Genomic DNA, 54,935 nt, shown 5'->3' with positions numbered 1-54,935 from the left:
CGTGAAGGCGGGCATCAATCCCAGTCAAGGAGGTGTCACACGAACTACGGGCTCAGAGTAAGCGGCCCGCCTGGCGTGGACAACCAAGCATTTTCGATATCCTTATCGCGCGCCGGCCGCTAAGCACATGGTGCCGCCGGCGCGTCGCCGATGCCGCCCGGGCTCAGGGCTCAGGGCTCGTGGCGCAGGTAGCCTTCCTTGGCCGGTTCGCGCATCCGGAACGAGACGATGAAGGAAATCGCGCAGAGCGCGGTCACGTACCAGTAGAAGGTGGACTCGCTGCCGGCCTGCTTGAACCACAGCGCCACGTATTCGGCGGTGCCGCCGAACAGCGCGTTGGCCACCGCGTAGGACAGGCCCACGCCCATCGCGCGCACCTCGGGCGGGAACATCTCGGCCTTGATCAGGCCGCTGATCGAGGTGTAGAAGCTGACGATGGCCAGCGCGATCGTGATCAGCACGAAGGCCGTCACCGGGCTCGTGGTACCGGCGATCGCATGCATCAGCGGCACCGTGCCGATCACGGCCAGGCCGCCGAAGAACAGCATCGAGGTACGCCGGCCGATGCGATCCGACAGCGCGCCGAACAGCGGCTGCAACAGCATGTAGACCAGCAGCGCCGCCGTCATCACGTTGCTGGCCGTCTTCGCGTGCATGCCGCTGGTGTTGACCAGGTACTTCTGCATGTAGGTGGTGAAGGTGTAGAAGATCAGCGAGCCGCCGGCCGTGAAGCCGACCACGGTGAAGAACGCGCCGCGATGCTGCATCACGCCGCGGATCGTGCCGGCATCGCGCGCGCGGCGCGATTCGGTGGTCGAGGTCTCGTCGAGCGACTTGCGCAGCCAGAGCGAGACCAGCGCGGCCAGCGCGCCGACCAGGAACGGGATCCGCCAGCCCCAGGCGCGCAGCTCCTCGGTGCTCAGGAACTGCTGCAGGATCACCAGCACCAGCAGCGCGCAGAGCTGGCCGCCGATCAGCGTCACGTACTGGAACGAGGCGAAGAAGCCGCGCCGCCCCTTCAACGCCACCTCGCTCATGTAGGTCGCGCTGGTGCCGTATTCGCCGCCCACCGACAGGCCCTGGAACAAGCGCGCGATCAGCAGCATCACCGGCGCCAGCGCGCCGATCTGGTCGTAGGTCGGCATCGCCGCGATCACCAGCGAGCCGCCGCACATCATCAGCACCGAGATCATCATCGCGGTGCGCCGGCCGCGCCGGTCGGCGATCCGACCGAACAGCCAGCCGCCGATCGGGCGCATCAGGAAGCCGGCCGCGAACACGCCGGCGGTGTTCAGCAACTGCGTGGTGGGATTGCCGCTGGGAAAGAAGGCATGCGCGAAATACAGCGCACAAAATGAATAGACGTAGAAGTCGAACCACTCGACGAGATTGCCCGACGAGGCGCCGACGATCGCGAGCACGCGCCGCCGGGTGTCGTGGGGGGCCATGCTGGCCTGATCGGTGAGGTCGGTCATGTAGGTTGGTTTCCTCGATTAGCCTGTGGTGCCGATGACGGCCGCGTCCCGCCCGCCCGTGGGCAGGACGCGGCGTCGCGCGGCGCCATTCTATCGAAATGAAAGCTTCGGCACCTTCAGGACTGTCCCGAGGTTCGCGCCCGCCTGACGATCGGGCGACAAATGGCGAACGATTGCCCTCCAGGGCCGGATTGCGTCGCTGCCGTCGATAATGACCGACCAAGAAAAAACCAGCCCGGCGGGCTGGTTTTTTCTTGGCGGGAGTCGAGGCGATCGACTCAGACACGCACCTCGGGCGGCCGGTAGCGGCACTCGTAGCGCTTGCGCACCGTGCCCGACTCGTCGACGCTTTCCAGGAACACGTCGAACTGCCAGAGCCGCGCCATGTGCTTGAGCACCTCGTCGCTGTCGTTCGACAGGTGCCGGTTGTCGGTCATGAAGTGGCGCAGCGTGAGGCTGCGGTCGCCGCGCGTGTTGACGGCCCAGACCTGGATGTTCGGCTCGCGATGGTGGATGTCGTATTGCCGGGACAGCGCCTGGCGCACGTACTGGTAGCCGCTGTCGTCGTGGATCGCCGACACCTCGAGCGAGTCGCGCATGTCGTCGTCGAGCACCGAGAACAGGCGCATCTCGCGGATCAGGTGGGGCGACAGGTACTGCGCGATGAAGCTCTCGTCCTTGAAGTTGCGCATCGCGTAGTGCAGCGCCGGCAGCCAGGGGCTGCCCGCCAGCTCGGGGAACCAGCGGCGGTCCTCGTCGGTGGGGTTCTCGCAGATGCGCCGGATGTCGCTCATCATCGAGAAGCCCAGCGCATACGGGTTGATGCCGCTGTAGTAGGGCTTGGTGACGGGCGGCTGGTAGATCACGTTGCTGTGCGAATGGAGGAACTCCATCATGAAGCCGTCCTCCAGCTTGCCCTGCTGGTAGAGCGTATTGAGCAGGGTGTAATGCCAGAAGGTGGCCCAGCCCTCGTTCATCACCTGGGTCTGCCGCTGCGGATAGAAATACTGGCCGATCTTGCGCACGATGCGGATCACCTCGCGCTCCCAGGGCTCCAGCAGCGGCGCGTTCTTCTCGGCGAAATACAGCAGGTTCTCCTGCGGCTCGGGCGGGTAGCGGCCCTCCACCTCCTCGTCGGCCAGCTCGGGCTTGCGGCCCGGCAAGGTGCGCCACAGCTCGTTGACCTGCGACTGCAGGTAGGCCTCGCGCTCGCGCCGCAGCGCCGCCTCCTTGGACAACGAAGGCTTCTGCGGGCGCTTGTAGCGATCGACGCCGTAGTTCATCAGCGCGTGGCAGGAGTCGAGCAGTTCCTCGACCCGGTCGAGCCCGTAGCGCTCCTCGCACTCGGCCACGTAGTTCTTCGCGTAGACCAGATAGTCGATGATGGCGTGCGCATCGGTCCACAGCCGGAACAGGTAGTTGCCCTTGAAGAAGGAGTTGTGGCCGTAGGCGGCATGCGCGATCACCAGCGCCTGCATGGTCAGCGTATTTTCTTCCATCAGATACGCGATGCAGGGGTTGGAGTTGATCACGATCTCGTAGGCCAGGCCCATCTGGCCGCGCCGGTAGCTCTTCTCGGTCGACAGGAAGTGCTTGCCGAACGACCAGTGGCGGTAGTTGACGGGCATCCCGACGGACGCGTAGGCGTCCATCATCTGCTCGGCGCTGATCAGCTCGAGCTGGATCGGATAGACGTCGAGCTCGTATTGCTCGGCGACCTGCGCGATGTGCGTGTCGTACTCCTCGATCAGCTCGAAGGTCCAGTCCGACGGGCACGGCAGCGGCTTGCGTTCGGCGACGTTCATGCGCCCTTCCTTCTGCCCGGATTCGGGCATTACCGGGAGCGGCGACGATGCCTCGGCCGCCGCGTCCGATTCCTCGGGCCGGCGTTCGGGCGCATCGTCGCCCGTGTGGCGCGCCTGGTAACCGCGCGCTTCGTTGTGCAAATGGCGTGTCGTCATACGGCGTTACGTTTCCACATGCTTTTCGAACAGTTCGCGGAACACCGGGTAGATGTCCGCGGCGGACTCGACCTTCTTCATCGCCATATGCGGCTGCGACAGCGCGAGCTGGGCATATTCGAGCCAGAGGTTCTGCTCCTCGGGCGTGACCTGGATATAGGCGAAGTAGCGGGTCTTGGTCAGGATGTCGTCCTGGAGGATCTTGCGGCACTTCGGCGAATCGTCGGTCCAGTTGTCGCCGTCCGAGGCCTGCGCGCCGTAGATGTTCCACTCGCTGGGCGAATAGCGCTCGTCCATCACCTTGCGCATCAGCTCCAGCGCGCTCGACACCACCGTGCCGCCGCTTTCGGTCGAATGGAAGAAGGTGTCCTCGTCGACTTCCTCGGCGCGCGTGTGGTGGCGGATGAATACCACCTCGATGCGCTCGTAGTTCCGCTTCAGGAACAGGTAGAGCAAGATGAAGAAGCGCTTGGCGAGATCCTTGCGCTGCTCGTCCATCGAGCCCGACACGTCCATCAGGCAGAACATCACGGCCTGGCTCGACGGCTGCGGCTGCTTCACGCGATTCACGTAGCGCAAGTCGAACGGGTCGATGAAGGGGATGCGCCAGATCCGCCCGCGCAGATGATGGATCTGCGCCTCGAGCTCGGCGATCTCGACGCGGCGATCGGCGGTGTCGGCCTTCAGCTCCTCGAGTTGCGCCTCCAGCACGCGCAGTTCGTTGACGAGCGGCGAGCCGAGCGCGATGCGCCGGCCCAGCGCGCTGCGCAGCGAACGCACCACGTCGATGTTGTTCGGCGTGCCCTCCGCGGCCCAGCCGGCCCGCACGCTCTTCCAGCTCGGCACGGTCAGCAGGTGCGTCTTGACCAGCCGCGGCAGTTCGAGATCGTCGAAGAAATACTGCATGAACTCGTCGCGGCTCAGCTCGAAGACGAAATCGTCCTGCCCTTCGCCCTCGTTGCTGGCCTGGCTGCCGCCACCGCCCGAACCGCCGGGCGGGCGCGGGATCTTGTCGCCGCGGATGTAGTCGGAATTGCCCGGATGCACGTATTCGCGCCGCCCGCCCGACGTGTGGCGGAAGGTCGGCTCCGCGATGTCCTTGCGCGGAATGGTGATGCTCTGGGTGCTTTGGATGTCCTTGATGCTACGGTCGCGCACGGCGTCGGACACCGCGCGGCGAATGTAGTTCTTGACGCGACGCAGAAAGCGTTCGCGGTTTGCAATGCTCTTGTTCTTGCCGGCAAGCCTGCGGTCGATGATTTGATGAAGCACTCCCGGTCTCCCGCTCGAAAGTCGATACGCCGGGACGTGCCGCACGATCCGCCGTGCGGCGCGTCGCTCAGGGTGCCCGCGCGCCGCCGGCGCGCGGGCGATGCATCGTGCGTGTCATGAGGACTTGCGCACGCGCAGATACCAGTCGCACAGGAGCCGTACCTGCTTCGGCGTGTAGCCCTTGGCGACCATCCGGTTCACGAAGTCCTCGTGCTTGCGCTGCTCCTCCGCCGATCCCTTGGCGTTGAAGGAGATCACCGGCAGCAACTCCTCGGTGTTCGAGAACATCTTCTTCTCGATCACCACGCGCAGCTTCTCGTAGCTGACCCAGGCCGGATTCTTGCCGCCATTGGCCGCGCGTGCCCGCAACACGAAGTTCACGATCTCGTTGCGGTAGTCCTTCGGATTGCTGATGCCGGCCGGTTTCTCGATCTTCTCGAGCTCGGCGTTCAAGGCCGCGCGGTCGAAGCTCTCGCCGGTATCGTGATCGCGGAACTCCTGGTCCTGGATCCAGAAGTCGGCATAGGTCACGTAGCGATCGAAGATGTTCTGGCCATACTCGGAATACGACTCGAGGTAGGCCGTCTGGATCTCCTTGCCGATGAACTCCGCGTAACGCGAGGCCAGCAGGTCCTTCACGAAGGACAGGTACTTCTGCTCGGTTTCCGGCGGGAACTGCTCGCGCTCGATCTGCTGTTCGAGCACGTACATCAGGTGCACCGGATTGGCGGCCACCTCCGAGGTATCGAAGTTGAACACGCGCGAGAGAATCTTGAAGGCGAAACGCGTGGACACGCCGTTCATGCCTTCGTCGACGCCGCCGTAGTCGCGATACTCCTGGTAGGACTTCGCCTTCGGATCGGTGTCCTTGAGGTTCTCGCCGTCATACACCTGCATCTTCGAGAACAGACTGGAGTTTTCCGGCTCGTGCAGCCGCGTGAGCGCCGAGAACTGCGCCATCATCTTCAGCGTGCCGGGCGCGCAGACGGCTTCGGCCAGCGAGGAGTTGCGGATCAGCTTCTCGTAGATCTTGATCTCTTCCGACACACGCAGGCAGTACGGCACCTTGACCACGAAGATCCGGTCCAGCAGGGCTTCGTTGTTCTTGTTGTTGCGGAAGGCCTTCCACTCCGATTCGTTCGAGTGGGCGAGGATCACGCCGTCGAACGGGATCGCGCCGAAACCCTCGGTGCCCTTGAAGTTGCCTTCCTGGGTGGCGGTCAGCAGCGGATGCAGCACCTTGATCGGCGCCTTGAACATTTCGACGAATTCGAGCAGGCCCTGGTTGGCCAGGCACAGGCCGCCCGAGTAGCTGTAGGCATCGGCATCGTCCTGCGCGAACTGTTCGAGCTTGCGGATGTCGACCTTGCCGACCAGGGAGGAGATGTCCTGGTTGTTCTCGTCGCCCGGCTCGGTCTTGGCGATGCCGATCTGGCGAAGGATGGAGGGATAGCGGCGCACCACGCGGAACTGGCGGATATCGCCGTTGTACTCGTGCAGGCGCTTGACGGCCCAGGGGCTCAGGATGCTCTTGAGGTAACGACGCGGAATGCCGTACTGCTCTTCCAGGATCGGGCCGTCCTCGTCGTAGTCGAACAGCCCGAGCGGCGACTCGTTGACGGGCGAACCCTTGAGCGAATAGAACGGCACGCGTTCCATCAGTTGCTTCAGACGCTCGGCGATCGACGACTTGCCGCCGCCCACCGGCCCGAGCAGGTAGAGGATCTGCTTCCTTTCCTCGAGACCTTGCGCGGAGTGGCGGAAGTACGCCACCACCTGCTCGATCACCTCCTCCATCCCGTAGAACTCGCGAAACGCGGGATAGACCTTGATGACCTTGTTCGCGAAGATCCGCGACAGACGCGGGTCGTTTCGCGTATCGACCTGCTCCGGTTCCCCGATGGCTGCCAACATGCGTTCGCCCGCGGTGGCGTACGCCGATGGATCGTTCTTGCAGAGCGCGAGATACTCTTCGAGCGAGAACTCCTCCTCCCGGGTTTTCTCGAAGCGGTTCGCGAAGCTGCTGTAAATATCCATGCTACCTCCTCGCCTGTGTCTGAAGACGATCTTGCCTTCGTGAGATCACGCCGAAGCAGGACCGTTCAATTTCATCCTAAACCCAATTGCTTTTTTTTTCACGAACAAACTTCAGTCGGAACGTTGTTGTTCGACACTCAGAAAAACCCCGCTTGGACGAGGCATTTTGACTGCCATACAATGTTCCTCCCGATCTTCGCAACGTTGCACACGCGCCCTCTCCTGCTGCAACGAATCCGCTCCTGCATCGGACACGTTCCCCCTGTTTTGCTATACGGTCGAGCCGGCATTTCGGACGACAGAACGATCGCTTTCGTTACAATTTTTTGCGATTCGGCCCGTCGCTGCGTGATCGCTCAATCGACGCGCTGGTCCATCCGCGGATGACGGCATCGTCATGCTGCGCCGCGCATCGCGCGCCACCTTCGCGAGATGAGAAAAATCCGTCGTGCGATGCGCGCTTGCCCTCGTTCGCGCAGGTGTCTCGATCGCTGCATTTCACATCGTCACGTCACGGGCATGAAGGTGAACAAAGCTGACATCGAAAGCTTGTGTCCTCGTCGCGTACGACGGCGTGCTCGGGTAGGTGACCGGTCGGTGGTCGTCCCGCTTTCCCGAATTCCGGCTTTCCGGATTGCCTCCATCGGCGATGGAATCATTGGCACGCTACGGCGAACGATCGGCTGCCGTCGCGAGCGATTGTCGAACGAGGCAGGACATCCTCATGACGAGGATTCGGGAGATGGCCGGATGCACCCGAAATGGGCACGCATGAAAAAGAAGGCGCGGGATGCGTGTCGGCGATCTGCCCCGATAAATATCGTGGCGACCATGAAAAAATCCGGCACGAGGCCGGATTCGGGAACAAGCATTGTGCCGAGCGATGCAGGCGGCGCTAGCCCTGCACTTCCGCGAAGCTCGGAATCGAGGGCTGGGCGCCCGCGCGCGTCACCGACAGGGCGGCGGCCCGCTGGGCGAAACGGATCGCCGCGTCGGGCGCATCACCCGCCGCCAGCCGTGCCGACAAGCCACCGATGAAGGTATCGCCGGCGGCCGTGGTATCGACCGCCTCGACCTTCGGGGCCGGATAGTGGCGCGCCGTGCCGTCCGCCAGCGCGGCGAACGCGCCTTGCGCGCCGAGCGTGACGATCACGTTGCGCGCGCCGGCTTCCCGCAGTTGCCCTGCCGCCGCCTGCGCATCCTCGGGCGTCGCGATGCTCATGCCCGTCAGCGCGGCGGCCTCGAGCTCGTTCGGGATCAGCCAGTCGACCAGCGGCAGCCAGCCGTCCGGCAGGGGACCGAGCACGGGGGCCGGATTGAGCACCACCACGCGGCCATGGCGCCGCCCCGCCTCGAGCGCGGCCTTCACGGCCGGCAGCGGCGTTTCGAGCTGGCAGACCAGCACGTCGGCGGCCGCGATCATGGCCTCGTGCCCGGCGATGCCGGCCGGCGTCACCTCGCCGTTGCCGCCCGCCACGATCACGATCGCGTTCTGGCTCGCGTCGTCCACCACGATCAGCGCCACGCCGGTGGCCACGCCCTCGCGGGCGGTCGCCAGCGCGGCGCAATCGATCCCCTCGGCCTCCAGCGCGCCGCGCAGGGCCGCGCCGTTCGCGTCGTCGCCGACGCAGCCGAGCATCGCCACGCGCGCGCCGAGCCGGGCGGCCGCCACGGCCTGGTTGCCGCCCTTGCCGCCCGCCGCCTGCGCGTAACCGTGCCCGCTCAGCGTCTCGCCCGGCTTGGGCAGGCGTGGCGCGCGCACGATCAGGTCCATGTTGAGGCTGCCGACCACGGCAACGTTTCCGCGCACGGAAGTCGAAACCGGCGTACCGCTCATGCCTGCCCTCCGCCGGCTGCGGCTGGCACAGCGCCGGGCGCGCCGCCATAAGGCGCGGTCGATTCGCGCAGCACCAGGCGCGGCGACACCACGCGACGCCGCTTGGCCGGCGCCGAGGCGCCCGCCGAGATCCGCTCGATCAGGGTCTGCGCGGCGATCTCGCCGAGCGCGCGCACCGACTGGCCGACCGTGGAGAGTGCCGGATAGGTGTAGCTCGACATCTCGATGTCGTCGAAGCCGATGATCGAGCAGTCGGTCGGCACGCGCAGCCCGCGCTCGGCGGCCGCGCGCAGCGCGCCGATCCCCATCAGGTCGTTGCCGGCGAAGATCGCGCTGGGATGCAGCGCGTCGATCAGCTCGGCCGCCGCGCGATAGCCGCCCAGGCAGGAGAAGTCGCTTTCGGCGATCGCGCCCGGGATGATGTCGATGCCGCGTTCGGCCATCGCGCGGATGAAGCCGTGCACGCGCATCGCGCTCACCGCCGTGTCGACCGGGCCCGTGATGCAGCCGATCCGCGAATGGCCGAGCTCGATCAGGTGGCGCGTGGCCAGGTAGGCGCCGCGTTCGTGGTCGATCTGCACCAGGTCGGCGGACAGGCCCTCGATATTGCGGTCGACGATCACCAGCGGCTCGCGCGAATCGGCCAGGGTCTGAGCCAGCACCGTGTCCTCGCCGGCCGAGGCGATGATCAGCCCGTCGATGCGCTTTTCCTGCAGCACGCGCAGATAGTTTCGCTGCTTGATGGGATCGTCGTCGGAATTGCAGAAGAACACGCAATAACCGCGCGCCGCGCATTGGTCCTCGATGCCGCGCGCCAGTTCGGCGAAATACGGGTTGGTGCTGTTGGGCACCACCAGGCCGATGGTGGCCGTCGAGCGCGCCTTCAGGGATCGCGCCACGGCCGACGGGACGTAGTTGAGCTGGACGATCGCCCGCTCCACCTTGGCCCTCACGTCGGCCGACACCGGCCGCGAATTGTTCACCACGTGCGACACCGTCGTGAACGATACGCCGGCCATGGCCGCCACATCCTTGATCGTCGCCATTCTGAATCCCTCTGGTCTGTCTTTAAGTGCGCGTGCGGCGGCTGCGATAGGTGTCGAGCACGACGGCAACGACGATCACGGCCCCGGTAATGATGCGCTTGGTCGGTTCGTTCGCGCCGATCTGCGCCAGCCCCGCGGCCAGCACCGAGATGATCAACACGCCGAAGAAGGTGCTGATCACCGAGCCGCGCCCGCCCATCAGGCTCGTGCCGCCGATCACGACGGCCGCGATGACCTGCAGTTCGAGCCCGACGCCGGCATTCGGATCGGCCGCTTCGAGACGCGAGATCTGGAACAGCGCCGCAAGCCCCGCGAGCGCGCCCATCAACGCAAACACAATGATTTTATACGGACGAGGGTTCACCCCGGCAAGCCTTACCGCCTCTTCGTTGGTACCGATACCAACCAGATAGCGTCCGAACACGGTGCGGGTCAGCACGAACTGGGCCACGATCATCACCAGCACGGCGATCACGAAGGCCGGCGAGATGCCGAGCGCGAACGGATTGGAGAGGAAATCGAAGGCGTCGCCGATATAGGCGGTGCGCGAGTTGGTGAGCTGGTAGGCCAGGCCGCGCGCGCCCTCCAGCACGCCGAGCGAGACGATGAAGGACGGAATCCGCCAGCCCACCGTGACCGCGCCGGTCAGCATGCCGGTCACGGCCGCCGCGGCGATCCCGAGCAGCGCCGAGGGCAGCGGCCCCCAGTGCCATTTGAGGGCGGCCACGCTGACGAAGGAGGCCGCCAGCGCCAGCACCGAGCCGACCGACAGGTCGATGCCGGCGATGATCAGCACGAAGGTCATGCCGACCGACATCACCACCAGGTCGGGAATCTGGTTGGCGATGGTGCTGAAGGTGTCGTAGGTGAGGAAATGCGAGCTGAGCACCGAGAACAGCGCGATCATCGCGATCAGCGCGCCGGCCAGGCCCAGGTAGTTGGACAGGCCCAGGCGCGTGCCGGACAGGCGCTTGGCGGCCGGCGCGGCCGCGTCGGGCGCGGCCGCCGGGGTGGAATCGGCCGTCTCGCGGCCGGGGACGATGGGTTCGTTCATGAAGGAATTCCTGGGGTCGAATCACCCGCCCCGGAGGACGGGCCTGCAGCCGGCAAGGGCGCGGCGCTGGCATCGCGGCGCGAGAAGCCGGCAAAGGCGGCGGCCAGCAGACTGTCCTGGGTCCAGCCGCCGCGCTCGAACACGGCGCTCATGCGCCCCGCCGACATCACGCCGATGCGATCGCAGATCAGCATCAGCTCGCGCAGGTCGCTGGACACCACCACCAGCGCGCGACCCTCGCGAGCCAGCGCGCCCATCAGCGCATAGATGTCGAACTTGGCGCCGACGTCGATGCCGCGGGTGGGTTCGTCGAACAGCAGCACGGCCATGTCGTGGGCCAGCCAGCGGCCGATCACGACCTTCTGCTGGTTGCCGCCCGAGAGTTCGCCCACCGTCTGCGCCGGGCCGCGCGTGCGGATCCGCATCGCGTCGATCTGGCGCTGCGCGAGCGCGTGCTCGCGCGCGGTGTCGACCACGCCGGCCCGCGAGATGCGGCCGAGCTGGCCGAGCGAGACATTGGCGGCGATCGGCTGCGACAGCAGCAGGCCCTCGCCCTTGCGGTCCTCGGTGATCAGCGCGATGCCCTGGCGCACCGCGTCGGAGGGCGACTGGATCTTCACCGGGCGCGGCGGCGTGCCGATCGACACCGTGCCGCGATCGGCGCGGTCGGCGCCGTAGATCAGCCGCAGCAGCTCGGTGCGCCCGGCGCCGATCAGGCCGGAAATGCCGAAGATCTCGCCGGCGCGCACCTCGAAGGAGACGTCGCGCACCACGCTGCCGCGCGTGAGCCCGGCCACCGCCAGACGCGGCGCGCCGATCCGGCGCTCGCCGAGATCGATGTGCTCGCCCACCTCGCGCCCGGCCATCAGGGCCACCAGCCGCTCGGTCGAGACCTCGCCCATCGGCCCGACATGGACCAGCCGCCCGTCGCGCAGCACGGCCACGCGCTCGGCCACCCGCGCCAGCTCCTCGAGGCGGTGCGAGATGTAGACCAGCGCCACGCCGCGCGCCTTGAGGCGGTCGATCTGCGCGAACAGCAGCTCGACCTCGCGCGCGGTCAGCATCGCGGTGGGTTCGTCGAGGATCAGCACGCGGCAGTCGCCGATCAGGTTGCGCGCGATCTCGACCATCTGCTGATGGCCGATGCCGAGCGCGCCCACCGGCGTATCGGGATCGATCGCGTCGAGCCCGACGCGCGCCATCGCCTCGCGCGCGTCGGCGCGCAGCCGGCCGCGGTCGATCACGCCGAAGCGGCGCGGCAGGCGGTTGAGGAACAGGTTCTCGGCCACCGTCAGGGTGGGCAGCAGGTTCAGCTCCTGCATCACCATGCGGATCCCGAGTGCCTCCGCTTCGTTGCGGCTGGCCGGCGCATAGGCGCCGCCGGCCAGCCGCAAGCTGCCGCCGGTGGGCGTGACCAGCCCGCCGATGATCTTCGACAGGGTGCTCTTGCCCGCGCCGTTCTCGCCCGTGAGGGCCAGCGCCTCGCCCGCGTGCAGCCCGAGCGAGACGCCGGCCAGCACCGGCTCGGCGTAGGTCTTGCCGACGCCCTCGACCTCGAGCACCGGCGCGGCCGGGGATGCCGCGGCGCTGGGAATCGTCGCCATGCGGGTCACTTACTTCTTGACGACCAGGTCGACCGGCGTCTCGACCGTGCCCGACAGCTCGGCCTGCTTCTTGTGCTCGGCGATCGCCTTGAGCGCCGTGTCGATGCCGAACACCGCCTGCTTGGCCGCGTACTGGTCGGCCGTGGCGAGCACGCGGCCGTCCTGCAGCATCGGCTTGATCGCGTTGATGTTGTCGTAGCCGACCACGTAGACCTTGCCGGCCTTGCCGGCCGCGCGCACCGCCGAGACCGCGCCGATCGCCATGCTGTCGTTGCCGCACAGCAGCGCCTTCAGGTTCGGGTACTCGTTGAGCATGGCCGAGGCCACCGCGTTGCCCTTGTCGATCTCCCACTCGCCCGACTGCAGCGAGACCACCTTGGCGCCCACCGCCTTCATCGCGTCCTGGAAGCCGGCGGTGCGCTGCTGCGCGTTGGTGGTGGTCGACACGCCCTCGATGATGCCGACCTCGTCGCCGGCCTTCAGGTTCTTGGCGAGGTAGTCGCCGATCTTGCGGGCGCCCTTGCGGTTGTCGGGGCCGACGAAGGGCACGTTGAGGTTCTTCGACTTCAGCACGTCCGGATCGAGCCGGTTGTCGATGTTGATCACGATGATGCCGGCGTCGACCGCCTTCTTGACCACCGGCACCAGCGCCTTCGAATCGGCCGGCGCGAGCACGATCGCGTCGACCTTGGAGACGATCATCTGCTCGACGATGCGGATCTGGTTGGCGGTGTCGGTCTCGTCCTTGATGCCGTTGGTGACCAGGTCGAACATCGCCGGGTTGTGCTGCTGGTATTCCTTCGCGCCGTTCTCCATGGTCAGGAAGAACTCGTTGGCGAGCGACTTCATCACCAGCGCGACCTTGGGCTTGTGGGCGGCTTGCGCATGGGCGCCGAGCGGCGCGACGGCAATGGCGGCGCCGGCAAGCGCGGCGGCGAGAACACGGCGGCGAATCTGGAAGTCCATGCGAAATCTCCTCACTGTGTGTGCCCGGTTGCCCCGGGTGTCGTTTTCATGTTGAGCAAACGTTTGCCGTGGTACGTCCGTCAAGTCAGGAAAATACGCCCTGAAGCGGCGTGAACAGGAGGCGCGAGCGATTGCCGGCAGTCGATTTCACCCATCTCGTGCATCCCGTCCGTTTTTGTTCGTACCGGGAAGCGCCAATGCTGTACCGATCGTGCCGATTACGCAACGGGGTTTGTACCGATTCCGGGATTGTGGGGATCTTGCAAGGCAAGCGCAAGACAGGACGCGCCCGCGCGAGGGATTCGGCCGGGACGTGGCCGCGGCGAACGGCAGGTGGGCGGCGAGCCGGAACGGCTCGCGCGATGAGCGATGCGAACCCGAGGGCGAGGCGCCGGCGCCCCGCCCTCGCCGCTCAGACGGCGGTTTCCTTCAGTTGCGCGGCGATCTCGGCCTCGGTCAGGTGCGGCGCGAACATCTCCAGCAGCTTGTAGGCATAGGAGCGCAGGAAGGCGCCCTTGCGCAGGCCGACCCGCGTCGTGCTGGCCTCGAACAGGTGCTGCGTGTCGAGCGCGACCAGGCCCGAATCGCGCTGCGCGTCGTAGGCCATCGCCGCCACCACGCCGATGCCCATCCCGAGCTCGACATAGGTCTTGATCACGTCGGCGTCGATCGCGGTCAGCACCACGTCGGGCACCGCGCCCACCTTGGCGAAGGCCTGGTCGATATGCGAGCGGCCGGTGAAGTCCTGGTCGTAGGTGATGATCGGGTACTCGGCGATCTCCTCGGGCGTGAGGTTGGCGCGACCGACCAGCGGGTGGTCCTTCGGCACCACCACCACGTGGTGCCAGGAATAGCACGGGAAGGTCACGATGTCGGGATAGCGGTCCAGCGCCTCGGTCGAGATGCCGATGTCGGCCTCGCCGCTGAGGATCATCTGCGCGATCTGCTGCGGGCTGCCCTGGCGCAGCGCCAGGTGCACCTTGGGGAACACGTCGGTGAACTGGCGGATCACCTTGGGCAGCGCGTAGCGCGCCTGCGTGTGGGTGGTCGCCACCACCAGGTGGCCGCTGTCCTGGTCGGCGTACTGGCGCGCCACGCGACGCAGGTTCTCGGCGTCCAGCAGCATCCGCTCGATCAGCTGGTGCACCGCCTTGCCGGGCTCGGTGAGGCCGGTCAGGCGCTTGCCGCGACGGATGAAGATGTCGACGCCCAGTTCGTCCTCGAGATCCTTGATCTGCTTCGAGACGCCCGACTGCGACGTGTAGAGCACGTTCGCGACTTCCGTCAGGTTCATGTTCTGGCGTACCGCTTCCCGGACGAAGCGCAATTGCTGGAAATTCATGGGTCAGCCTCTCAGGGGCGTTGTCGTTATCGATGAGGAAGGATGCGGCGGCACGTCAGCGCGCCGGGAACACGCGCGCGCTGCGGGCCACCGCGGTGGCGCCGTCGCCCACGCCGAGCGCCAGCGCGCGCCAGGTTTCGCGATCGAGCTCGGCTTCCAGCAGCGCGCCGCCGGCGCGCGGCGCGAGCTCGATGCGCACCGAGCCGCCCAGCGGCACCACCCGTCGCACGTCGACGGCGATGCCGTCCGAGCGCGCGTCGGCATGCGCCACCACCTGCAGGTCGTGCGGGCGCACATAGGCGTGCGCGCGGCCGGAGAAATCGGCGGCGACCGCGATCGGACCGCTCGCGCCGTCGGCCACGAAACCGTCGCCGTGCACCACGCCGTCGAGCCGGTTGGCCGCGCCGAGGAACTCGTAGACGAAGGCGCTTTGCGGATGATCGTACACGTCCTGCGGGCTGCCGACCTGCTCCACGTGGCCCCGGTTCAGCACCACGATGCGGTCGGCCACTTCCAGGGCTTCCTCCTGGTCGTGGGTGACGAAGATGGTCGAGATGTGCAGGTCGTCGTGCAGGCGGCGCAGCCAGCTGCGCAGCTCCTTGCGCACCTTGGCGTCGAGCGCGCCGAACGGCTCGTCGAGCAGCAGCACCTTGGGCTCGACCGCCAGCGCGCGGGCCAGCGCGATGCGCTGGCGCTGGCCGCCCGAAAGCTCGGACGGATAACGCGGCGCGAGCCAGTCGAGCTGGACCAGCTTGAGCAGCTCGTGCACCTTCTCGCGGATCACGGCCTCCGAGGGCCGCTCGCCGCGCGGCTTGACGCGCAGGCCGAAGGCGACGTTCTCGAACACCGTCATATGGCGGAACAGCGCGTAGTGCTGGAACACGAAACCGACCTGGCGCTCGCGCGCGCCCACGTCGGCCACGTCCTGCCCCTGCAGCACGACCTGGCCCGCGTCGGCGTGTTCCAGGCCGGCGATCACGCGCAGCAGGGTGGTCTTGCCGCAGCCGGAAGGCCCCAGCAGCGCGACCAGCTCGCCCGGCGGGAAATCGAGAGAAACATCGTCGAGCGCCGTGAAGTCGCCGAATTGCTTGTGCAGATTGCGAACGGTGATACCCATCTGGTGTGCCTCTTCAGGAATGCGAGGCGGCGCTGGCGCGCGCGTCCGCGAGTTCGGCCGACATCCGGCGTTCGGCGAGCAGCTTCAGCGCGAGCGTCACCAGCGCGAGCAGGGCCAGCACCGATGCCACCGCGAAGGCGGCCGAAAAGTTGTATTCGTTGTAGAGAATCTCGACGTGCAGCGGCATGGTGTCGGTCTGGCCGCGGATATGGCCGGAGACCACCGACACCGCGCCGAACTCGCCCATCGCGCGCGCATTGCAGAGGATCACGCCGTACAGCAGGCCCCAGCGCACGTTGGGCAGGGTCACGCGGCGGAAGATCTGCCAGCCCGAGGCGCCCAGCACCCGCGCGGCCTCCTCCTCGTCGTTGCCCTGCGCCTGCATCAGCGGGATCAGCTCGCGCGCGACGAACGGGAAGGTCACGAAGATGGTCGCCAGCACGATGCCGGGCACGGCGAAGATGATCTGCACGTCGTGCGCTTCCAGCCAGGGGCCGAGCCAGCCCTGCGCGCCGAACAGCAGCACGTAGACCAGGCCCGAGATCACCGGCGAGACCGAGAACGGCAGGTCGATCAGGGTGGTCAGGAGCGCCTTGCCGCGGAACTCGAACTTGGCGATCGCCCAGGACGCGCAGACCCCGAACACCAGGTTCAGCGGCACCGCGATGGCGGCCACCGTGACGGTCAGCAGGATCGCCGACCAGGCGTCCGGATCGGCCAGCGACTCGAAATAGAAGCCGATGCCCTTGGCCAGCGCCTGCGCGAACACGGCCGCGAGCGGCACCACCAGGAAGCCGGCCAGGAACAGCAGCGCGATACCGGTCAGCACCCAGCGCGTGAGGCGCGATTCGGCCACCGGATCCTGGCGGCGCGCGGCCCTGGCGCGCGGCGCGGCGGCGGCCGGCAGCGCGGAACTGCTCGATTCGCGGCTCATTGCGCACCTCCGGTCACGGCACCCGCGGCGGCAACGGCCGGCGCCGGGCCGCTCGCGCCGCGGCTGGTGCGGCGCTGCAGCAGCCACTGCAGGGTGTTGATCAGCAGCAGCATCAGGAAGGACACCACCAGCATCACCACCGCCAGCGCGGTGGCGCCCGCGTAGTCGTACTGCTCGAGCTTGGTGATGATCAGCAGCGAGGTGATCTCGGACTTCATCGGCACGTTGCCGGCGATGAAGATCACCGAGCCGTATTCGCCCAGCGCGCGCGCGAAGGCCAGCGCGAAGCCGGTCAGCAGCGCCGGCAGCACGGCCGGCAGCACCACGCGGCGGAACGTCAGCCAGCGCGAGGCGCCCAGGCAGGCCGCGGCCTCCTCCTGCTCGCGCTCGAAATCCTCGAGCACGGGCTGCACCGTGCGCACCACGAAGGGCAGGCCGATGAAGGTCAGCGCCACCAGCACGCCCAGCGGCGTGAACGCCACCTTGATGCCGAGCGGCGCGAGGTACTGGCCGACCCAGCCGTTCTGCGCGTAGACGGCGGCCAGCGAGATGCCGGCCACCGAGGTCGGCAGCGCGAACGGCAGGTCGACGATCGCGTCGACCAGGCGCTTGAGCGGAAACCGGTAGCGCACCAGCACCCATGCGACCAGGAAGCCGAACACGGCGTTGATCACGGCGCCGCCGAGCGCGGACAGGAAGGTCAGCCGGTAGGAGGCCAGCACGCGCGCCGAGGTGGTGGCGGCCACGAACTGGTCCCAGCTCAGCGTCGCGGTCTTCAGGAAGGTGGAGGCGAGCGGGATCAGCACCACGAGGCTCAGATAGGCCACCGTGATGCCGAGCGTCACGCCGAAGCCGGGCAGCGCGCTCGGCTTGCGGAAGGTGTACGTCGTCATGCGAAATGCGCTTCCTTGGTTGACATGGGATGCGCGGCCGCCGGAAGGATCCGGCCGGCCGCGCGTTCGATCGTCGTTATGTCGGGCCGCGCGTGCCGGTTGCGGGCCGCGCGGCCTCGGTACTGCCGTCCTGCCTTTGCGTCTTTGCCTTTTCCGCGGTGGAGCGGCTCACCCGTTCACGGACGCGCCGCCCCACCGCTCAAGCCACGTGCGCAGCGCTTACTGCGGCTTGTAGATCGAATCGAACACACCGCCGTCGGCGAAGTGCGTCTTCTGCGCGTTGGTCCAGCCGCCGAAGGTGTCGTCCACCGTGTAGAGCTTGAGCTTCGGGAACTGCTTGGTCAGCTCGGCCGGCACGTCCTTCGAGCGCGGGCGGTAGTAGTTGCGCGCGGCGATCTCCTGGCCTTCCTTGCTGTAGAGGAAGTTCAGGTAGGCCTCGGCCAGCTTGCGGTCGCCCTTCTTGTCCACCACCTTGTCGACCACCGCCACCGGCGGCTCGGCCAGGATGCTGACCGAGGGCACCACGATCTGGAACTTGTCCGGGCCGAATTCCTTCAGCGACAGGAAGGCCTCGTTCTCCCAGGCGATCAGCACGTCGCCGATGTCACGCTGCACGAAGCTGGTGGTCGCGCCGCGCGCGCCCGAATCGAGCACGCCGGCGTTCTTGTAGAGCTTGGAGACGAAATCCTTGGCGCTCTGCTCGTTGCCGCCCGGCTTGTGCAGCGCATAGGCCCAGGCCGCCAGGTAGTTCCAGCGCGCGCCGCCCGAGGTCTTCGGGTTCGGCGTGACGATCGACACGCCCGGCTTGATCAGGTCGTCCCAGTCCTTGATGCCCTTCGGATTGCCCTTGCGCACCAGGAACACGATGGTCGAGGTATAGGGCGAGGCGTTGTCGGGCAGGCGCTTCTGCCAGTCCTTGGCGACCAGGCCCTTGTTGGCCAGCGCGTCGATGTCCCAGGCCAGCGCCAGCGTGACCACGTCGGCCTGCAGCCCGTCGAGCACCGAGCGCGCCTGCGCGCCCGAGCCGCCGTGCGACTGCTTGAAGTTGACGGTCTCGCCGGTCTTGGCCTTCCATTCCTTGCCGAAGGCCTGGTTGACGTCCTGGTACAGCTCGCGGGTCGGATCGTAGGAGACGTTCAGCAGCGTGGTGTCCGCCAGTGCGTGCGTGGCGGCGCCCAGCGCCACCGCGCCGAATGCCAGTGTTGCGACCAGGCGGCGGACGCCGCCAGCCAGCCCCGTGTTGCGCTTGACCATCCGATGATCTCCAAAGGTTCGTGGGTCGTTATTAGCAATGTCGGGCCAGTCTAGCGAACGGCTTTCATCATTAAAAATAATCGTTCTTCATTTTTTAAGAAGCAAAAGTGGTAAAGACCGCCCGGCGGACGGTTGAGGCATCGAAACCGCCGTTCCGACGTCGCTCGATCGCGTCGGAACCGACGTCATAGCGACGAACTTCAAGTAACGCTTGAAATTCCCGAACCACTGTATAAAAATACAGATCACTGTCTATCCATACAGTTGACCATGACCAAACTCACCGCACGCCAGCAGCAAGTGTTCGACTTGATTCGTCGCGCGATCGAGCGCTCGGGCTTCCCGCCCACCCGCGCGGAAATCGCGGCCGAGCTGGGCTTCAGCTCGCCGAACGCGGCCGAGGAACACCTGCGGGCGCTGGCCCGCAAGGGCGTGATCGAGCTGGCCGCCGGCGCCTCGCGCGGCATCCGCCTGCTCGGCGACGACGCCCCGCACCAGCTCACGCTGCCGCACGCGGCGCTGATGCAGCTCTCGCTGCCGCTGGTCGGCCGCGTCGCGGCAGGTAGCCCGATCCTCGCGCAAGAGCACATCTCCCAGAACTACACCTGCGATCCCGCGCTGTTCTCCAGCAAGCCCGATTACCTCTTGAAGGTGCGCGGGCTGTCGATGCGCGACGCCGGCATCCTCGACGGCGACCTGCTCGCCGTGCAGAAGCGCAGCGAGGCCAAGGACGGCCAGATCATCGTCGCCCGGCTCGGCGACGACGTCACCGTCAAGCGCCTCAAGCGTCATTCCTCCGGCATCGAACTGATCGCCGAGAACCCCGATTACGAAAACATCTTCGTGAAGGCCGGCAGCGCCGAGTTCGCGCTGGAAGGCATCGCCGTCGGCCTGATCCGCTCCGGCGAATTCTGATCCCGGGCGCTGCGGCGCCATCCGTCCTGCTGGTGCGCCGCGTGCGCACTGGCCGAGTATTGCCTGCGCGTTGTGTTGCGCATCGTCCTGTGCTTTGCCTTGTTTCCTCCGCTCGACCTGGAGAACGCCATGGAACGCCTCGCCCGCCTGCTGCCCTTCCGTCAATTCGGCCGCCTGCGTCACCTGCGGGGGCGCATGCCCTGCGCCCCGCTCGGCAGCGCCGCGCCCGACGCCGTCGCGTCGGCGCCGGCCGCCGCGGTGGCGGAGCAGGCCTCGCTGCTGCCCTCGGCCCTGCCGGCCTTCGCGCGCGTCTCGCTCAACGCGGGGCTGCATCATGCGGAACCGGCACGGCGCGCGCCGGTGCGCGTCTACCACGGGCCGTCGCGCCTGATCATGGTGGGCACGATCGATGCGGTGTGCCGCATGATCGATCGCTGCATCGCCGAGGAACGTTCGGCCGTCTGATACGTCTCTAGCTAGAGTCCGTATCCCATGGAGGCCTGGTGCCCCTCTCCCCCTCCCGCGGCGGCCGGTTCAAGCCGCTCCTCGTCGTCGCCCTCGCGCTGCTGGTGCTGGCGACGATCGTTTATGCCTATGCCTCGCCCTATCTCGCGCTGCGCGAGCTGAAACAGGCCGTCGACACGCGCGACGCCGAGGCGATCAGCCGCCATGTCGACTATCCGGCCCTGCGCGTGAGCCTCAAGCAGCAGTTGACCGAGGAGTTGATGCGGCGCATCGACCTGCAGCGGCACAATAATCCGCTGGCGATGCTGGGCGCGATGATCGGCTCGGCGCTGATCGGGCCGCTGGTCGATGCCTATGCGACGCCCGAAGGCGTGGCCGCGCTGCTCAGCGGCCTGCCGCCCAAGGCCGATCCGGGCGAGCATCCGCCCTCGCTCGACCAGCCCGCGCCCACGGCCGCCGCGCCTGCCGGCCAGGGCAGCGCGCCGCCGGCCGCGCCGAGCCCGCCAGCACCGGCCCCCACCAGCGGTAGCAACGCGGGCAAGCCCGCGGCGCCGCAGGCGAGCGCGGCCTATAACGGGATCGACGAATTCGTCGTCGTGTATCGGAAGAATGTCGATGGCGCGCGCTACGCGGCGATCTTCCGGCGCAGCGGGCTGTTCGGATGGAAGCTCAGCGCGATCGATCTGCATCGCTGAGCATGTCGCGCCAGCGGGCGCGACGAGACGAGGAAGTGAATCATGGCGTTCATGCCGGTTGCCTCAACCGGCATGGCGCCGTTCCGGGCGGCACCGGCCGCCCGTCCACCGATACCCTGACTATGCAGCGCCGCTGCCGGCGAGAGCCGCTTCGCGCTCCTTGGCACGCTCCTCGCGCTGCTCGTCCGACGAGGAGCAGGCCACCAGGATGCTGCAGGACACGCGGTCGAGCAGTTGCGTATTGCCCGCGCCCATCCACCAGCGCGACAGGCCGCTGCGGCAGCGGTGGCCGACCACCACCAGGTCGACATTCAAGGCCTTCGCGAGGTTCGCGATCTCCTCGATCGGATAACCGAAGGCGAAATGGCCTTGCGCCTGCACGCCGCGCTCGGTCAGCCAGTCCACCCCTTCCTGCAGGATCTCGCGCGCCGTCTCCTCGAAGCGGCCGCAGGCGACGTCGGTCAGCAGGCCCGCGCTTTGCGCGATGGTCGAGCGCATGTCGACCACCGACAGCAGGTGTGTCTCGGCCTTCAGCTCGAGCGCGAGATCCGCGCCGCAGCGCAGGGCCTTGCGGCCCTCGAGCGTGCCGTCGTAGCACAGCAGGATTTTCTGGTAACTGGCCATGATCGCCTCCATCGCGACGTCGGGTCGTTGATTCATCATCGTGCGCCGCAATTCAGGATGCAAGGGATGGAAAACACCCACAGGCGATTTCCGTATCGACGGCACGTCGATGCCGCATCGCGGTGCAGGCTTGCACGATTCGGGCGCCGCCCAGGAGCCGAAATCGGGACTCGATGCACTAGAATGGCCGCTTCGTGTCGACTCTTACGCCGCCCTGCCCATGTCCGTCGCCCCGATCGAATTCCAGCAGGTCAAAAAACATTTCGGCGACAAGCTCGTCGTCGACGGCCTGTCGTTCAACGTGCAGCGCGGCGAGTGCTTCGGCCTGCTCGGGCCGAACGGCGCCGGCAAGACCACCACGCTGCGCATGCTGCTCGGCATCACCTGGCCCGACGCGGGCACGATCCGACTGTGCGGCGAGCCGGTGCCGTCGCGTGCTCGGCACGCGCGGCAGCGCGTCGGCGTGGTGCCGCAGTTCGACAATCTCGATCCCGATTTCAGCGTGCGCGAGAACCTGCTGGTGTTCAGCCGTTATTTCGGGCAATCGGCGCGCGAGGCGCGCGCGCTGGTGCCCTCGCTGCTCGAATTCGCCAAGCTCGAGAGCAAGGCCGACGCGAAGGTCGGCGAGCTGTCGGGCGGCATGAAGCGCCGGCTCACGCTGGCGCGCGCGCTGGTCAACGATCCCGACGTGCTGGTGCTCGACGAACCGACCACCGGGCTCGATCCGCAGGCGCGGCACCTGATGTGGGAGCGCCTGCGCTCGCTGCTCGCGCGCGGCAAGACCATCCTGCTGACTACCCATTTCATGGAGGAGGCCGAGCGGCTATGCGACCGGCTCTGCGTGATCGAGGCCGGGCGCAAGATCGCCGAGGGCGCGCCGCCGGCGCTGATCGAAAGCGAGATCGGCTGCGACGTGGTGGAAATCTACGGCCCCGATCCGCAAGCCTTGCGCGCGGAGCTGGCGCCGCTCGCCTCGCGCGCCGAGATCAGCGGCGAGACGCTGTTCTGCTATGCCGACGATCCGGCGCCGTTGATCCAGGCCCTGCGCGGCCGCGCCGGGCTGCGCTATCTGCACCGGCCCGCCAATCTCGAGGATGTGTTCCTGCGGCTCACCGGCCGCGACATGCAGGACTGAACGATCGATGGATACCCGCCACCACGCCGCCACCGGCACCCACGCGAACCCGCAACCGGGCTCGCGCTTCGCGATCGCCCTGCCCGCCAACGCCGTCAACTGGATGGCCGTCTGGCGCCGCAACTACCTGGTCTGGAAAAAGCTGGCCTTCGCCTCGATGATCGGCAATCTCGCCGATCCGATGATCTATCTGTTCGGGCTGGGGCTGGGGCTCGGCCTGATGGTCGGCCATGTCGACGGCGTGTCCTACATCGCCTTCCTGGCGGCCGGCACGGTTGGCTCGAGCGTGATGATGTCGGCCAGTTTCGAGGCGATGTATTCGGGATTTTCGCGCATGCACGTGCAGCGCACCTGGGAAGCGATCATGCATACGCCGCTCGCGCTCGGCGACATCGTGCTCGGCGAGATCGTCTGGGCCGCCAGCAAGGCGATGCTGTCGGGCACCGCGATCATGCTGGTGGCGAGCGTGCTCGGTTACGCCGCGTTTCCGTCGCTGCTGGCGGCGCTGCCCGTGATCGCGCTCGCGGGGCTCGCGTTCGCGAGCATCGCGATGGTGGTGACGGCGATCGCGCCGTCCTACGACTTCTTCATGTTCTACCAGACGCTGGCGCTCACGCCGATGCTGCTGCTCTCGGGCGTGTTCTTCCCGGTCTCGCAGCTGCCCTCGCTGGCCCGGCATGCCGCGCATGCGCTGCCGCTGGCCAATGCCGTCGACCTGATCCGCCCCGCGATGCTGGGGCGGCCCGCCGAGGACGTCGCCCTGCATGCGGGCGTGCTGGCCGCCTATGCGCTGGGCGGCTTCGTGGTTTCCGCCTGGCTGTTCCGGCGGCGCATGATGCGCTGAACGCCCTGCCCGCCGCCAGGCGCGGCGGCATGGCGGCCGGCGCCGGGCACCGGCAACGGCGCTCAGGCGTCGTCGTCGCCCCAGGGCATCTCGACGTCGGTCAGGAAGGCCACGGTGGCGATCGGGCCGCCTTCGTGACGGCCGAGCTTGCCGTCGGCGCGATGCCATTCGACGCGGAACATGGTGCCCGGATCGTCGGCCATCAGATACACCGAGCGCAGCTCCTCCTCGTCCGCGTCCTCGACGGGACCGTCGAACGAGACGCGCATCCGCTGCGGCCACAGGCCATTGGCCGGGTCATAGATGCGCTCGCCCTGCGGGATGTCGATGCTGGCCTCGACGCCGATCGTCGAGGAAGCCTCGATGATCATCTTGCCGAGCGCGTTCAAGACGGCCGTCGCGCGCGCGGAATTGGCCTGGCGGATCGCGAGGTCGCCCCGCGTCAATGCCTGTTCGAGTTTCGGGTGAATCTTCTGTTGCTTCATGCGTAATCCTGATTGCTTCGGGGAATGCCGCCGCGAACTCGCGACGGCGGTCGAATCTTCGTGTTCATGCTGGATGGCGCAAACCGCCCTCGTCACCTGCCGGTCGGTCAGAAACCCAGCGCCACGGCCGCGAATCCGCCCGCGATGCCGAAGGCGACCACCAGCGCCGCGACCAGCAGCAACGTGCGTGCCGGGAACGAGCGCCACAGCATCGCCAGCGAGGGCACGCTGACGGGCGGCAAGGTCATCAGCAGCGCCGCGGCCGGGCCGACGCCCACGCCGAGCGCCAGCATCGCCTGCACGATCGGCACCTCGCCGGCGGTCGGGATCACGAACAGCATCCCGGCCAGCGCGAAGGCGACGATCCACAGCACCGCATTGCCGACGTCGGCGCCCACGTGCGGGAACAGCCAGGCGCGCGCCGCGCCGAGCAGCAGCACCAGCACGATGTACTCGGGGATCAGGCGCAGCGTCATGCGCGCCAGCAGCTTGATCCAGCGGACGAAGGCATTGCCCTCCGCCTGCTGCCCGGCGGCCAGCCGCGCCAGCGTGGCCTCGTCGACCGGCCGCGCGTCGCCGGCAGCCAGGCGGTTCAGCAGGTAGCCGATGCCGAACACCATCACCACGCCGAACACGATCCGCAGCGCCGTCCATTGCCAGCCGAGCACGAAACCCATGAACACCAGCGTGGCCGGGTTCAGCACCGTGTTGCCGAGCCAGAACGCCACCGCGCCGCCCGGCGAGGCCTGGCGCGCCCGCAGGCCGGCCACCACCGGCGCCGCGCAGCAGGTGCACATCATGCCCGGCAGGGACAGCAGGCCGCCCGCCAGCACGCTGCCGAAGCCGGTGCGGCCCAGCAGGCGCGCGATCGCGCGGGCCGGCAGCAGCGCCTGGATCGCCGAGCCGAGCAGCAGGCCCAGCACCATCGCCTGCCAGATCGCCTTGCCGTAGGCCCAGGCGTAGTCGAGCGCGGCCTGCCACGAGGGCGAGGGAGCGCTGGCGGCGCTGCCCATCAGGATCGATTGCCCGATCGAATGATGCTCGGCCGCGACGAAGGCGCGGTGGTAATACGGCGACCACTTCACGTAAAAGAGCCCGACGATCGCGATCAGCGCGAACGTCACCCAGCCAAGCGCCGGGGAGGTGGTGGTGGAGCGGTTCGTGTTCATGTACGTCGCGGCGTGCGGATTCGTTGTCGATGGCGGGCTCGCTCGGCCCGCCCTGCCGGGGCCCGGCGCGCGGTGATGCCCAGGCGCCCGGCGATGCCGGCCACCGATTGCACCGGATGCGCGGCGAAACGCGGATTATCGCATGCGGCACGCATCCGGCGACGTTGCGACGCGATCGATGTCGATCGCGATGCGTCGACGGGGTCCGCGGCGCCGGCCGCCCAGCCAGGGCAGCCGTCCCGGCGGCTCAGCGCGAGGCGAAGGTATCGCAGTCGCGCACGTCGCCGCGCTGCATGCCGCGGCGCAGCCAGGCCACGCGCTGCTCGCTGGTGCCGTGCGTGAAGGCATCGGGCACCACATAACCCTGGCTGCGGCGCTGCAGCGTGTCGTCGCCGATCGCGGCGGCCGTCTTCAGGCCCTGCTCGAATTCGCCCGGCTCGATCAGTTGCCGGTTGGCCTGTTGCGCGTTGTAGGCCCACACGCCGGCGAAACAGTCGGCCTGCAGCTCGAGCCGCACCGACAGCCGGTTCGCCTGTGCCTCGGTCAGCCGCTGGCGCGCCGCGTCGACGCGATCCGAGATGCCGAGCAGCTTCTGGACATGGTGGCCGACCTCGTGCGCGATCACGTAGGCCTGCGCGAAATCGCCTCCCGCGCCGAATTTCTGGCGCAGTTCGTCGTAAAAACCGAGATCGATATAGACCTTGCGATCCGCCGGGCAGTAGAACGGCCCCATCGCGGTCTGGCCGGTGCCGCAGGCGGTCGAGGTGGCGTGCTCGAACATCACCAGCGTGGGCGGGGAATAGTCGCGATGGAGCTGACTCGGGAATATGCCCGACCAGGTGCGTTCGATGTTGCCGAGCACCTTGCGGGTGAAGACGGCGCGTGGGTCGTCGCGCCGGGCATTCGATTGCGGGTTGGCGGAAGGCGCCGGCGCCTGACCCGCCTGCTGGCCCTGCAGCATTGCCGCGCCCTGCAGCACGACGCGCGGATCGATGCCGAACAGGTAGGAAGCGGCCAGCGCGACCACGATCGTGCCGATGCCGATCGTCGCGCCCCGCCCCGATCCGCCGAAGCCGCCGCGGCGGTCCTCGACATTCCGGCTTTCGGCTTCGTCATCGAGACGCATCGTCGCTCCGCTCATCAAGGCCGCGGCTGCCGGGACGCGCCGCGAGATGCCCGAAGTATAGCCAAGCGGAAGTCGAGCGAGGCGCCCGTGATGCCCGCCGGCTCAGTCGGGACGCCGGATGAAGCAGGTCGCCGAGCCCTGCGCGATGATCTTGTCGTCGGGGGTCTTGATCGTGCCTTCGGCCACGCCGAGCGTGCGCGACAGATGCGTGACGCGCCCCTCCGCGATCAGCTCGACGTCGCGCGGCACCGGGCGCAGCATCTTCACGTGCAGGTCGACCGTGCCGTAACCCACGCCCTGGTCGAGCATCGAATGCACCGCGCAACCCGTCACCGAATCGAGCACCGTGGCGGCGAAACCGCCATGCACGCCGCCCAGCGGATTCAGGTGCCGCTCGTCGGCGCGTGCGGTCATCCGGACATAACCGAGTTCGACCGAATCGATCTGCATCGGCATCGTCTCGGTGATCGACGGCGCGGGCACGTTCCCGGCCTGGGCGGCGCGCAGCAAGTCGATACCGGAAAAATCGAGCGGTTTCATGGCGTTTCTCCTCGTGGTCCGGCGGGAACAATGCCGTAGTTAGTTCCAAAACAGAACGCATTATTCTTTGCAGGTTTGGCAGTGTCAACGCGGGGATTGCCGGTTCGAGTGTCCGTTCTATAATCGAACTCACTTTTGCAGTCGATCGGAGCAGGTATGAAATGGGACGAGGTGGGCGAGATTCCGTGCTCGGTGGCACGCACGCTGGCCGTGCTGGGCGATCGCTGGACCATGCTGGTGCTGCGCAACGCCTTCTTCGGCGTGCGGCGCTTCGATGCCTTCCAGGCTCAGCTCGGCGTCACCAGGCATGTGCTGGCCGAGCGGCTGGCGCGGCTCGTCGACGAGGGCATCTTCGTCAAGCTGCGCTACCAGGAACGCCCGCCGCGCTATGAATACAAGCTCTCCGAGAAGGGGCGCGACCTGTATCCGGTGCTGCTGGCGCTGACCGCCTGGGGCGATCGCTGGAAGGACGAAGGCGCGGGGCCGCCGGTCCTGCTGCGGCACCGCAGTTGCGGCCATCTGGTCAAGCCGGTGATGGTCTGCTCGGAATGCGGGGAACCGCTCGATCCGCGCGAAATCGAGCCCTTGCCGGGCCCGGGCCTGCAGTTGACGCCGGTCGGCGAAACGCATTGAGCGGCATTGAGCGCGGGCGATCGGGCTGCCCTGCTGGCTAGGCAGGCGCCGCGCCGGGATTAAATCCGAGGAATTAACAATCGATACAAATATGCACAATCGAAACGCAAAGTGCCGTTGGCACGTCACCTATACTGTCTGAGCGTCGTCTCCTCGTGCCAAAGGATCGATCGCAAAGAAAGCCCCGGCCGCTTCGCGGTTCGGGGCTTTCACCATTTCGGGCGCCGGCAGGCGCACGAGACGACGCTGGCGACCCTGACGACGCGCATAAAAAAGCCCGCTTCGGTTTTGACGAAGCGGGCCAAACTCAAAGCAGCCGAGGCAAGTCAGCTACGTGATGAAGGATAGCGGCAGGCCGCGCAAAATCCTTTGCCCTATTCCGTGAGAATTTGCGGGAAATCAATTTCGAGGTGCGGAAGTTCGCTTGGGCGTGCAGGGGTTCGGGGGGATGTGGCTGTTTCGAGTCGAGCCATCGAGGCATCCGAGCGTATCGCGACTAGCCGGAAACGGCTCGGGACGTCATTTTCCCGTCGTCTTATAATGTCGCCTTCGCGCCTCATTGCGCCGTAAGCCGTCGCGAAACCCCGTCCGGCGGCAAGGCAATGCACGGCCGCGCACCGCCCCGATTCACTCGACTGGATTCAGTTGGAAAGCAGGAAGATTCAATGAAAGCTACACCTCGGCGCCTGTCGGTTGCACCGATGATGGACTGGACCGACCGCCACTGCCGGTCGCTGCATCGGTCGATTTCGCGCCATACCTGGCTCTATACCGAAATGGTGACGACCGGCGCCCTGCTCCACGGCGACGTCGCGCGCCATCTCGCGTTCACGCCCGAGGAAGCGCCGGTCGCCCTGCAATTGGGCGGCAGCGAACCCGAGGACCTGGCGAAATCGGCTCGGCTCGGCGAGAACTGGGGCTACGACGAGATCAACCTCAACTGCGGCTGCCCTTCCGAGCGCGTGCAGCGCGGCGCGTTCGGCGCCTGCCTGATGAACGAACCGGCGCTGGTGGCTGATTGCGTGAAGGCGATGCGCGACGCCGTGTCGATCCCGGTGACGGTCAAGCACCGGATCGGCGTCGACGCGGTCGAGGATTACGGGTTCGTGCGCGATTTCGTCGGCACGGTCGCCGAAGCAGGCTGCGAGGTGTTCATCGTCCACGCACGCAACGCGATCCTGAAGGGGCTCTCGCCGAAGGAAAACCGCGAGATCCCGCCGCTCAAGTACGACTATGCCTACCGCCTCAAGCAGGATTTCCCCGATCTCGAAATCCTCATCAATGGGGGCATCACCACGCTGGACGAAGTCGAGACGCACCTGCAGCACGTCGACGGCGTGATGCTGGGCCGCGAGGCCTATCACAACCCCTTCGTGCTGGCCGAGGTCGACGCGCGCTTCTACGGCGCCGCCGGCCCGGCGCCGACGCGCGAGGAAATCGAGGATCGGCTGATCGCCTATTGCATCGACGAAGTCGCGCGCGGCAACTACCTGGGCGCGATCGTGCGCCACGCGCTCGGCCTCTACCGCGGCGTGCATGGCGCGCGCGGCTGGCGCCGGGTGCTGTCGGACAGCAAGCGCCTGGCGCGCGGCGACGTTGCGGCGATCTTCGCCGAGGCACGCGCGCACCTGAGCGCGCCGGTCGAAACCAGCGTCGAAGCCGTCCCGGCAGAAAATTTTTAAAAAGGGACTAGACAAGGCGAAAACCTGTCCATATAATCTTGTTCTTCGCTGCTGAAACAAAACAACGGCAACGAAACAGTGGTGGCTGTAGCTCAGTTGGTAGAGTCCAGGATTGTGATTCCTGTCGTCGTGGGTTCGAGTCCCATCAGCCACCCCAAAGAATTCAGAAGTGGGTCTAGTTGAAGGCGGCGCCAATCGAAAGATTGGCGCCGTTTTTGTTTTCAGCTCACGCCGGGCTTAGGCTGGTTCAGGCCGCCTGCGCCCCGCCCGACAACTCCCGATCCACCGCCCCGCGCGCCAGCGCCAGCACCTGGTCGACCACGCTGCGCTCGCTGAGCCAGACGCCGTCGACATGCACCAGCCGCCAACCGATCACCTCGGCCTCGCCGAGCAGCACGCGGTAATGGGCCTTCTCGCCGACCCAGACCTGCTCGGTCTTCACTTCCAGCCGGTAGCCCTTGTACGCCTCGACATAGCCGCCGAGGTCTCGCCCTGTGATATCCATCTTCATTCTCCCGAGCCTCCTCGATCGAAAACCGGTCATTCCGATGATTCCGACAGCACGGCCAGGCCGTCGTCGGTCAGTTCGGCATGCCCATGACGGCCCTGGTACACATAGCCGTCGTTGAGCAGCGCATCGATCACGGGGACATATTCGATCGGCACGGGCCGCGCGGCGCCGAACCGGTCGATCCATTTCAACGCGTCGATCGCGTCAGGACTGAGTGAGGGCAGCATCGAAATCTCCGCCGTGAAGGAGATTTCATCCTAGCACCTCAATATGAAGCACCGCGACTGATAAAACGAAAAACGGGGCCGCAAAGCGCGCGCCCCGTCCCTTCTTCGCATGACAGCCCCTCGCCGGCAGCGGGCTGGCCGCCCGCGCACGGCCTCAGAGACGCGCGATCGACACCTCGGTCGACTTCACCAGCGCGACCACTTCGGCGCCGACCTTCAGTTCGAGCTCGTCCACCGAGCGCGTGGTGATCACCGAGGTGACGATGCCGAAGGGCGTGTCGACGTCGACCTCGGATACCACCGGCCCACGGATGATTTCCTTGACCTTGCCCTTGAACTGGTTGCGTACGTTGATGGCGATGATGCTCATTGATTGGCTCCGATAGGTTCGGTGAAACGGGGCCGGGCAGCGTCAGACCGCCCAGCGGATACGGGTTGCGGGGGCCGGCGCCTCGAAGGCATCGGGCGCGTCGACCACGGGGCCGCCCTCGAGCACGCGTCGCAGCACGCGATCCTCGAGCGCGGCGAAGGCCGCCGAGGCCCGCGCGCGCGGTCGTTCGAGCGGCACCGGCTGGTCGAGCGCGATCTTTCCCGACTCGATCAGCAGGATCCGGTCGCCGAGCGCGACGGCTTCCTGCACGTCATGCGTGACCAGCAGCGCGGTGAAGCGATGCTCGCGCCAGAGACGCTCGATCAGCGCATGCATCTCGATGCGGGTGAGCGCGTCGAGCGCGCCGAGTGGCTCGTCAAGCAGCAGCAGTTGCGGGCGATGCACCAGCGCGCGCGCCAGCGCCACGCGCTGGCGCTGGCCGCCCGACAACTGCGCCGGCCAGTCGTTGGCGCGTTCGAGCAGGCCCACCTCGTCGAGCACGGCGCGCGCGTCCTCGCGCGAACGGCGGCCGAGGCCGAGCATCACGTTCTGCAGCACGGTCTTCCAGGGCAGCAGGCGCGCGTCCTGGAACATGATCCGCGTGTCGAGCGCCTGGCCGGTCTCGCTGCGCTTCACCAGCGCCCCGTCGCTCGGCTTCTCGAGTTCGGCGATCAGGCGCAACAGCGTGGACTTGCCGCAGCCGCTGCGCCCGACGATGGCGACGAAGCTGCCGCGCTCGATCGACAGGTTGAAGTCGCTCAATACCGCACGCTCGCCATAGCGCTTGCCGACCTGGCGCAGCTCGATCGAATGGTCGGCGCTGCGCGCGCTCGCGCCCGCCGCCGCCTCGCGGCGCCGCGCGAGCGGCACCACGTGCGCGCCGGCATCGTGCTCGAGCACGGCCGCCGCCTGGCGGTCGCCGTCGCGGAGGCGCGACTGGGCGAGTTCGGTATCGAGATCGGCGCCGGCGATCGGGCCGTGGCCGGGGTTCAGGGTGCTCGCATTCATGACTTGGCTCCCGGTTGATACGCGGGGTGCCAGCGCAGCGTCGCGCGTTCGAGCCACTTGGCGAGCACGTCGGCGAGCTTGCCGAGGATCGCGTACAGCAGGATGCCGACCACCACCACATCGGTTTGCAGGAATTCGCGCGCGTTCATCGTCATGTAGCCGATGCCCGATTGCGCCGAGATGGTCTCGGCCACGATCAGCATCACCCACATCAGGCCGAGCGCGAAACGCACGCCGACCAGGATCGACGGCAGCGCGCCGGGCAGGATCACGTCGCGGTAGAGCGCGAAGCCCTTCACGCCGTAGCTCTTGGCCATCTCGATCAGGTTCGCGTCCACCGAGCGGATCCCGTGGTAGGTGTTGATGTAGATCGGGAAGAACACGCCGAGCGAGACCAGGAACAGCTTGGCCTTCTCGTCGATGCCGAACCACAGGATCACCAGCGGGATCATCGCCAGCGCGGGGATGTTGCGGATCATCTGGATGGTCGAATCGAGCGCGACCTCGGCGGCCTTCGACAGCCCGGTGGCGAGGCCGAGCACCAGGCCCACGCCGCCGCCGATCGCGAAGCCGACCAGCGCGCGCCAGGTGCTGACCTTGACGTTGGCCCACATGTCGCCCGATTCGATCAGCGACCAGGCCGCGCGCACCACCGCGAGCGGCTCGGGCAGCACGCGGGTGGACAGTGCGCCGGTACGCGCGGCCAGTTCCCAGGCCACGATCAGGCCGATCGGTACCAGCCAGGGGGCGATCGCGCGCCAGCCGCGTCGTGCCACGCCGCGGCCGATCGAGCGGGACCGGGCCTGAGTCTGCAGTGCAGGAGTTGCCATGCGCGCCTCCCTCAGCTCTGGCTCGCCTTGGGCGCGTAATGATTGCCGACCACCTCACCGAACGGCCCCGACAACGGCCCGCTGCGGCGCGTGGCGCTCTCGCCCTTGATCAGCGGGAACACCAGCTCGGCAAAACGATAAGACTCCTCGAGATGCGGGTAGCCCGACAGGATGAAGGTCTCGATGCCGAGCGCCTCGTACTCGCGCATGCGCTCGGCCACCTGCTCGGCGCTGCCGACCAGGGCCGTGCCGGCGCCGCCGCGCACCAGGCCGACGCCGGCCCACAGGTTCGGATAGACCTCCAGGTCCTGGCGCGAACCGCGCTTGCCGCCGTGCAGCGCGGCCATCCGGCGCTGCCCTTCCGAATCCATCTTCGCGAAGGCCTGTTGAGCCCGCGCGATGGTGGCGTCGTCGAGGCGGCTGATCAGCTTGTCGGCATCGGCCCAGGCCTCTTCCTCGGTCTCGCGCACGATCACGTGCAGGCGAATCCCGAACTTGATCTTGCGGCCGCGCGCCTCGGCACGCGCCCGAATGTCGGCGATCTTCTTCGCCACCGCCTCGGGCGGCTCGCCCCAGGTCAGGTAGGTATCGATATGGTCGGCCGCGATCTGGTGCGCCGCAGGCGACGAGCCGCCGAACCACAGCGGCGGATGCGGGTCCTGGACCGGCGGATAGAGCAGCTTGCCGCCCTTCGACTGCAGGTGCCTGCCGTCGAAATCGACCGTGCCGTCCTGGTGCGATTTCGCCAGCAGCTCGCGCCAGATATGCAGGAATTCGTCGGTGATCTGGTAGCGCGTATCGTGGTCGACGAACACGCCGTCACCCTCGAGCTCGGCGGTATCGCCGCCGGTCACCACGTTGATCAGCAGGCGCCCTTCCGAGAGCCGGTCGAAGGTCGAGGCCATGCGCGCCGACAGCCCCGGCGAGGACAGCCCGGGCCGCACCGCGACCAGGAACTTCAGGCGCTTGGTGGCCGGGATCAGGCTCGAGGCGACCACCCACGCGTCCTCGCAGGAACGGCCGGTCGGCAGCAGCACGCCTTCGTAGCCGAGCGTGTCGGCCGCCACGGCGACCTGCCTGAAGTAATCGTAATCGGCCGCGCGCGCGCCTTCGGAGGTACCGAGGTAGCGGCTGTCGCCGTGCGTCGGAATAAACCAGAACACATTCATCTGCTGCTCCTGCCTGACTGTTCTTGCAAAAATTCGGGCAAAGCGAGGCCCTCGGCGCCAATTGGGCACCGAACAGGATCGTCTGCCGGGAATGGGTCTCGCCGGATCGAAACCGGATCGAAGCGCGCGGCGGCCGAGCTCGCCGTGCACGGGAAGACGGGCTTTACCGTCTCTGGGAAATCAGTCTAGGGAGGGGGGCATCGTTTAGGAACGATTTTTTTGAGCTTAGGTTTTCCGCTTTCGTGATTTGCGCGCTGCTGCAGCGAATATCGCGGCGCGCGGGCGGTCGGACCCCGACTCGCCCCTCTATAATGGCGAACCCGAATCCGACCAACCCACGCACCCGGCCCGGCGCCGCGCGCGCCCTAGCTCGCTCCGATGCAGAAAGTCATCCTGCCGTTCCTGTCCGGCTTCCTCGCCGCCCTGTTCTTCCGCGAAGCGACGCTCGCCCTGCTGCACGCGGCCGGGCTGATCGAGACGGCCGGCTTCTCGGTCGAGCCGTTCCTGCCGTTCGGCATGCCGGAGTTCATCGTCAACGCGCTGATCAGCGCGTGCTGGGCGATCCTGATGGCCTGGCTGCTGCGCGTCGCGCCCGAGCGGCGCGCGCCGTGGATCCAGGCGCTGGTGTTCGGCGGCATCGTGCCGACCGCGGCGCGCGTGTTCGCGATCGATCCGCTGCGCGGCATCTGGCCGGCCGGCAACATGCTCTCGCCGCTGGCGGTGGGCTTCGCGGCCAATGCGATCTGGGGCTGGGGGGCGCTGGTGTTCATGCGCGCCTTCATGTCCGACGACGATTACGAGGACTGAGCGGCACGCCGCTCGCTCGACCAAGCGCGGCACCGGATGATCATGCCGGCCGCGCCGCCCTGCGCTCTCCCCGCTCTCTCCTGGCTACACGGCTCGATCACGCAGCGGATGCGTATCGACGGCCCAGGAACGCCGAAACCTCCCGATCAGTGCGCCTGCATCTTCGAGAACAGGTTCAGCACCACCACGCCGGCGATGATCAACGCGAGGCCGATCACGGCCGGCAGGTCGGGTACCTGGCGATACAGCACGATCGCCACCAGCGTGATCAGCACGATGCCGGCGCCGGACCAGATCGCGTAGACGATGCCGACCGGCATGCTCTTGAGCGTGAGCGACAGCCCGTAGAACGCGACGCCGTAACCGGCGATCACGATCACGGTCGGCAGCAGGCGGGTGAACCCTTCGGAAGCGCGCAAGGCGGAGGTGCCGATCACCTCGGCGACGATCGCGATGGCGAGCCAGGCATAGGCGGGCAGCTTCATGATCGATTACTCCCCGGCCAGCGCGAGCGCGGCATAGTCATGGCCGAGCTCGGCGCACAAGGCCTCGACCACCAACTCGTGATCGGCGCGCTGCGGCAGCCCCGAGACGGTGATCGTGCCGATCACGCCGGCGCCCGCCACCGTCAGCGGAAACGCGCCGCCATGCGAGGCGTATTCGGTATCGGGCAGGCCGTGCTTCTCGGCCAGCGTGGTGCCGGCCTGCTTCATGCGCAGGCCGATCGCGTAGGAGCTGCGCCGGAAGTGCGCGACCGTGTTGCGCTTGCGCGCGACCCAGGCGACGTTGTCGGGCGTGGCGCCCTCGAGCGCCGCGAAGAACAGCGGCAGGCCGAAGCCGGCGATCTCGATGGCCACAGCGTGGCCGCGCGCCACCGCCATCTCGCGCAGACGCGTGCCGAGCGTCCAGGCGCGGGCCGTGTCGAATCGGGGAAAGACCAGGGTGTGTTCCTGAACCAGGATCGATTGCAGATCGTGTGCGAAGTCCATAAGCAGGCGTCGAGATGGGCAGGCATCGTGAGCTGCGCGCATCGGCGCACGCTGCCCTGCCACGTGATGGGAAGGATCGGAAACCTCCGGGAGATTCTAGCCCAGCGCCCCTCGCCAACGGCGAGATGACGGGGACAGATAAAACGCTTGCACGAACTTCGAGAAGCCCATATAATTTAATTCTTCTGACGGACGCGGGGTGGAGCAGTCTGGCAGCTCGTCGGGCTCATAACCCGAAGGTCGTAGGTTCAAATCCTACCCCCGCAACCAAGTTGGACAGATGATGGGTCACGGCACTTGAGGCTGGTGGCCCATTTTCTTTTTCGGCGTCCCTTCCGCTATCCTCGGCGGTTCATCCGCCGCAGCGACCGACCGGCACGAATCGCCTCGAAGACATCGCGCCGACATGCTTCGCGGCGCATTCCGAGCGTTCGAGAATGCCCCCGCCCGGTGATACACTCGCATCACCTTTTCGCTCCCCATCCCTATGAAATTCTGCTCAGTCTGCGGCCACGAAGTCATCTCGCGCATCCCTTCCGGCGACAACCGCGAACGCTTCGTCTGCGACCAATGCGGCACGATCCACTACCAGAATCCGCGCAACGTGGTCGGCACGGTGCCGGTGTGGGGCGATCAGGTGCTGCTGTGCCGGCGCGCGATCGAGCCGCGCCACGGCTACTGGACGCTGCCGGCGGGCTTCATGGAGATGGGGGAGACGACCTCCGAGGCCGCCGCGCGCGAGACGCTCGAGGAAGCGGGCGCGCACGTCGAGGTGCAGAACCTGTTCACGCTGCTGAACGTTCCGCACGTGCACCAGGTCCATCTGTTCTACCTGGCGCGCCTGACCGGCCCCGAGTACGAGGCCGGCGAGGAAAGCCTGGAGGTGCGCCTGTTCGACGAGGCCGAGATTCCCTGGGACGACATCGCCTTCCCGACCGTCAGCCAGACCCTGCGCCTGTTCTTCGCCGACCGCGCCGCCGGCAGCTTCGGCGTTCACACCGGCGACATCTTCCGCTCGCTGCGCAACGGCTGACGGGCGCCGCATGGTCCCCTGGCTCGCGGCCGACGATCCCTTCCCGAGCGTCGAACAGGCGCTCGGCCCCGCCAGCGGCGCACCGGGCCTGCTCGCCGCGAGCGCCGAGCTGCGGCCCGAGCGCGTGGCCGAGGCCTATCATCGCGGCATCTTCCCCTGGTATTCCGACGGCCAGCCCGTGCTGTGGTGGAGCCCCGATCCGCGCATGGTCCTGGCGCCGGCCGAGTTCCGCGTCTCCGTCACGTTTCGCAAGACGCTGCGCCGCGTGCTGCGCGACACGCGCTGGGAGATCCGCGTCGACCACGATTTTCCCGCCGTGATGCGTGCCTGCGCGCAGGCACCGCGCGAAGGCCAGCGCGGCACCTGGATCACCGACGAGATCGTCGCCGCCTACAGCGCGCTGCATCGCGACGGGCACGCCCACAGCATCGAGACCTGGCTCGACGGCGAGCGCGTCGGCGGGCTCTATGGCGTAGCCTTCGGCACCATGTTCTTCGGCGAGTCGATGTTCGCGAAGGCCAGCGACGCCTCGAAGATCGCGCTCGCCGGCCTGGTCGCGCACCTGCTCGCGCACCAGGTGACGATGATCGACTGCCAGCAGAACACCGCGCACCTGGCTTCGCTCGGCGGCCGCGAGATCGATCGCCGCGAGTTCGTCGCGCATGTGCGAGACAACGTCGGCCGCGCGCCGATCCCCTGGCGCTTCGACAAGCAGGTGCTCGCGCGACTGACCGGCTCCGCCGCCCAGGACTGACCCGCCGCGCGCAACGCGCGAGGCGCGAGTTCGGCCGCCGCCCCAATCCATTCACGTTCCCGCCTCGCGCCTTCACACTACCGCGCAACAGGCGCCGGGCGCGGCCCGCAACGCGCGGCAAGCCTGCTCGCGACGATGCCGCCGAAGCCCGCGCCGCCCCCTCCTCACGGCGGTATTTTTCATGTTACCTTTGTCGTCATCCGACCGGCCGGCGCTCGCCGAGGCCGGCACCATCCGACAAGACATCCGATGCCCACCCTGACGATTCGTCCCCCGTTCGCGCCGCGTCCCGCGTCGGCTGCCGCACGCGCCTCGCGCGTGGTGAGCCGCCACGCCGGGCCCGCCTGCGGGATCCGTTCGGGTCCGGCTCGGCACGCACTGCGGTCCGGCGATCTGCGCCGGGCCCGCTGACGCGAACCTCCGCCTCGAGAGCTGCCCATGACTCATCCCACCGAGTTGCCGCTTTCACCGCTTTCGGCCCTGCAGTTCTATGCAACGGCGCCCTACCCCTGCAGTTATCTCGATGGCCGCGTGGCCCGCTCGCAGGTCGCCACGCCCAGCCACCTGATCAATTCCGACATCTACACCGAACTCGTCAAGGCCGGCTTTCGCCGCTCGGGCGTGTTCACCTATCGCCCCTACTGCGACGGCTGCCGAGCCTGCATCCCGGTGCGCGTGCCGGTCGACGCCTTCGAGCCGAACCGCACCCAGCGCAAGATGTGGAGCCGGCATCGCGGCCTGGTGGCGACCGTCTCGCCGCTGCACTACGACGAGGAGCACTACGCGCTCTACATGCGCTACCAGTCGGCGCGGCACGCGGGCGGCGGCATGGATCGCGACAGTCGCGACCAGTACGAGCAGTTCCTGCTGCAGAGCCGGATCAATTCACGGCTGGTCGAATTCCGCGACGCGAGCCCAGCCGAGACGGCGGACCGCGACGGCCAGCCAGTCGACGCGCCCGGCACGCTGCGCATGATCAGCATGATCGACATCCTCGGCGACGGCCTGTCCTCGGTCTACACCTTCTTCGAGCCGGAAGACCCGCGCCGCAGCTACGGCACCTACAACATCCTCTGGCAGATCGAGCAGGCACGCAGCCTGCGCCTGCCCTACGTCTATCTCGGCTACTGGATCCGCGAGAGCCAGAAGATGGCCTACAAGGCGAACTTCCGCCCGCTCGAGGGCCTGGTCGACGGACGCTGGCGGCCGCTCGACCCGGCCACCGTGAACCTGCCCCCCGTCGACGCGGCGCTGGCCCGCGCGCCCTTACCCGGTGGCATCGGCGGCATCGGCGGCCAGCGCTGAGGCACGGGCTGGCCGAACGCCGGTCGCGTTCGGTTAAAATGCCGGGTTATCCATTTCCGGCCCCGGCCCCCTCGTCGTGTTCAGCTCCCTTTATCCGCTCGCCCGCGCGTCCCTGTTCAAGATGGACGCCGAAGATGCCCACCACCTGACGCTGCGCATGCTCGGCGCCGCCGGCCGCACCGGCCTCGCAAGCCTGCTCGCGCCCAGCGTGCCGGAGGTGCCGCGCACCGTGATGGGCCTCACGTTCCGCAACCCGGTCGGGCTCGCGGCGGGACTCGACAAGGACGGCGCCTGCATCGACGGCCTGGCCGCGCTCGGCTTCGGCTTCATCGAGGTCGGCACGGTCACGCCGCGCGCGCAGCCGGGCAATCCGCGCCCGCGCATCTTCCGCCTGCCCGAGGCGAACGCGGTGATCAACCGGATGGGCTTCAACAACCACGGTGTCGACCAGTTCGTGAAGAACGTACAGGCGGCCCGCTATCGCGGCGTGCTGGGCCTGAACATCGGCAAGAACGCCGACACGCCGATCGAGCGCGCGGCCGAGGACTATCTCTACTGCCTCGAGCGCGTCTACCCGTTCGCGAGCTACGTGACGATCAACATCTCCTCGCCGAACACCAAGAACCTGCGCCAGTTGCAAGGCACCGACGAGCTCGACGCGCTGCTCGCCGCGCTCAAGGACAAGCAGGCGCGCCTGGCCGACCTGCACGGCAAGCTGGTGCCGCTCGCGCTGAAGATCGCCCCCGATCTCGACGACGAGCAGGTCAAGGAAATCGCCGCGCTGCTGCTGCGCCACCGGATCGAGGCGGTGATCGCCACCAACACCACGCTCTCGCGCAGCGCCGTGCAGGGCCTGCCGCATGCCGAGGAAACCGGCGGCCTGTCGGGCCGCCCGGTGTTCGAGGCCTCCAACGAGGTGATCCGCAAGCTGCACGCCGAACTCGGCGCGGCGGTGCCGATCATTGGGGTTGGCGGCATCTTTTCGGGCGAGGACGCGCGTGCGAAACTCGCCGCCGGTGCCGCCCTGGTGCAGCTCTACACGGGCTTCATCTATCGCGGTCCGCCGCTGGTGGCCGATTGCGTGAAGGCGATCGCGCGCGGCTGAAACCGGTTATATAGAAATAGACAAACGATAGTTAGACATCGATTGCCTCATCGCTATGATGCCTGCCTGTCGTCAACGCCTGCTGCGGGCATTACAGGGTAAAGAATGAAGATTGTGTCGCTGAAGAAGCTCCTGACCGCCGCCCTGATCGGCGCCTCGTTCGTCGCCGCCACCTCCCACGCGGCCGACCTGCTCGACGAGGCCAAGCAGCGCGGCACGCTGCGCATCGGCCTGGAGGGCACCTTCCCGCCGTTCAACTCGAAGGCGCCGTCGGGCGAGCTGGTCGGCTACGACGTCGACATCGCCAAGGCCGTGGCCGCCAAGCTCGGCCTCAAGCCGGAATTCGTCACCACCGAATGGAGCGGCATCATCGCCGGCCTGCAGGCGGGCAAGTTCGACGTGATCGTGAACCAGGTGGGCGTGACCGACAAGCGCAAGGAAGTGCTGGACTTCTCCCCGGCCTATACCTACTCGGCCGCGCAGCTGATCCAGCGCAAGGACGACACGCGCAACTTCAAGTCGCTCGACGAGCTGAAGGGCAAGAAGCTCGGCGTCGGCCTCGGCACCAACTACATGGACATGGCCAAGTCGGTGCCCGGCATCGACGTCAAGACCTACCCGGGCGCGCCCGAGTACCTGCGCGACCTGGCCGCCGGCCGCCTGGACGCGGCACTCAACGACCGCCTGATGCTGGCCTACCTGCTGAAGAACTCGCAGCTGCCGCTGCGCACCGGCGCGACGCTGGAAGCCGGCCAGCCTTCGGCGATCCCGTTCAAGAAGGGCAATCCGAAGTTCGCCAAGGCGATCGACGACGCGATGACCCAGCTCGAGGCCGACGGCACCTTCACGAAGATCTCGGACAAGTGGTTCGGCATCGACGTCTCGAAGCCGCTCAAGTAAAGCGGCACGCGTGACGACGAAGGGCGGCATCGGTAACGATGCCGCCCTTCGTTTTGTTTCCGCTCGGTTTATTATTGCGCTTTTCGCGCCCGCCCCAACCGCCCCACATGTCGATCCCATCCCTGCTCGTCGATTCGCTGCCCGTGCTTGCGCAGGGCGCGGTCCTGACCGTCAAGTTCGCCGTCCTGTCGATGGTGTTCGGCCTCGTCCTCGCCGTGGTGCTGGCGCTGATGGGCATCGCCCGCAACCGCGTGCTGAACGCGATCGCGCGCATCTACGTGAGCCTGATGCGCGGCACGCCACTGCTGGTGCAGATCTTCGTGATCTACTACGGCCTGCCGAGCCTGGGCATCTCGCTCGATCCGACGCCGGCCGGCGTGATCGCGCTGTCGGCCAACGTCGCGGCCTACATGTCCGAAAGCATGCGCGGCGCGATCCTCGGCATCGAGAGCGGCCAGTGGCTCGCCTCGTACAGCCTGGGCCTGTCCTGGGGGCAGACGCTGCGCTACGTGATCGGCCCGCAGGCGCTGCGCATTGCCGTGCCGAGCCTGTCGAACAGCCTGATCAGCCTGATCAAGGACACCTCGCTGGTATCGGTGATCACCGTCACCGAGCTGCTGCGCAGCGCCCAGGAAATCATCGCCTCGACCTACCAGCCGCTGCCGCTCTACCTGGCCGCGGCTGCCGTCTACTGGGTGCTCTGCCAAGTGCTCGAATGGGTGCAGCGCTGGTGGGAACGCCGGCTCGCCCTGCCGACTCGCCACTGAAGTCGCGCGAGCGAGCCTGGCTCGCTCGCCCCTTCGCTCACCCTCTCGCTCAAGCCGCGCCGGAATCCCGGTCCGCCGCGAAACGCACGCCGAGCGCCGCCCGCGCGGCATCGCTCATCGCGATCATGCGACGCGAATGCGCGTGCGTCATCACCGGGCTCTCGGTCAGCCCCTCGCGCAGCAGCGCGCAGAAGTGCTCGGTCTCGTAGTTGAGGCCGCCGCCCGAGAACGGTTCGTCGAGCTCGACCACCCGGCCGTCGACATAGCGGATCGTCGCCTTGGCCGGGTTCCACCAGTTCTCGTGGATCGTCACGGTGCCGCCCTCGGCGGCCAGCAGCGCGTCGCCGCGCCCCGCAAGGTCCAGCCCGCAGAACAATTGCGCGATGCCCTGCTCGTGGCGGCTGTTCAGGCTCGCGAACAGGTCGACGCCGGTCGTGCCGAGCCGGCCCAGCGTCTGCACCTCGAGCGGCTCGCCGAGCCAGTCGACCGCCAGGAACATCTCGTAGATGCCGATATCGAGCAGCGCGCCGCCCGCGCCCTCGAAGCTGAAGCTGGGATGATCGGCCGGCACCGTCGCGATCGAGCAGCCTGCCCGCACCAGCCGGATCGGACCGACCGGATCCTGCGCCAGGTGCTCGCGCAGGCGCCGGTACAGCGGATAGAACGGCGGCTTCATCGCCTCCATGAACAGCAGCCCGGCCGACTTCGCGGCCGCCAGCACCGTGTCGAGCTCGCGCGCGTTGACGGTGGCCGGCTTCTCGCAGAGCACGGCCTTGCCGGCCGCGAGCGCGGCCAGCGCATAGGCGGCATGGCTGTCGTTGTGGGTGGCGATGTAGATCGCGTCGAGATCGGATGCGCAGAGCGCCTCGAAGCTCGCCACCGGCGAGCCGCCGAGCTCGGCGCAGAAGCCGGCGGCCGCTTCGGCGCGGCGCGCCCAGACGTGGGTGAGCGTGGCGCCCGCCACGTGCTGCAGCGATTGCGCGAAGCGGCGCGCGATCGCGCCGGCACCGACGATGCCGAAACGAATCGTGCGAATCGCCGGGTTCGATTGGGAAGAGGAAAGGCTCATGGGAATCGGAAGGAAGCGGAACTGCCACGCCGGCCGGGCCGGCGGCGAGCCGTCATGATAACGGGCCGCCGCCTTGCACGGCAGCCCGCCTTCCTTCCGTTCCGGTTCAGCCGTGCGCGCGCGCCTCGAGCGCGACGCCGGCCGGCGCCTCGGTGGTCATGTCGATCAGCTCGCGCGAGGCACTTTCCGCCGCGCGCGCGTCGCGCTGCTCGATCGCGCTGACGATGCGCCCGTGCAGTTCCAGCAGGCGATCGTGCGCGCCCTCGTGGGCCGCCACCTGCTGGCGCACCAGCCGCAAGGCACCGACGATGATCGCGCTCATCTGCTGATAGAACTGGTTGCCGCTGGCGTGGACGATGCGGGCATGCAGCCGCTCGTCGGCCTCGTCGTAGCCGGCCTCGCCCGCCTGCAGCGAGCGGAAGGCCTCGAAGGCCTCGCGAATGCCGGCGATCTCGGCCGCATTGGCACGCTCGGCCGCCTGCCCGGCCGCGCGCGGTTCGATCAGCATGCGGAACTCGAGCACGTCGCGCATGAACTGCGGATCGGGCTTGGCGCGAAAGCGCCAGTTCACCACGTCCTCGTCGATCATGCGCCAGTCGCGCATCGGCCGCACCCGCGTGCCGACCTTGGGCCGCACGTCGAGCATGTCGCGCGCGAGCAGCATCGAGAGCGCTTCCCGCATCACCGTCCGGCTGACGTCGAAATCCTTCGACAGCACGTCCTGCGGCGGCAGGATTCCGCCGTACTTGTCCTCCACTATCCCTGTCACGAGCCCGTCCATGACCTTGCTGACGAGCGACCTTTCTTTGTCTTTTGGCTGTTCCATACGAGACCTCCCCGTTACGACGTATCTGTGTTGGCGTGCTGCCCCCGCAGTCCGGCCCGGCCCCATTTACTCTCTCGATCAGAAACTGCTCGCGAATCCGATTGTTCTTATGTTCGATACGTTGCTGAGTTCGCGATCACAACGCTATCTGGTAAACACCTGACAGGGTAATCCCTCTTACGATTTCGATTAGACATCCTATAGCAAAAAAAAGCCCGACAGGCCTGGAAAAGGCCGTCGGGCGATTTATCAGGATCGCAAAACGTTTGCGGGTTTCAGGGCGCCGGCGATTCGTTGTTTTGTGGAATCGCGCCGCGCCCCGAGGTTTTTAAATCCCTGTTTAACGCGAGCGGTAATCGATCGTTTCCACGCCGGTTTCGCCGCCGAGCAGGCAGAGGTCCGCGCCGCGCTCGGCGAACAGGCCCACCGTCACCACGCCGGGCCAGCCGTTGATGGTCGCCTCCAGCGCGCGGGGCTCGCTGATCGCGAGGCCCTTCACGTCGAGGATCTCGTTGCCGTTGTCGGTCAGGAACGGCGCGCCGTCCTTCGTCACGCGCAGCACCGGCACGCCGCCGAGCGCCGCCAGGCGGCGGCCGATCGCGGTGCGCGCCATCGGCACCACCTCGACCGGCAGCGGGAAGGCGCCGAGCGTGGCCACCCGCTTGCTGGCGTCGGCGATGCACACGAAGCTACCCGATACCGAGGCGACGATCTTCTCGCGCGTCAGTGCCCCGCCGCCGCCCTTGATCATCGCGCCGCTCGCGTCGATCTCGTCGGCGCCGTCGACATACACCTGCAGGCCTTCGATCTCGTTCAGGTCGAACACGCGGATGCCGTGCGATTCCAGGCGCTGCGTGGTGGCGATCGAGCTCGACACGGCGCCGCGGTAGCGCGTCTTGATCGCGGCCAGGGCGTCGATGAAGCAGTTCGCGGTGGAACCGGTGCCGACACCGATCACCGAGCCTTCCGGCACGTTTTCCAGCACGTAATCGGCGGCGGCCTGGCCGACCAGGCGTTTGAGTTCGTCTTGAGTCATGGGGAGGTAAAGCGCTGATTGCGAAAAGACGCGAGTTTACCGGAGTCGTCCGACGCGGCGTCGATTTTCGTCCGCCGCGCGGCATCGGCGCGACAGGCACGGCGGCCCGCTGCTCGCGCTACCTTGAATCAGGGCGCCTCGGGTTCGACGCCGGCCGGCGCGGATGCCGGTGCCGACGCGGGGGGCGTGATGCCGGCCGAGGGTGCCGCGCCGGGAAAATACTTGTCGAGCAGGGCCTGCGCGATCGCATCGGTCTGCGCGTCCGGGTTGCCCGAATAGTCGGCGGGACGGAAATGCATCTGGAAGGCCGCGAACACGCGCCGCGTGCGCGCGTCGAGCACGCCGTCGGTGGCCACCTCGTAGCCGTAGCGCGCCAGCTTCAGTTGCAGGCCGCGCACGTCGGCCGGGTCGCCCGGCGCACGGCCGGCCAGCCTGGCCGCCACGGTCGCATCGTCGGGCCAGGCGCCGATGCCGGCGCGCGCCAGCGCCTGCCACGGGAAGGCCGGGCCCGGATCGATCTTGCGCTGCGGGGCGATGTCGCTATGGGCGACCACGCGCGTGGGCGGGATGCCGTAGCGCGTGACGATGTCCTTCGCCAGCTTCACCACGGCCTCGATCTGGTCCGGCGCATAAGGCTGCCAATGACGATTGGCCGGTGCGTCGAGCGGGCCGGCGTTGACGATCTCGATGCCGATCGAGGCCGCGTTGAGTTCGGTGGTGCCCTGCCAGTCGCTGACGCCGGCATGCCAGGCGCGCTGGTTCTCGGGCACCAGCTGCAGCACCACCGGCTCGCCGTTGCGGCGCGGCGGATGGCTCGGCACCAGGTAGTGCGCGCTGACCTCGTTGTGGGTCAGCACGAACAGCGCGCGCTGGTCGTCCGACTCCGTGTAGTGCAGCACCAGGAAGCGCACGCGCGAATCGGTGCCGCGCGCCGGGTGGCTCGTATCGGCGACGTAACCATCGCGATCGACCAGCGTCGGCGAGGCGCAGGCGGCGAGCAAGGCCGCCGCGCAGCCGAACGCCAGCACCCGCGAGGCGAACGCGGCCCGCGCGCCGGCCACGCGGGCGAGCCGCGCCGCCGTGGCGATCGGGGCAAGCGATTTCATCATCGCGCGCGCTCCTCGCCGTGCGCGCTTACTTCGCGAGCGCCGCGCGACGCTGGCGCACCGCCTCGTACAGGCACACGCCGCTGGCCACCGAGACGTTCAGGCTCTCGACGCTGCCGGCCATCGGGATGTTCATCACGTCGTCGCAGGTGTCGCGCGTGAGACGGCGCATGCCCTCGCCCTCGGCGCCCATCACCAGCGCGACCGGGCCGTCCAGCTTGGTCTCGTAGAGGCTCGCGCCGGCCTCGTCGGCGGTGCCGATCACCCACACGCCGGCATCCTTGAGCTCGCGCAGCGCGCGCGCCAGGTTGGTGACGGTGATGTAGGGCACCGTGTCGGCGGCGCCGCTGGCGACCTTGGCCGCCGTCGCGTTGAGGCCGACCGCGCGGTCGCGCGGCGCGATGATGGCATGCGCGCCGGCCGCGTCGGCCACCCGCAGGCAGGCGCCGAGATTATGCGGATCGGTCACGCCGTCGAGCACCAGCAGCAGCGCCGGGCCCTGGATGCCGTCGAGCAGCTCGGCCAGGTTCTGCGCGAGCGGCAGGTCCTCGACGCGCGCCACCACGCCCTGGTGGCGCGCGGTATGCGCGAGCCCCCAGAGGCGCGTCTCGTCGGCCGCGATCAGCCGGACCCCGGCCTCCTTCGCGGTGGCGAGGAAATCGATCATGCGGCGATCGCGCCGCGTCTGGTCGTACAAGACCTCGGCGACCGTCGACGCATCGTGGCGCAGCCGCGCGGTGACCGCGTGAAAACCGTAGAGAACCTTCAAACGTGACATGACTGGAGCTACCTTCATCTGGGCGCGGCGCGCTCGGCGCGCATCGCGCAATGGTAAAACGCAAGCGCCGCGTGACCGGCGGCGGGCCGGACAACGCGGCGTCTTCTGGGCTTCGGCTCGACGGGCCGGCACCTTCTGGCGCCGGCCGCGGCATCAATATTTCTTGCGCGGTCGCGCCTTCTTGGCCGGCGACTTCGAGGCCGGCCCGCCCTTCTTCTTCGCGGCGGGATGCGCGGGACGCGCTTCCTTGGCGGCCGGCGCGCTCGGGCTCGCGACGGGCTTCTTGCGACGTGCCGGCAGCTCGTCCTCGCTCGAGGTGATGCCCGGCATCGCCCGCACGCGCGCACCGCCGCGCTCGGCCGCAGTCGGCGTCGGCGCTGGCCCGCGCGGCGTCTTCACGGGCGTGTCGCGCACCAGGCGGAAGTCGATCTTGCGTGCATCGAGATCGACACGGCTGACCTGCACGCGCACGCGGTCGGAGAGCCGGTAGCGGATGCCGGTGCGCTCGCCGCGCAGTTCGTTCTTGATCTCGTCGTACTGGAAGTAGTCGGAGCCGAGCTCGGTGACGTGCACCAGCCCTTCGATGAACAGCGTGTCGAGCTGCACGAAGATGCCGAACGGCGTCACGCCGTTGACCATCCCGCCGTATTCCTCGCCGAGCTTGTCGCGCATGAAATAGCACTTGAGCCAGGCCTCGACGTCGCGCGAGGCTTCATCGGCGCGGCGCTCGTTGGCCGAGCAATGCAGGCCGAGCTCGTCCCAGATCGCGTTGTTGCTGCGGGTGCGATTGCGCGCGGCGTCGTCTTCCTTCTGCATCGCGCGGGCACGCGGCGAGATCGCCGTGTTCAGCTCGACGCCCTCGGGCGCCTTGGGTGTGTACTTCTGGCCCGACAGGATCGCGTAGATCGCGCGGTGCGTGAGCAAGTCGGGATAGCGGCGGATCGGGCTCGTGAAATGCGCGTAGGCATCGTAGGCGAGACCGAAGTGGCCGATATTGTCCGGGCTGTAGACGGCCTGCTGCATCGAGCGCAGCAGCATCGGCTGCAGCATTTGCGCATCGGGCCGGTCGCGGATCTTCGCCATCAGCGCGGCGTAGTCGCTGGCGTGCGGGGTATCGCCGCCGCCCAGCGTGAGCCCCATGCCGCGCAGGAAGGAACGCAGGTTCTCGAGCTTCTCGGCGGTCGGGCCCGCGTGGATGCGGTACAGGCCCGGCTGCTTGTGACGCTTCATGAAATCGGCCGCGCAGACGTTGGCGGCCAGCATGCATTCCTCGATCAGCTTGTGCGCGTCGTTGCGCTGGCGCGGCAGGATCTGCTCGATCTTGCCCTGCGCATTGCAGACGATGTAGGTCTCGGTGGTGTCGAAGTCGATCGCGCCACGCTTCTGGCGTGCCGCGAACAGTGCCTTGAACACGCCGTAGAGATTCTGCAGGTAGGGCAGCAGCTCGGCGCGGCGCGCGGCCTCGGGGCCCTTGGTGTTGCCGAGCACGGCCGCCACTTCGGTGTAGGTGAGCCGCGCGGCCGAGTGGATCACGGCCGGGTAGAACTGGTAGCCCTTCACCTCGCCGCGCGCGGTCACCACCATGTCGCAGACCAGGGTGCAGCGGTCCACCGCCGGGTTCAGCGAGCACAGGCCGTTGGACAGCTTCTCGGGCAGCATCGGGATCACGCGGCGCGGGAAGTACACCGAGGTGCTGCGCTCCAGCGCGTCGACGTCGAGCGCCTCGCCCGGCTTCACGTAGTGCGAGACGTCGGCGATCGCGACGATCAGGCGGTAGCCGTCGCCGCGGCCGACCTTCATCGGCTCGCAGTAGACGGCATCGTCGAAGTCGCGCGCGTCCTCGCCGTCGATCGTGACCAGCGGCACGTCGCGCAGGTCCACGCGGTAGCGCAGGTCGATCGGTCGAACCTTGTCGGGCAGCGCGGCCGAGGCGGCCAGGGCCGCCGGGCTGAACTCGTGCGGCACGCCGTACTTGCGCACCGCGATCTCGATCTCCATGCCGGGATCGTCGATATCGCCGAGCACCTCGGTCACGCGGCCGAGCGGCTGCGAATGACGGCTGGGGAAATCGGTCAGCTCGACCACCACCACCTGGCCGACCTTGGCCTTCTTGGCGTTCTGCGAGATCAGGATGTCGTGGCCGATCCGCTTGTCCTCGGGAGCCACGATCAGCGCGCCGTTCTCGTTGAGCAGGCGGCCGATCACGCGCTTGTTGGCGCGATCGGTGACCTCGACCACATGCCCTTCCGGGCGGCCGCGACGGTCGTAGCCGACGATCCGCGCGAGCACGCGATCGTTGTGCATGACCTTCTGCATCTCGCCGCTGGGCAGGAACAGGTCGTCCTGGCCGTCGTCGCGGATCAGGAAGCCGTAGCCGTCGCGATGGCCCTGCACGCGGCCCGCGACGAAGTTCGAAGGATGGGTCAGTTGATAATGCCCGCGCTTGTCGAGCCGGATCTGGCCGTCGCGTTCCATGGCGGCGACGCGCCGGAAGAAACCCTCGCGTTCCTGGCGCTTGATCGACAGCGCCTCGGCGATGTCGTTCGCGGCCAGCGGTGCGTCGCTCGTACGCAGCACGCCGAGAATTTCCTCGCGGCTCGGAATGGGATACGGATACTTGCTCAAGGGCTTGTCGATGGTTGTTCTCGTTGCGTGGACTTACCTGTCCGGTTCGAACGATCGGACGCCAGGTTGCGGGCCATTCTATCACCCGTGGCCGCGCCAAAAACCGCGAAGCGCGGACGGCCCGCCGCGAGCGGCCCGTCCGGCGCGGCGATGCAAAAACTTGTTGACACGTCCATTCATCATGCTAAGATTGCGGTCTTGCTTGATGCAGCTTGTGCCCAGGTGGCGGAATTGGTAGACGCACTAGGTTCAGGTCCTAGCGGTGGCAACACCGTGGAGGTTCGAGTCCTCTCCTGGGCACCACAAGTTCTAAAAAAGGTCGGCTTTATGCCGGCCTTTTTTCATTTCAAGCCCAGGAAGCAAAGCGCCTGCGCGCTTTGCGGGAGGACTCGAAAGGCCTGGCTTGCAAGCCAGGCCGGGGTCGCGCTGGCGTGACCGAGTCCTCTCCTGGGCACCACAAGTTTTGAAAAGCCGGCCTCATGCCGGCTTTTTTCATTTCCGGCTCGCCCTCGCGCCCTACCGCTCCCACACTCCCGAACATCCGCGCCGATGGCTCGCCATCAAATGCGTATCCACGATCCCAGTCGCCTCCATCAGCGCGAACATGGTGGTCGGCCCGACGAACACGAAGCCGCGCTTGCGCAACCCCTTGCTCAGCGCCTCCGATTCGGGCGACGTGGTCGGAATCTCGTCCACCGTGCGCGGCTCGGGCGTCTTGTCCGGCCGGAACGACCAGATGAACTCGGCCAGGCCGCCCTCCTCGCGCAGACGGATCGTCGCCGCCGCGTTGTTGATCGCCGCGAGGATCTTCGAGCGGTTGCGGATGATCCGCTCGTCCGCCAGCAGCCGCTCGACATCGCGCTCGCCGAAGGCAGCCACCTGCTCCGGGACGAAACCGCGAAATGCGTCGCGGAAGGCCTCGCGCTTGCGCAGGATGGTCAGCCAGGACAAGCCCGACTGGAAAGCTTCCAGGCTAAGCCGCTCGAACAGGCCCTGCTCGTCGCGCACCGGCATGCCCCACTCGGTGTCGTAATAGTGCTTGAGCAGCGGATCGACCGCGGCCCAAGGCGGACGCGCGAGTCCATCCTCGCCGACGACGACCTCGACGGGCCGGGCTGCCTGGGGTTTCGTGACCTTCTTCGGGATCGTGCTCATCGGGCAATGACGCGGGTTTCGTTGCGGGAAAAACCAGCGCGCGACACCGGACCTCGACCCGGCGCCACGCGACTGCGCACTATCTCACACGAAACCCGCCGCGGGCCGGCGGCCCGCTCAAGTCCGCAAGCACCGCTCAGGACGCATCGGCCTCGACCAGGTAACGCGTCAGCGCGGCCGAGGACATCTCGCGCGCCAGCCGCGCCGCCTGCCCCGACCACATGTTGCTGAAATCGGAACGCCCCGTTTTCTCGGTCACCGCGCGCAGCGGCGCCAGCGCGCCGCCGGCGGTCGGGAACGCCGGCGCCACCTTGGACATCGGGCCGATCTCGCGCATCAGGCGATTCGCGATACCGCGCGCGGGCCGCCCGGTAAACAGGTTGGTCAGCGCGGTCTCGTCCTCGCCGGCGGTACGCAGCGCGTCGCGGTGGAAGGCGCTCACCTTGGCTTCGGGCGTCAGCAGATAGGCCGTGCCGACCTGCACGGCCGAGGCGCCGAGCGCGAAGGCGGCCCGCACGCCGCGCGGATCGGCGATGCCGCCGGCGGCGATCACCGGCACCGGCACCGCGTCGACGATCTGCGGCACCAGGGCCAGCGTGCCGACCTGGGTCGACATGTCGTCCGATAGGAAATTGCCGCGATGGCCGCCGGCCTCGTAGCCCATCGCGATCACCGCGTCGACGCCGCGCTCGACCAGCCAGCGCGCTTCCCTGACCGTGGTGGCCGAGGCGATCACGCGCGCGCCGGCCCGCTTGACGCGCGCCAGCAAGGCGGCGTCCGGCAGGCCGAAATGGAAGCTGACGACCTCGGGCCGATAAGCCTCCACCACCTCGCAATAGGCGGCATTGAAGGGCGCGCGCCCGGCCGACGGCACCGGCTCGGCCGGATCGAGCCCGAGCTCGACGTAATAGCGCGCCAGCGCCGCCCGCCAGGCAAGCTGGCCGGCCGGATCCGGCGCGGGATCGGTATGCGCGAAGAAATTGAGGTTGATCGGCCGGGTGGTGGCGCCGCGAATCCGGTCGAGCGCCGCCTTCATCTGCTCGACCGACAGCATCGCGCCCGGCAGCGAGCCGAGCCCGCCCGCCTCGCTGGTGGCGATCACCATCTCGGGCGTGGTCGCGCCGGCCATCGGCGCCTGGATGATCGGCAGTTCGATGCCGAACAGGTCGAGAATTCGATTGTCTTGCCAGTTGCCCATGCTTGCGTTCTCCCTGCGGCGATGCCGCTCATCGCGCGCGCCTGCTTCGCGAAACGCGCCGGTCGTCGACGCGCGCCATCCTACCTCAGCCGCGCGTTCGGCATCCGGCTCGCCATCTGCCGCCCGCGCTTCGTGGTTCCGGCGCTTCGCGCCTCAAGCGTCGCCGCCGGCCTTGGCGGCGGCACGCTGCTGCTCGCGCCATTCAGGGGTCGTGACGCCGCCCACGCCCCAACTGTCGAGCTCGACCTCGTCGATCACCACGAAGGTGGTGTGATGCGGCTTGCCCATCACCTCGAACAGCAGCTCGCTGACGCCCTTGATCAGCGCCTTCTTCTGCTCGGGCGTGGTGGCGCTGGCGCCGGGCGCGGTGCCCTCGCGGGTGACCTTGATATTGACGTACGGCATGGTGCTTCTCCTTGTTCGAATGTCCAGGACGGCGAGGGCCGGCGGTGACAACGCCGGCCCTCGCGCGGTGCTTACCAGCGGCCGGCGTGCTGGCCGCCGTCGACGCTGAGCGTCTCGCCGGTCACGAAACCGGCGCGCTCGAGGTACATCACCGCGTCGACGATCTCGGACACCTCGCCCATGCGGCCCATCGGGTGCAGGTTGTCGAGGAAGGCATGGGTTTCGGCCGGGTGCATCGGCGTCTTGATGATGCCGGGCGCCACCGCGTTCACGCGCACGCCGCTCTTCGCGTACTCGATCGCCAGGCCACGCGTGACCGCGTCGAGACCGCCCTTGGTCAGCGTGGCGAGCCCCGAGGGCGCGCCGCTGATCGCCTGGCGCACCAGCGTGGTGGTGATCTGCACGACGTGGCCGTGACGCTGCGCGAGCATCGGCTCGAGCGCCAGCTGGGTGACGTGGAAGAAGCCGCCCAGGTTTACGCTCAGTACCCGCGTGAACTCCTCGGGCGTGTATTCGGTGAACGGCTTGCCGATGAAGATGCCGGCATTGTTGATCAGCGTATCGATGCGGCCGAAGCGATCGAGCGCCGTCTTCACCACCTGCTGCGCGACCTCGCGATCGCTGATGTTGCCCGGCACCGCCACCACGCCCGCGTCGTCGCCCTGGCGGATGTTGCGCGAATTCGCGACCACCGCGTAACCCTGCTTGCGATAGGCCTCGACGATGCCGGCGCCGATGCCTTGCGATGCGCCCGTCACGATGGCGACTTTCTGCTGATTGCTCATGGTTCTGCTCCACTGATTAGGTTGACTAACTACCAGGATGTCCGTTCGGGCATCCATCGCGGGTCCTGCTTCAGGCTGTCACGTGATCGCGAGCGGCCTGCCCTTCCTGAAGAATGTCAAGCGCGAGGCCAGATCGGGGCGCGCACGTCCGGCCAAGGGCGATCGGCCTGCCTCGGGCCATCCATCGCCCACCAGCAGCACGGCATCCGGAAACGCCCGCGCCACCACCCATGCCAGGTCGTCGTCACGGCTGCCCGGCCCGCATCGACGATCGAACCAGGTCGCACCCAGCAGCACCGCTCGTGGCGCGAAGCGGTCGGCGACGTCGGTCACGCCTTCGGGCGATACCCCAGCGCCCGGCAGGTACAGCAGGTCGCCCGGCCGCACCGAACCCAGCACGAATCCGATCTCCGCCTCGTCGCCCCCGCTGCCGGCCGGCGTGGCCGTGACCAGCAGGCGCGTCAGGCCATCGCGGCAGAGCGTGCCGGTCTCGTACGCCGCGAGCCCGACCGCGCCGCTGCCAAGGCATGCCGCCACCGGCTTGCTCGCGTAGACGCGTCGAGCGGCCGGCAAGCCTGCCTCGCGTCCGCCGCTCGACACGCCGCCGCCGAGCAGCAGCGCATCGAGCTCGCCGATGCCGGCGGCACCGGCCGCCGCGTGCCGCAGCGCCGCCGGGCCGTCCCGCCATTCGGGAATCGCCAGCATCCGCATCGAATCGATCTCGATCCGGATGACGGCGCCCTCGAGTGCGCTGAGCTTGGTGGTTGCGGTTGGCATCGGAAGCACCGTGTTGCATGACATGGACGCAAGCGTATGCCGCTTGCCGCCTCCGCAAAATCCGCTATCCTCTCTCAATGGCTGAGAAAAAACGCACAGAGGTCGATTGGCAGGATGTTCGCGTGTTCCTGGCGCTGGGGCGCCACGGGAGCCTGTCGGCAGCCGCACGCGCACTGGGGGTCAACCACGCGACGATTTCGCGACGAATCCAGTCGCTGGAGGCCACGCTCGGCGAGAAGCTGGCGGAACGCCGGCCGGAAGGTTATGTGCTGACGCCGGCCGGCACGCGCGCCCTGAGCGTGGCAAGCGACATGGAGACGGCGGTGCAGACGCTGGGGCGCGGCGGTACCGACGATGCGCCGAAGGGCATCGTGCGCGTGAATGCGCCGCCCGCGCTCTCGCAGGCTTTCCTGACGCGCCGCCTGGCCGAGGTGCCGATCCTGTTCCCCGGGCTCGACATCGACCTGGCGACGGACCTGCGCTCGATCAGCCTCGAGCGGCACGAAGCCGATCTCGCGGTGCGCATCGACAAGCCCGAGGACGGCGACTTCATCGCCAAGCCGGTCGGATCGATGGATTTCGGCTTTTATGGCACGCCGGCCGTCTGCGAGCGCGTGGAAGGCGGCGAGGCACCGACCCTGGTGGGTTTCGACGAAGCGAACAGCCATATGCCGGATGCGAGCTGGCTCGGCCAGCACTATCCGCAGGCGCGGATCGCGTTTCGCGCCAACAACCACGTCGCGCAGGCCACCGCGGCCTGCGCGGGCGTCGGGCTGGCGATGCTGCCGCATTACGTGGGGCGCCAGTTGCCCGAGTTGCGCGCCTGCGCGCTGAGCCCGGTGCGGCCCTCGCGTGACATCTGGCTGCTGATCCGGCGACAGGACCGCAAGGACCTGCCGATCCGAACCGTGGTCGACTACCTGACGCGGCGCTTCGAGGAAGCGCGGGACCTGTTCGAGGCCTGAGCCGCGCCCGGCTTGCGGCCTCGCGGCGAGCCGGCTCGCCCTGCCCGCGCCGGCCTCACTCGATGAAACCGAGCACGACGCGGCGCGTGCGCGCGGTTTTCTTCTCCATCTTGGTCACGTGGATCGGCCCGATCTCGGCCGTGTTGGCGACATGCGTGCCGCCGCAGGGCTGCAGGTCGATACCGTCGATGCGCACCAGGCGCACCGTGCCGAAACCGCTCGGCGGCTTGACGCTCATAGTGCGCACCAGGTCGGGATTGGCCTGCAGCGCCTCGTCGCTGATCTGCTCGATCGTCACGGCGCGCGCGGCCTCCACCCACTTCGCCAGGGTCGCGTCGATCTCGTCGCGCGCCAGCGGCTCGCTGGTCACGAAATCGAGTCGCGCGTAATCGGGCGTGATGCTGCAACCATCGACGGGATACGGCAGCGCGCCGCACATCAGGTGCGATGCGGTGTGCAGGCGCATCATCCGGTTGCGCCGTGCCCAGTCGATCTCGATCGCGACTTCATCGCCGACGGCGAGCTTCGACAGCACGGCAAGCTGGTCCGGCGCGGGCACGTGGAGCACGTCGTCCGGCGTGGCGCCGGGGAGCTGGCTCTTGCGCGCATCGGCGATCGCGAGGCGGCTGCCGTCGCCCAGCGTGATGACACCCGTGTCGCCGAGCTGACCGCCGCCATGCGGGTAGAACACGGTGCGCTCCAGCGTGAGACCGGATTCGTCGATATGCGTGACGCGGGTGGTGCATTGGCGCAGATAGGGATCGTCGCGGAACAGGGCTGACGTGGGCATCGAATAACCTCGGGGGATCTTGGTTGGAGGAATGGCGAGGCAAGACAGGCTTCGTGCTCGCGGCACGATGGCTATCGCGATCATGGGGCATGCCGAGGGAAAATGTACGACTCGCTTCAAAAAGTATTGACAGCGTTCTTGGGCACGCTATAATCGCATTCTTGCTTGAGATGCAGCTTGTGCCCAGGTGGCGGAATTGGTAGACGCACTAGGTTCAGGTCCTAGCGGTGGCAACATCGTGGAGGTTCGAGTCCTCTCCTGGGCACCACAAGTTCTAAAAAGGTCGGCTTTATGCCGGCCTTTTTTCATTTCAAGCCAGGCGCAAGCAGGAAGCGCTATTTCCCGCGATGAACGTGCTCAACGAAAAAAATTCGATTTGTCCCGAAAAACCGTTGACAAGGGATCTGGCTCCTCTATAATCGCATTCTTGCTTGAGATGCAGCTTGTGCCCAGGTGGCGGAATTGGTAGACGCACTAGGTTCAGGTCCTAGCGGTGGCAACATCGTGGAGGTTCGAGTCCTCTCCTGGGCACCACAAGTT

At 67.6% G+C, this 54,935-nt stretch carries 54 protein-coding genes and 5 tRNA genes; 20 read left to right on the top strand and 39 right to left on the bottom strand.

Annotated elements, in window-relative coordinates; all coding sequences use genetic code 11:
• Window positions 1-170: 170 nt before the first annotated feature.
• The 14 genes from F3J10_RS08195 to F3J10_RS08130 all read right to left on the bottom strand — a co-directional run bounded on the left by F3J10_RS08195 (window position 171) and on the right by F3J10_RS08130 (window position 18,792).
• Window positions 171-1,475 (bottom strand): MFS family transporter, encoded by a 1,305-nt coding sequence (locus F3J10_RS08195; RefSeq protein ID WP_025098055.1) that lies wholly within the window; start codon window positions 1,473-1,475, stop codon window positions 171-173.
• A 278-nt stretch (window positions 1,476-1,753) separates the two neighbouring features.
• Complete coding sequence (locus F3J10_RS08190) at window positions 1,754-3,436, bottom strand: SpoVR family protein (RefSeq protein ID WP_025098056.1); 1,683 nt, start codon at window positions 3,434-3,436, stop codon at window positions 1,754-1,756.
• A gap of 6 nt (window positions 3,437-3,442) precedes the next feature.
• Entirely contained in the window at window positions 3,443-4,708 is a 1,266-nt protein-coding gene (locus tag F3J10_RS08185; RefSeq protein WP_025098057.1) for a YeaH/YhbH family protein, read from the bottom strand.
• A gap of 114 nt (window positions 4,709-4,822) precedes the next feature.
• The gene (locus F3J10_RS08180; RefSeq protein WP_025098058.1) at window positions 4,823-6,745 is read right to left on the bottom strand and encodes a PrkA family serine protein kinase; all 1,923 of its coding nucleotides are present in this window, start codon (window positions 6,743-6,745) and stop codon (window positions 4,823-4,825) included.
• A gap of 895 nt (window positions 6,746-7,640) precedes the next feature.
• Window positions 7,641-8,582, bottom strand: coding sequence for a ribokinase (gene rbsK, locus F3J10_RS08175; protein WP_167241848.1), 942 nt, complete (start codon window positions 8,580-8,582; stop codon window positions 7,641-7,643).
• The gene (locus tag F3J10_RS08170) at window positions 8,579-9,628 is read right to left on the bottom strand and encodes a LacI family DNA-binding transcriptional regulator (RefSeq protein ID WP_060001355.1); all 1,050 of its coding nucleotides are present in this window, start codon (window positions 9,626-9,628) and stop codon (window positions 8,579-8,581) included. The genes rbsK and F3J10_RS08170 overlap by 4 nt, the downstream gene beginning before the upstream one ends.
• 22 nt (window positions 9,629-9,650) lie before the next feature.
• On the bottom strand, window positions 9,651-10,682 hold the full coding sequence (locus F3J10_RS08165) for an ABC transporter permease (protein WP_013697883.1): 1,032 nt from the start codon (window positions 10,680-10,682) through the stop codon (window positions 9,651-9,653).
• Window positions 10,679-12,286: a sugar ABC transporter ATP-binding protein gene (locus F3J10_RS08160; RefSeq protein ID WP_167241847.1), complete on the bottom strand. Its 1,608-nt coding sequence runs from the start codon at window positions 12,284-12,286 to the stop codon at window positions 10,679-10,681. Before F3J10_RS08160 ends, F3J10_RS08165 begins: the two co-directional genes overlap by 4 nt.
• Before the next feature lie 9 nt (window positions 12,287-12,295).
• Entirely contained in the window at window positions 12,296-13,252 is a 957-nt protein-coding gene (locus F3J10_RS08155; protein WP_025098062.1) for a sugar ABC transporter substrate-binding protein, read from the bottom strand.
• Between the two features lie 412 nt (window positions 13,253-13,664).
• Window positions 13,665-14,594, bottom strand: coding sequence for a CysB family HTH-type transcriptional regulator (locus F3J10_RS08150; protein WP_025098063.1), 930 nt, complete (start codon window positions 14,592-14,594; stop codon window positions 13,665-13,667).
• A 55-nt stretch (window positions 14,595-14,649) separates the two neighbouring features.
• The gene (locus F3J10_RS08145) at window positions 14,650-15,711 is read right to left on the bottom strand and encodes a sulfate ABC transporter ATP-binding protein (RefSeq protein WP_013697879.1); all 1,062 of its coding nucleotides are present in this window, start codon (window positions 15,709-15,711) and stop codon (window positions 14,650-14,652) included.
• A gap of 13 nt (window positions 15,712-15,724) precedes the next feature.
• Entirely contained in the window at window positions 15,725-16,645 is a 921-nt protein-coding gene (gene cysW, locus F3J10_RS08140; RefSeq protein WP_166913930.1) for a sulfate ABC transporter permease subunit CysW, read from the bottom strand.
• A complete protein-coding gene (cysT, locus tag F3J10_RS08135; protein WP_166913928.1) occupies window positions 16,642-17,538 on the bottom strand; it encodes a sulfate ABC transporter permease subunit CysT in 897 nt (298 codons plus the stop codon). The genes cysW and cysT overlap by 4 nt, the downstream gene beginning before the upstream one ends.
• Before the next feature lie 219 nt (window positions 17,539-17,757).
• The gene (locus tag F3J10_RS08130; protein WP_013697876.1) at window positions 17,758-18,792 is read right to left on the bottom strand and encodes a sulfate ABC transporter substrate-binding protein; all 1,035 of its coding nucleotides are present in this window, start codon (window positions 18,790-18,792) and stop codon (window positions 17,758-17,760) included.
• Between the two features lie 270 nt (window positions 18,793-19,062).
• Between F3J10_RS08130 and lexA the strand changes: the two genes are divergently transcribed.
• The 3 genes from lexA (at window position 19,063) to F3J10_RS08115 (ending at window position 20,867) form a co-directional block, all read left to right on the top strand.
• Window positions 19,063-19,707: a transcriptional repressor LexA gene (lexA, locus tag F3J10_RS08125; RefSeq protein WP_013697875.1), complete on the top strand. Its 645-nt coding sequence runs from the start codon at window positions 19,063-19,065 to the stop codon at window positions 19,705-19,707.
• A gap of 129 nt (window positions 19,708-19,836) precedes the next feature.
• A complete protein-coding gene (locus F3J10_RS08120) occupies window positions 19,837-20,172 on the top strand; it encodes a hypothetical protein (RefSeq protein ID WP_025098066.1) in 336 nt (111 codons plus the stop codon).
• A gap of 38 nt (window positions 20,173-20,210) precedes the next feature.
• Window positions 20,211-20,867, top strand: coding sequence for a DUF2939 domain-containing protein (locus tag F3J10_RS08115; RefSeq protein ID WP_167241846.1), 657 nt, complete (start codon window positions 20,211-20,213; stop codon window positions 20,865-20,867).
• Between the two features lie 120 nt (window positions 20,868-20,987).
• Here the strand turns inward: F3J10_RS08115 and F3J10_RS08110 are convergent, their stop codons facing one another.
• Window positions 20,988-21,491: a universal stress protein gene (locus F3J10_RS08110; protein WP_013697872.1), complete on the bottom strand. Its 504-nt coding sequence runs from the start codon at window positions 21,489-21,491 to the stop codon at window positions 20,988-20,990.
• Window positions 21,492-21,711: 220 nt separating this feature from the next.
• Here F3J10_RS08110 and nodI point away from each other — a divergent pair, with 220 nt between their 5' ends.
• Window positions 21,712-22,626 carry a nodulation factor ABC transporter ATP-binding protein NodI gene (gene nodI, locus F3J10_RS08105; protein ID WP_025098068.1) on the top strand — a complete coding sequence of 305 codons (915 nt, stop codon included), beginning with the start codon at window positions 21,712-21,714 and terminating at the stop codon, window positions 22,624-22,626.
• A 7-nt stretch (window positions 22,627-22,633) separates the two neighbouring features.
• Complete coding sequence (locus tag F3J10_RS08100; protein WP_166913920.1) at window positions 22,634-23,470, top strand: ABC transporter permease; 837 nt, start codon at window positions 22,634-22,636, stop codon at window positions 23,468-23,470.
• Between the two features lie 62 nt (window positions 23,471-23,532).
• Here F3J10_RS08100 and F3J10_RS08095 read toward each other — a convergent pair whose 3' ends face one another.
• The 4 genes from F3J10_RS08095 to F3J10_RS08080 form a co-directional block, all read right to left on the bottom strand.
• Window positions 23,533-23,955, bottom strand: a complete 423-nt coding sequence (locus tag F3J10_RS08095) for a hypothetical protein (RefSeq protein ID WP_025098070.1) — start codon at window positions 23,953-23,955, stop codon at window positions 23,533-23,535.
• Between the two features lie 107 nt (window positions 23,956-24,062).
• A complete protein-coding gene (locus tag F3J10_RS08090; RefSeq protein WP_167231398.1) occupies window positions 24,063-25,124 on the bottom strand; it encodes a permease in 1,062 nt (353 codons plus the stop codon).
• A 247-nt stretch (window positions 25,125-25,371) separates the two neighbouring features.
• Window positions 25,372-26,250: a neutral zinc metallopeptidase gene (locus F3J10_RS08085; RefSeq protein ID WP_167241845.1), complete on the bottom strand. Its 879-nt coding sequence runs from the start codon at window positions 26,248-26,250 to the stop codon at window positions 25,372-25,374.
• Window positions 26,251-26,352: 102 nt separating this feature from the next.
• Window positions 26,353-26,790 (bottom strand): PaaI family thioesterase, encoded by a 438-nt coding sequence (locus F3J10_RS08080; protein WP_025098073.1) that lies wholly within the window; start codon window positions 26,788-26,790, stop codon window positions 26,353-26,355.
• A 156-nt stretch (window positions 26,791-26,946) separates the two neighbouring features.
• Between F3J10_RS08080 and F3J10_RS08075 the strand changes: the two genes are divergently transcribed.
• The 3 genes from F3J10_RS08075 to F3J10_RS08065 all read left to right on the top strand — a co-directional run bounded on the left by F3J10_RS08075 (window position 26,947) and on the right by F3J10_RS08065 (window position 29,262).
• The gene (locus F3J10_RS08075) at window positions 26,947-27,423 is read left to right on the top strand and encodes a helix-turn-helix domain-containing protein (RefSeq protein ID WP_013697865.1); all 477 of its coding nucleotides are present in this window, start codon (window positions 26,947-26,949) and stop codon (window positions 27,421-27,423) included.
• A gap of 665 nt (window positions 27,424-28,088) precedes the next feature.
• The gene (gene dusA, locus F3J10_RS08070) at window positions 28,089-29,105 is read left to right on the top strand and encodes a tRNA dihydrouridine(20/20a) synthase DusA (RefSeq protein WP_167241844.1); all 1,017 of its coding nucleotides are present in this window, start codon (window positions 28,089-28,091) and stop codon (window positions 29,103-29,105) included.
• Between the two features lie 81 nt (window positions 29,106-29,186).
• A tRNA-His gene (locus tag F3J10_RS08065) sits at window positions 29,187-29,262 on the top strand.
• A 90-nt stretch (window positions 29,263-29,352) separates the two neighbouring features.
• On the opposite strand, the gene F3J10_RS08060 is transcribed toward F3J10_RS08065, so the two are convergent.
• The 6 genes from F3J10_RS08060 to ssuD all read right to left on the bottom strand — a co-directional run bounded on the left by F3J10_RS08060 (window position 29,353) and on the right by ssuD (window position 33,220).
• Window positions 29,353-29,610: a hypothetical protein gene (locus tag F3J10_RS08060; RefSeq protein ID WP_013697843.1), complete on the bottom strand. Its 258-nt coding sequence runs from the start codon at window positions 29,608-29,610 to the stop codon at window positions 29,353-29,355.
• Between the two features lie 35 nt (window positions 29,611-29,645).
• Entirely contained in the window at window positions 29,646-29,843 is a 198-nt protein-coding gene (locus tag F3J10_RS08055; RefSeq protein ID WP_013697842.1) for a hypothetical protein, read from the bottom strand.
• A gap of 154 nt (window positions 29,844-29,997) precedes the next feature.
• Complete coding sequence (locus F3J10_RS08050) at window positions 29,998-30,213, bottom strand: molybdopterin-binding protein (protein ID WP_013697841.1); 216 nt, start codon at window positions 30,211-30,213, stop codon at window positions 29,998-30,000.
• Window positions 30,214-30,255: 42 nt separating this feature from the next.
• On the bottom strand, window positions 30,256-31,221 hold the full coding sequence (locus tag F3J10_RS08045; protein WP_025101272.1) for an ATP-binding cassette domain-containing protein: 966 nt from the start codon (window positions 31,219-31,221) through the stop codon (window positions 30,256-30,258).
• Entirely contained in the window at window positions 31,218-32,051 is an 834-nt protein-coding gene (gene ssuC / locus F3J10_RS08040) for an aliphatic sulfonate ABC transporter permease SsuC (RefSeq protein WP_025101273.1), read from the bottom strand. Before ssuC ends, F3J10_RS08045 begins: the two co-directional genes overlap by 4 nt.
• Before the next feature lie 11 nt (window positions 32,052-32,062).
• Complete coding sequence (gene ssuD / locus F3J10_RS08035; RefSeq protein WP_013697838.1) at window positions 32,063-33,220, bottom strand: FMNH2-dependent alkanesulfonate monooxygenase; 1,158 nt, start codon at window positions 33,218-33,220, stop codon at window positions 32,063-32,065.
• Window positions 33,221-33,598: 378 nt separating this feature from the next.
• Between ssuD and F3J10_RS08030 the strand changes: the two genes are divergently transcribed.
• The gene (locus F3J10_RS08030) at window positions 33,599-34,027 is read left to right on the top strand and encodes a hypothetical protein (protein WP_025101274.1); all 429 of its coding nucleotides are present in this window, start codon (window positions 33,599-33,601) and stop codon (window positions 34,025-34,027) included.
• Window positions 34,028-34,173: 146 nt separating this feature from the next.
• Here F3J10_RS08030 and F3J10_RS08025 read toward each other — a convergent pair whose 3' ends face one another.
• Window positions 34,174-34,512, bottom strand: coding sequence for a multidrug efflux SMR transporter (locus tag F3J10_RS08025; RefSeq protein WP_013697836.1), 339 nt, complete (start codon window positions 34,510-34,512; stop codon window positions 34,174-34,176).
• A 6-nt stretch (window positions 34,513-34,518) separates the two neighbouring features.
• The gene (locus tag F3J10_RS08020) at window positions 34,519-35,016 is read right to left on the bottom strand and encodes a heme-degrading domain-containing protein (protein WP_013697835.1); all 498 of its coding nucleotides are present in this window, start codon (window positions 35,014-35,016) and stop codon (window positions 34,519-34,521) included.
• A gap of 193 nt (window positions 35,017-35,209) precedes the next feature.
• Here F3J10_RS08020 and F3J10_RS08015 point away from each other — a divergent pair.
• The 7 genes from F3J10_RS08015 (at window position 35,210) to F3J10_RS07985 (ending at window position 40,880) form a co-directional block, all read left to right on the top strand.
• Window positions 35,210-35,286 (top strand) — tRNA-Met (locus F3J10_RS08015).
• Between the two features lie 217 nt (window positions 35,287-35,503).
• Complete coding sequence (locus F3J10_RS08010) at window positions 35,504-36,049, top strand: NUDIX hydrolase (RefSeq protein WP_025101275.1); 546 nt, start codon at window positions 35,504-35,506, stop codon at window positions 36,047-36,049.
• A 10-nt stretch (window positions 36,050-36,059) separates the two neighbouring features.
• Window positions 36,060-36,803 carry a leucyl/phenylalanyl-tRNA--protein transferase gene (gene aat, locus F3J10_RS08005; RefSeq protein ID WP_167241843.1) on the top strand — a complete coding sequence of 248 codons (744 nt, stop codon included), beginning with the start codon at window positions 36,060-36,062 and terminating at the stop codon, window positions 36,801-36,803.
• Between the two features lie 438 nt (window positions 36,804-37,241).
• Complete coding sequence (locus F3J10_RS08000; RefSeq protein ID WP_167241842.1) at window positions 37,242-38,108, top strand: arginyltransferase; 867 nt, start codon at window positions 37,242-37,244, stop codon at window positions 38,106-38,108.
• A 76-nt stretch (window positions 38,109-38,184) separates the two neighbouring features.
• Window positions 38,185-39,213, top strand: coding sequence for a quinone-dependent dihydroorotate dehydrogenase (locus F3J10_RS07995; RefSeq protein ID WP_166913569.1), 1,029 nt, complete (start codon window positions 38,185-38,187; stop codon window positions 39,211-39,213).
• Window positions 39,214-39,318: 105 nt separating this feature from the next.
• A complete protein-coding gene (locus tag F3J10_RS07990) occupies window positions 39,319-40,113 on the top strand; it encodes a cystine ABC transporter substrate-binding protein (RefSeq protein ID WP_025101279.1) in 795 nt (264 codons plus the stop codon).
• Window positions 40,114-40,220: 107 nt separating this feature from the next.
• Complete coding sequence (locus tag F3J10_RS07985; protein ID WP_025101280.1) at window positions 40,221-40,880, top strand: amino acid ABC transporter permease; 660 nt, start codon at window positions 40,221-40,223, stop codon at window positions 40,878-40,880.
• A gap of 49 nt (window positions 40,881-40,929) precedes the next feature.
• Here F3J10_RS07985 and F3J10_RS07980 read toward each other — a convergent pair whose 3' ends face one another.
• From F3J10_RS07980 to rnr, 6 genes are all read right to left on the bottom strand, one after another.
• Window positions 40,930-41,949: a Gfo/Idh/MocA family oxidoreductase gene (locus tag F3J10_RS07980; protein ID WP_167241841.1), complete on the bottom strand. Its 1,020-nt coding sequence runs from the start codon at window positions 41,947-41,949 to the stop codon at window positions 40,930-40,932.
• Window positions 41,950-42,055: 106 nt separating this feature from the next.
• Entirely contained in the window at window positions 42,056-42,775 is a 720-nt protein-coding gene (locus F3J10_RS07975) for a FadR/GntR family transcriptional regulator (protein WP_167241840.1), read from the bottom strand.
• A gap of 340 nt (window positions 42,776-43,115) precedes the next feature.
• Window positions 43,116-43,811: a ribose-5-phosphate isomerase RpiA gene (gene rpiA / locus F3J10_RS07970; protein ID WP_105853129.1), complete on the bottom strand. Its 696-nt coding sequence runs from the start codon at window positions 43,809-43,811 to the stop codon at window positions 43,116-43,118.
• 128 nt (window positions 43,812-43,939) lie between these two features.
• Window positions 43,940-44,920, bottom strand: coding sequence for an N-acetylmuramoyl-L-alanine amidase (locus F3J10_RS07965; protein WP_025101284.1), 981 nt, complete (start codon window positions 44,918-44,920; stop codon window positions 43,940-43,942).
• Between the two features lie 25 nt (window positions 44,921-44,945).
• The gene (gene rlmB, locus F3J10_RS07960; RefSeq protein WP_167241839.1) at window positions 44,946-45,695 is read right to left on the bottom strand and encodes a 23S rRNA (guanosine(2251)-2'-O)-methyltransferase RlmB; all 750 of its coding nucleotides are present in this window, start codon (window positions 45,693-45,695) and stop codon (window positions 44,946-44,948) included.
• A gap of 153 nt (window positions 45,696-45,848) precedes the next feature.
• Window positions 45,849-48,320, bottom strand: coding sequence for a ribonuclease R (gene rnr, locus F3J10_RS07955; protein ID WP_025101285.1), 2,472 nt, complete (start codon window positions 48,318-48,320; stop codon window positions 45,849-45,851).
• Between the two features lie 216 nt (window positions 48,321-48,536).
• Between rnr and F3J10_RS07950 the strand changes: the two genes are divergently transcribed.
• Window positions 48,537-48,623, top strand: a tRNA-Leu gene (locus F3J10_RS07950).
• Window positions 48,624-48,836: 213 nt separating this feature from the next.
• Here the strand turns inward: F3J10_RS07950 and F3J10_RS07945 are convergent.
• The 5 genes from F3J10_RS07945 to F3J10_RS07925 form a co-directional block, all read right to left on the bottom strand.
• Window positions 48,837-49,475: a DNA-3-methyladenine glycosylase I gene (locus F3J10_RS07945; protein WP_167241838.1), complete on the bottom strand. Its 639-nt coding sequence runs from the start codon at window positions 49,473-49,475 to the stop codon at window positions 48,837-48,839.
• A 136-nt stretch (window positions 49,476-49,611) separates the two neighbouring features.
• Entirely contained in the window at window positions 49,612-50,673 is a 1,062-nt protein-coding gene (locus F3J10_RS07940; protein WP_167241837.1) for a nitronate monooxygenase, read from the bottom strand.
• A gap of 153 nt (window positions 50,674-50,826) precedes the next feature.
• Window positions 50,827-51,078: a 4-oxalocrotonate tautomerase family protein gene (locus tag F3J10_RS07935; protein WP_025101288.1), complete on the bottom strand. Its 252-nt coding sequence runs from the start codon at window positions 51,076-51,078 to the stop codon at window positions 50,827-50,829.
• Between the two features lie 71 nt (window positions 51,079-51,149).
• Window positions 51,150-51,863 (bottom strand): SDR family oxidoreductase, encoded by a 714-nt coding sequence (locus tag F3J10_RS07930; RefSeq protein ID WP_013697819.1) that lies wholly within the window; start codon window positions 51,861-51,863, stop codon window positions 51,150-51,152.
• Window positions 51,864-51,941: 78 nt separating this feature from the next.
• A complete protein-coding gene (locus F3J10_RS07925; RefSeq protein WP_167241836.1) occupies window positions 51,942-52,640 on the bottom strand; it encodes a hypothetical protein in 699 nt (232 codons plus the stop codon).
• 77 nt (window positions 52,641-52,717) lie between these two features.
• Between F3J10_RS07925 and F3J10_RS07920 the strand changes: the two genes are divergently transcribed.
• Window positions 52,718-53,605, top strand: coding sequence for a LysR family transcriptional regulator (locus tag F3J10_RS07920; RefSeq protein WP_025101290.1), 888 nt, complete (start codon window positions 52,718-52,720; stop codon window positions 53,603-53,605).
• 55 nt (window positions 53,606-53,660) lie between these two features.
• Here the strand turns inward: F3J10_RS07920 and F3J10_RS07915 are convergent, their stop codons facing one another.
• Entirely contained in the window at window positions 53,661-54,395 is a 735-nt protein-coding gene (locus tag F3J10_RS07915; protein WP_060001400.1) for an alanyl-tRNA editing protein, read from the bottom strand.
• A 181-nt stretch (window positions 54,396-54,576) separates the two neighbouring features.
• Here F3J10_RS07915 and F3J10_RS07910 point away from each other — a divergent pair.
• Both F3J10_RS07910 and F3J10_RS07905 read left to right on the top strand, forming a co-directional pair.
• Window positions 54,577-54,663 (top strand) — tRNA-Leu (locus tag F3J10_RS07910).
• Between the two features lie 179 nt (window positions 54,664-54,842).
• Window positions 54,843-54,929, top strand: a tRNA-Leu gene (locus F3J10_RS07905).
• Window positions 54,930-54,935 lie beyond the last annotated feature (6 nt).

Origin of the sequence: Burkholderia sp. Cy-637, from assembly GCF_011753175.1 — a bacterium.
GTDB classification, from domain to species: Bacteria; Pseudomonadota; Gammaproteobacteria; order Burkholderiales; family Burkholderiaceae; genus Burkholderia; species Burkholderia gladioli.
The sequence above is the reverse complement of the archived record's forward strand: the minus strand, read 5'-3'. Positions and strand labels throughout refer to the sequence as shown.

What these genes read in the sequence shown, in the direction of transcription:
- F3J10_RS08195 (WP_025098055.1), bottom strand. Translation starts at nt 1,475, where the DNA reads ATGACCGACCTCACCGATCAGGCCAGCATGGCCCCCCACGACACCCGG.
- F3J10_RS08190 (WP_025098056.1), bottom strand. Translation starts at nt 3,436, where the DNA reads ATGACGACACGCCATTTGCACAACGAAGCGCGCGGTTACCAGGCGCGC.
- F3J10_RS08180 (WP_025098058.1), bottom strand. Translation starts at nt 6,745, where the DNA reads ATGGATATTTACAGCAGCTTCGCGAACCGCTTCGAGAAAACCCGGGAG.
- rbsK (WP_167241848.1), bottom strand. Translation starts at nt 8,582, where the DNA reads ATGAGCGGTACGCCGGTTTCGACTTCCGTGCGCGGAAACGTTGCCGTG.
- F3J10_RS08170 (WP_060001355.1), bottom strand. Translation starts at nt 9,628, where the DNA reads ATGGCGACGATCAAGGATGTGGCGGCCATGGCCGGCGTATCGTTCACG.
- F3J10_RS08165 (WP_013697883.1), bottom strand. Translation starts at nt 10,682, where the DNA reads ATGAACGAACCCATCGTCCCCGGCCGCGAGACGGCCGATTCCACCCCG.
- F3J10_RS08160 (WP_167241847.1), bottom strand. Translation starts at nt 12,286, where the DNA reads ATGGCGACGATTCCCAGCGCCGCGGCATCCCCGGCCGCGCCGGTGCTC.
- F3J10_RS08155 (WP_025098062.1), bottom strand. Translation starts at nt 13,252, where the DNA reads ATGGACTTCCAGATTCGCCGCCGTGTTCTCGCCGCCGCGCTTGCCGGC.
- F3J10_RS08150 (WP_025098063.1), bottom strand. Translation starts at nt 14,594, where the DNA reads ATGAATTTCCAGCAATTGCGCTTCGTCCGGGAAGCGGTACGCCAGAAC.
- F3J10_RS08145 (WP_013697879.1), bottom strand. Translation starts at nt 15,711, where the DNA reads ATGGGTATCACCGTTCGCAATCTGCACAAGCAATTCGGCGACTTCACG.
- cysW (WP_166913930.1), bottom strand. Translation starts at nt 16,645, where the DNA reads ATGAGCCGCGAATCGAGCAGTTCCGCGCTGCCGGCCGCCGCCGCGCCG.
- cysT (WP_166913928.1), bottom strand. Translation starts at nt 17,538, where the DNA reads ATGACGACGTACACCTTCCGCAAGCCGAGCGCGCTGCCCGGCTTCGGC.
- F3J10_RS08130 (WP_013697876.1), bottom strand. Translation starts at nt 18,792, where the DNA reads ATGGTCAAGCGCAACACGGGGCTGGCTGGCGGCGTCCGCCGCCTGGTC.
- lexA (WP_013697875.1), top strand. Translation starts at nt 19,063, where the DNA reads ATGACCAAACTCACCGCACGCCAGCAGCAAGTGTTCGACTTGATTCGT.
- F3J10_RS08120 (WP_025098066.1), top strand. Translation starts at nt 19,837, where the DNA reads ATGGAACGCCTCGCCCGCCTGCTGCCCTTCCGTCAATTCGGCCGCCTG.
- F3J10_RS08110 (WP_013697872.1), bottom strand. Translation starts at nt 21,491, where the DNA reads ATGGCCAGTTACCAGAAAATCCTGCTGTGCTACGACGGCACGCTCGAG.
- nodI (WP_025098068.1), top strand. Translation starts at nt 21,712, where the DNA reads ATGTCCGTCGCCCCGATCGAATTCCAGCAGGTCAAAAAACATTTCGGC.
- F3J10_RS08100 (WP_166913920.1), top strand. Translation starts at nt 22,634, where the DNA reads ATGGATACCCGCCACCACGCCGCCACCGGCACCCACGCGAACCCGCAA.
- F3J10_RS08095 (WP_025098070.1), bottom strand. Translation starts at nt 23,955, where the DNA reads ATGAAGCAACAGAAGATTCACCCGAAACTCGAACAGGCATTGACGCGG.
- F3J10_RS08090 (WP_167231398.1), bottom strand. Translation starts at nt 25,124, where the DNA reads ATGAACACGAACCGCTCCACCACCACCTCCCCGGCGCTTGGCTGGGTG.
- F3J10_RS08085 (WP_167241845.1), bottom strand. Translation starts at nt 26,250, where the DNA reads ATGCGTCTCGATGACGAAGCCGAAAGCCGGAATGTCGAGGACCGCCGC.
- F3J10_RS08080 (WP_025098073.1), bottom strand. Translation starts at nt 26,790, where the DNA reads ATGAAACCGCTCGATTTTTCCGGTATCGACTTGCTGCGCGCCGCCCAG.
- F3J10_RS08075 (WP_013697865.1), top strand. Translation starts at nt 26,947, where the DNA reads ATGAAATGGGACGAGGTGGGCGAGATTCCGTGCTCGGTGGCACGCACG.
- dusA (WP_167241844.1), top strand. Translation starts at nt 28,089, where the DNA reads ATGAAAGCTACACCTCGGCGCCTGTCGGTTGCACCGATGATGGACTGG.
- F3J10_RS08060 (WP_013697843.1), bottom strand. Translation starts at nt 29,610, where the DNA reads ATGGATATCACAGGGCGAGACCTCGGCGGCTATGTCGAGGCGTACAAG.
- F3J10_RS08055 (WP_013697842.1), bottom strand. Translation starts at nt 29,843, where the DNA reads ATGCTGCCCTCACTCAGTCCTGACGCGATCGACGCGTTGAAATGGATC.
- F3J10_RS08050 (WP_013697841.1), bottom strand. Translation starts at nt 30,213, where the DNA reads ATGAGCATCATCGCCATCAACGTACGCAACCAGTTCAAGGGCAAGGTC.
- F3J10_RS08045 (WP_025101272.1), bottom strand. Translation starts at nt 31,221, where the DNA reads ATGAATGCGAGCACCCTGAACCCCGGCCACGGCCCGATCGCCGGCGCC.
- ssuC (WP_025101273.1), bottom strand. Translation starts at nt 32,051, where the DNA reads ATGGCAACTCCTGCACTGCAGACTCAGGCCCGGTCCCGCTCGATCGGC.
- ssuD (WP_013697838.1), bottom strand. Translation starts at nt 33,220, where the DNA reads ATGAATGTGTTCTGGTTTATTCCGACGCACGGCGACAGCCGCTACCTC.
- F3J10_RS08030 (WP_025101274.1), top strand. Translation starts at nt 33,599, where the DNA reads ATGCAGAAAGTCATCCTGCCGTTCCTGTCCGGCTTCCTCGCCGCCCTG.
- F3J10_RS08025 (WP_013697836.1), bottom strand. Translation starts at nt 34,512, where the DNA reads ATGAAGCTGCCCGCCTATGCCTGGCTCGCCATCGCGATCGTCGCCGAG.
- F3J10_RS08020 (WP_013697835.1), bottom strand. Translation starts at nt 35,016, where the DNA reads ATGGACTTCGCACACGATCTGCAATCGATCCTGGTTCAGGAACACACC.
- F3J10_RS08010 (WP_025101275.1), top strand. Translation starts at nt 35,504, where the DNA reads ATGAAATTCTGCTCAGTCTGCGGCCACGAAGTCATCTCGCGCATCCCT.
- aat (WP_167241843.1), top strand. Translation starts at nt 36,060, where the DNA reads ATGGTCCCCTGGCTCGCGGCCGACGATCCCTTCCCGAGCGTCGAACAG.
- F3J10_RS08000 (WP_167241842.1), top strand. Translation starts at nt 37,242, where the DNA reads ATGACTCATCCCACCGAGTTGCCGCTTTCACCGCTTTCGGCCCTGCAG.
- F3J10_RS07990 (WP_025101279.1), top strand. Translation starts at nt 39,319, where the DNA reads ATGAAGATTGTGTCGCTGAAGAAGCTCCTGACCGCCGCCCTGATCGGC.
- F3J10_RS07985 (WP_025101280.1), top strand. Translation starts at nt 40,221, where the DNA reads ATGTCGATCCCATCCCTGCTCGTCGATTCGCTGCCCGTGCTTGCGCAG.
- F3J10_RS07980 (WP_167241841.1), bottom strand. Translation starts at nt 41,949, where the DNA reads ATGAGCCTTTCCTCTTCCCAATCGAACCCGGCGATTCGCACGATTCGT.
- F3J10_RS07975 (WP_167241840.1), bottom strand. Translation starts at nt 42,775, where the DNA reads ATGGAACAGCCAAAAGACAAAGAAAGGTCGCTCGTCAGCAAGGTCATG.
- rpiA (WP_105853129.1), bottom strand. Translation starts at nt 43,811, where the DNA reads ATGACTCAAGACGAACTCAAACGCCTGGTCGGCCAGGCCGCCGCCGAT.
- F3J10_RS07965 (WP_025101284.1), bottom strand. Translation starts at nt 44,920, where the DNA reads ATGATGAAATCGCTTGCCCCGATCGCCACGGCGGCGCGGCTCGCCCGC.
- rlmB (WP_167241839.1), bottom strand. Translation starts at nt 45,695, where the DNA reads ATGTCACGTTTGAAGGTTCTCTACGGTTTTCACGCGGTCACCGCGCGG.
- F3J10_RS07945 (WP_167241838.1), bottom strand. Translation starts at nt 49,475, where the DNA reads ATGAGCACGATCCCGAAGAAGGTCACGAAACCCCAGGCAGCCCGGCCC.
- F3J10_RS07940 (WP_167241837.1), bottom strand. Translation starts at nt 50,673, where the DNA reads ATGGGCAACTGGCAAGACAATCGAATTCTCGACCTGTTCGGCATCGAA.
- F3J10_RS07935 (WP_025101288.1), bottom strand. Translation starts at nt 51,078, where the DNA reads ATGCCGTACGTCAATATCAAGGTCACCCGCGAGGGCACCGCGCCCGGC.
- F3J10_RS07930 (WP_013697819.1), bottom strand. Translation starts at nt 51,863, where the DNA reads ATGAGCAATCAGCAGAAAGTCGCCATCGTGACGGGCGCATCGCAAGGC.
- F3J10_RS07925 (WP_167241836.1), bottom strand. Translation starts at nt 52,640, where the DNA reads ATGCCAACCGCAACCACCAAGCTCAGCGCACTCGAGGGCGCCGTCATC.
- F3J10_RS07920 (WP_025101290.1), top strand. Translation starts at nt 52,718, where the DNA reads ATGGCTGAGAAAAAACGCACAGAGGTCGATTGGCAGGATGTTCGCGTG.
- F3J10_RS07915 (WP_060001400.1), bottom strand. Translation starts at nt 54,395, where the DNA reads ATGCCCACGTCAGCCCTGTTCCGCGACGATCCCTATCTGCGCCAATGC.